The organism is Nostoc sp. DedQUE07 (assembly GCF_034530975.2).
GTDB lineage: Bacteria > Cyanobacteriota > Cyanobacteriia > Cyanobacteriales > Nostocaceae > Nostoc.
In genome coordinates this window covers 57,672-115,342 of record NZ_JAVRCC020000012.1, presented here as the reverse complement: position 1 = coordinate 115,342, position 57,671 = coordinate 57,672, and the positions used below count along the sequence as shown (strand labels likewise).

Here is a 57,671-nt window from a genome sequence, read left to right as displayed (position 1 = left end):
CCCAGTATTGTACAGTCAGCAGCGAAGTGGGTTATACGGTAAACCATTTAGAGTTTATAAATTTCGCTCCATGTATCAGGATGCAGAAAAGTTGGGGGCGCAGTGGGCTAGTCAACGCGATCCACGAATCACCAGAGTCGGATACTGGCTACGTTTGTTGCGTATTGATGAATTACCTCAAATATGGAACGTCTTACGGGGTGAAATGAGTCTGATTGGGCCTCGTCCAGAACGACCAGAATTTGATGTCAAACTCAAAGAAGCGATTCCCTACTATGAAGTTCGCCATTTGGTCAAACCTGGAATTACAGGCTGGGCACAGGTTATGTATCCCTATGGAGCATCTATAGAAGATGCTTATGAAAAGCTGTCATACGATCTGTACTACATCAAAAATTATTCCATTTGGTTGGATTTAGCGATCGCCTTCAAAACGATTCGAGTTGTTTTGTTAGGTAAAGGTAGATAAGGAAAAAGAAATGAAAAATAAAATATTGGTAACTGGCGGTGCTGGTTACATTGGCTCCCATGTAGTTCGTCAACTAGGAGAAGCTGGTTATGATGTCGTAGTCTACGACAACTGCTCTACAAGTTCACCAGCATCGGTACTACACGGGAAACTAATTATTGGCGATTTAGTAGACAGTGGGCATCTTTATCAAGTTTTTGCCCAGCATAAATTCAGCGCAGTCTTACACTTTGCCGCTAGTCTGATTGTTCCAGAATCAGTAGCTCATCCCCTCGACTACTACGCCAACAACACCCGCAACACCTTAAATTTGCTGCGCTGCTGTAGCGTTATGGGTGTTAACAAGTTCATTTTTTCCAGCACAGCCGCAGTCTATGGAGAAGTAAAAGACAATCCTGTTACTGAGTCGAATCCTACACAGCCCATCAATCCTTACGGACGTTCAAAGTTGATGAGTGAGTGGCTGATCCAGGACTATGCAGCAGTATCTTCACTAAACTACGTAATTTTACGTTACTTTAATGTAGCAGGTTCTGAACCCAGTGGACTATTGGGGCAAATGTCACCGAATGCCACACACTTGATTCGAGCTGCTTGTGATGCAGCACTCAAGCGCAAGCCAGAAGTCCGAATTTTTGGTACTGATTTTCCTACGCCCGACGGAACCGCAATTCGAGACTATATCCATGTTGAAGATTTGGCGACTGCTCACTTAGATGCTTTAGATTACTTAGAAAAAGGAGGGGAAAGCCAAATTTTCAACTGCGGTTATGGGCAAGGATACAGCGTGCGACAAGTTATTGAAAGAGTCAAGGCTATTTCTGGTGTAGATTTTCCCGTTATTGCTGCACCACGTCGTCCAGGCGATCCTGCCTGTGTTGCAGCTTGTGCTGATAAAATCCATAGGGTTCTGGGTTGGCAACCAAAACACAATGATTTAGACGAGATTATCAACACAACCATTGCTTGGGAAAAACACAAGAGTAACTTGGCAAGTCAAAGGCATATCAATATGGCATATGCATAATTAGAACTTGGCACCTAATTAACCTTGTTTTTGCAATTTAGATAACGTGAATTCGACGGCTCATATAGTGTCCCTATAATTGACTCAATCAAAAAATTTCTTAGAGGTTTTACTACACAAAACCGTCCCTATTGAAATTGAAGAAGCACAGACTTGAAGTTTAATTCAAGGTAAAGAGAGGTTCGTCGAACTTACGTTGACATAGGCATTATCTTTAAATAAAGGCACGCAATTACTGATGTTAAAGGCGGCGGATAGTTCAACATCTGACTCAAAACCTCTTTCAATCAATTCTTTACCAGAACTGCATTTTTTCAAGTACCCTAGTAAATCCTGCTGGAAAGCCTGAAATGTTGTCACAGCGACTTCGGCTTCTGGTGATAGACTGCCATTTAAATAACTAAGAATTGCCCCAGCACCAATTAAATCTTCAAATGCAGGGCGGAGGCTACCATCTTCTTTCCACCTCTCACCAGCAGGAATCACAGCAATTTGATCGCCATACTTTTGAGCAAACTGCGCCACAGCTTGGCAATTTCGCAAGCAGCCAGCCAAAGTTGGTGTATTTCCTGTATGTAAAGTCAGGAAAGAACCGTTAGGTGATGGTAAAACTAGTCTGGTTCCAGCAGGAATCTGAGCCACCGATTTTGGCGAGAGAGAATATCCAGTTGTAGTCCAACGTTGTCTATGACTTGCCAACTCTGCTTGCACTGATTTGGCATAATCTATGGCTGACTCATCTTTATATGCGTAGGGAAAAATTATTGCACCGTTGTTAGTGGCAATTTCTACGCAAGTAGAAAAAGAGAGAACATCAACTATCACAATTACATCACTGATAGGAACGAGTTCAGCAACTCCTTGTGCGCCCCATTCACAGCGTAAATTAAACTCTGATTGGTTGTAAATCATTGGTGCGATCGCAAAAGACAATATGATAAAAATTAAACCATAGATAAGTAAGGCAGTGTAAATAATTAAAGGTTTATAGTCAGCACAAAACGTGCTTATCTTAGTATAAGATATCTATACAATTTTAATATGTTAAACTCACATTAAGACAACGATTGTAGATTATTTATTATCCATGTCTCTAATTGTTGCCAAGGTATTATTACAAGGTTGTTTTCATTAATTTTATCTACATTAATATCATGCCAATATGACTTTATTGCTCTTTTTGCCATTACTATTTCAATGCCATCTCTATTGCTAACTTCAAATTTTTTGCTTGAAGACCATATAATTGCAGTCTTAGTTGATACTTTTTCTAGTAAAATTAATGCTTTCTCTCCTTTTTGAAAACATGCATATGACCAAGCTGTATACACATTAAACTTGATATTTCCAAAGCAATCTGATTCAAATTCATCCTTTTGTCCTTTCAAGATGGCTAGGGGTTTTGCAGTGACCTTCGCACCTCTATTTTTCACAGATATGACTTGTACAAAAGCGATCAATTTTGCAGATCGGCAATCATTCAAAAAAGTGTATGGCCCTGAACGTTGATATTCTTCTTTGAAGTCAAGGTAGTATTTAGGTAATAGCGATTCTTCCAACTCACAATCTGGAGGAAGTGGGTCAGTTATCAATTGGAACATCTCACTTAATTCGTCATAATATTCATTCAGACTATGACAATATTCAGATGTATTTTTAGAACTGGATTCGATAGAATGTTTTAGTTGTCTTAAAATATTTAAATCATCTTCTGGGAGTTCTGAATAATATTGAAACATTAGCGCTATCACTCAAAAATAATTACAAATGTTCAAAAACCAATTAGATTTAGAATGTTTGTACAATTTTAACAACTTTCTAAAACGTCTCCTCATCTTAGTGCAACACATACTTGCTGTTATTTAGATAAGCGCGTATCTCATTTATTTTAGCTTGCTTATTACTTTCAGAGTTAAAAGACTTACTATCAAATCTAATCTATAAACAACTTAAACATAAAGCTCTAATCTAAGGCTAAGAATTTTAAATTAGATAAAAGTTTAAGAAAGAAAATCATAAATCTAGTTGTAAAAATTTCCGATGTGTCAGTTAAACTTGCGCAAATATATTACTTTGTTGATTGGGAACATACAGACTATTAGCAGCACAAAAACAAATTTTACGCTCCTTATAAACGCGAATTTACTGACTTTGCTGTTGGATAAGTAGTTGAAAATAAGCAATAGTAATCTTTGCTCTAACCAGCCACTATCCGCTAAACTCAGAAATGCTGCGTTATTCCTCATCATGTCCGATTCCCAAACTGTTAGTGCTGCTGTTGCCAAACTCTACAATACCTACCCCTTTCCGCCGGAAGCTTTGTTGGATGAACCACCTCCAGGCTACAACTGGCGCTGGAATTGGCTAGCCGCTCATAACTTCTGCACAGGGCAAAAACCCCAAAGGCAAGATATTCGGATTTTAGATGCAGGTTGCGGTACTGGTGTAGGTACAGAGTACCTAGTTCATCTCAATCCCCAAGCTTCTGTTGTGGGAATTGACCTCAGTACTGGTGCTTTAGCTGTAGCAAAAGAACGTTGTCAGCGTTCAGGCGCTAACCGAGTTGAATTTCATCACCTCAGTTTGTTTGATGTAGAACAGTTAACAGGTGAATTTGATTTAATTAACTGTGTTGGCGTTTTGCATCATACCCCCGATCCCATTCGCGGGATTCAAGCTTTGGCGAAGAAGTTAGCCCCAGGCGGCTTAATGCACATTTTTGTGTACGGGGAATTGGGGCGCTGGGAAATTCAACTGATGCAAAAAGCGATCGCACTTATTCAAGGTGACAAAAAAGGCGACTACCGCGATGGTGTTCAAGTTGGGCGACAAATATTTGCTTCCCTACCAGAAAATAACCGAATTGTCAAATACGATAAACAACGTTGGTCGCTAGAAAACAACAAGGATGAATACTTTGCTGATATGTACGTTCATCCTCAAGAAATTGACTACAACATTGAGACGCTGTTTGAATTAATTGATGCTTCGGGATTGGAATTTATTGGTTTCTCGAATCCGAGCTTTTGGGATTTAGAGAGACTTTTAGGCAAAGCACCAGAGTTAGTGGAACGGGCAAAAGAATTGAGCGATCGCCAGCTTTATCGCCTGATAGAATTATTAGACCCAGAAGTAACTCATTACGAATTTTTCCTCGGTCGTCCTCCTTTAATTAAAGCGGACTGGTCGGAAGATAACGCTCTACTAGCAGCGATTCCCGAACTGAATCCTTGTCTTGAGGGATTTCCCAGTCAATGTTTCTTTAATTACGATTACCAGATAGTTAATTTATCTTTAGCAGAGTTTGAGTTTATGCAAAGATGTGATGCTAATGCCACAGTTGCAGAGATATTGACAAATGTAGAACTGGGATTGGATGGGGTAAGAAGCCTTTTGCAACAGCAGTTGATTTTATTGACACCTGCTTAGGGAATTCAAGTAAAGAATATCTAATTATTTATTGTGGGATGGGCCTTTCGGTTATCCCACAATTAGATATTTACCCTACAAGAGCCGAACTTGCTACTTTCTCCTGTCTTTGGGAAGGCGGACGCATTCCCAAACCAAGTAAATTCAGCATTTCTCGGTCAGTATCGTAATCTGGACAGGGAGTTGTCACCGTCAACATCTTGTTATCGTCGCTGGAAAAGATAGAATTGGCTCCTGCCATAAAGCAGAAAGCTTGCTCAACTTGAGAAAGTCTCGCCCTTCCAGCGCTAAGACGCACATCGGAAGCTGGCATTAAAATTCTGGCTGTGGCAATCATCCGCACAATATCCCAAATGGGGACATCAGGCTGATTTTCTAAGGGTGTGCCTGGTACTTGGGAAAGAATGTTAATTGGCACGGACTCTGGATGAGGATGTAAGTTTGCCAAAGTTTGTAACATCCCAACCCGGTCATCGACAGTTTCGCCTAAACCCAGGATACCGCCGGAACAGACAGTGACATTTGTCTGGCGGACATTCTCAATTGTGTTCAAGCGATCGCTATATGTTCTCGTGGTAATAATTGTGCTGTAATATTCCTGCGAGGTATCTAAGTTATGGTTGTAGGCATAAAGTCCTGCTTCTTCTAATTTCCTGGCTTGATTTGCCGTCAACATACCCAGAGTGCAGCACACTTCTAAACCCATTGCCGTCACATCCTTGACCATTTCCAGGACTTCCTCAAATTGTGAGTTATCCCGGACTTCGCGCCAAGCAGCACCCATGCAGATGCGACTAACACCAGTTTCTTTAGCTTTTTGGGCGATGTTAACTACCGTTTCCTTTTCTAGGAGTGCTTGCGCTTTTACCTCTGTTTTATAGCGAGAAGATTGGGCGCAGTAGCTACAATCTTCTGGACAACCTCCCGTTTTGATAGATATAAGCTTGCAAACTTGTATTTTTGTTGGGTCATGATATTGGCGATGCACGCTAGCAGCTTGATAAATAAGCTCTAGCAATGGCGTATTGTAAATCGCCCGAATCTCTAATTCCTGCCAATCGTAGCGTATTCCCACCACATCACTATCCTTCTTGTAGACTGGGTTAAATCTTGAGCTGTCTTTTGCTTAAATCTGCTGCGGTACAGCCTTTGGGCAAAGCTATTTTATCGAAGTTGTACCCTGGAATGTGCTTTATCACCCATTGGCTCTCAATCCTTCCGCTCTAGATATTAGACATCAGCTTATCAAGATTTTGGTTGAATGGCAGATTAAGAGCAAAAATACTCACCCCATCTTTTGTAAAGGGAATTGGGAATTGGGCATTGAGCATTGGGCATTGGGAATTGGGTATAGATATATCTTTTGTCATGCTGGTCAAGAGTTCAAAGTCTATATAAAATCAGTTAATTGACCCCTGACTATTAACAACCTTTATGAAAAAACTATGACACTTGCGTAAGCCCTGATAATCAGACAGCTAATCTAGCTGCTGCTAAACCGCAGATTATGAGAGAATTTACAAAATTTAGAGATTGTTCTGGGAAGAGATCCCGCCAATTAAGTAATTTATGATATCAGAACTGCCAATAATTGCAAGCGATCGCCTATTATTGCGAGCAGCGATCCATGAAGATATACCCCAAATTCTCAAGTACTTTATTGATAACAAAATTTATCTCACTCCATTTTACCCTCTTTGGGCTGATGGCTTTTTCACTGAAGAATATTGGCAATATCAGATAGAGAATAGTTTTCTGGAATTTATCAATGGTCAATCGTTAAAACTATTTGTTTTTACCAAAAAAAATCCTACCGTAGTTATTGGAACGGTCAACTTTAGTAATTTTGTCCGAGGAGCCGCTCATTTTTGCTATGTGGGATATAGCCTTGCTGAAAATAAACAAGGTAAAGGATATATGACAGAGGGTTTAAAATCTGCAACTCAATATCTATTTGAAGAGTTAAATTTTCACCGAGTTATGGCTAACTATATGCCTCACAATCGGCGCAGTGGTAATGTACTCAAAAGGCTCGGTTTTGTCGTTGAAGGATACGCTAGAGACTATTTGTTAATTAATGGGCAATGGGAAGATCATATTTTGACAAGTCTTACAAATCCTTATTGGAAAGAACCTAAAATTTAAATAAGCTGAGGGCTATTGTCAATATTATTTAATTTCTCTAGCAAAACTGCTTTTAAAGCAATTTGTTTATAATTCATAATTATCAATTTTGTTTAGTCATTTTATAAAAGTAAGTAATTCTTAAATTGCACTCAATTACTCATTTGTAATTTTTGAGTAATACCCATCCTACAGCTATTCGCAATACTCTCATATTTATATGAGAAGGAATTTAATATATCAGTTGTGAATCTCTACAAATTCATAGTAAATTCATCATAAATACACAACAACTCCACAGGCAAATGCAATAGTAATATTTGTTCGCTAACAAACTTAGTTACTAAGGTTAGCTTTAGCCGATGTGTCCAATTTTCTTAAACAGTTGAGGAGTTTTTAAAATGCTCATTAATTCTATAAAACGCTTATCTGTCTTTTCTACTATCTTCGCTTTTGCTACCGTCTTAAACGGAGTTGTCTTAGCAGCACCAGGCCCAAATCCCAGCACTACACCAGCCTTAAAAACTCAAACTAGTGCTGTACCACACCAACCAATCAAACTCACAAATCAACAGCGCCAACAAATCCAAGTGGCTCGCCAGCAAAGAGACAAGAATATTGAGGCTCTATTAAACCCGTCCCAAGATACTAAATTTAAGGCAGCACTGCAATCCCGTCAGAGAATCAGAATAGTTTTAAAATCTTTGGATTTGAATCAAGATCAACAGAAACAAGTTCAATCAATTTTGCAAACTTATAACCTGCAATTGAAAAAAATTCTATCTTCACAGGCATCACAACCAACATCAAAACCAGGAGAAATTGCTTCACCAACATCACAACCAATTAAAAAATAAAAAATCAGTTTTATTTCATTAAGTTTAAATTTTGCAAGACTGGCGGATTTTATCCAAACTTCGGTTAAGCCAGTCTTATTTTTTTTGAATATCCAAAACTTTATTTATTTTAGAGGATGTTTGAAAAGTCGTAAAGTATACTATAAATCTCACTTCCATTTTTCTCCCCGTTGGCGTCAACCTGCCGTTAGGCAAGCAAAGAGAGGCTTTGAAACCCCCATTTTCTCGTGAGTGTTGGGGGCTAGGGGGGTTAGGTTTCTGAAGCTTTGATGTGATGAAAAATACTTTTAAAACATCCTCTTAAAAGAGGGTACGAGGTATGCAGTTACACTTAGGGACTACTTGTGTAATAGGCGATTGAAAGCGGTTTTACAAGAGCCGATACCTCATGGCAGAGGTAGAAATTTACTCGTGAGCGATTGACACGCGTCTACGAACTTACGCCAGCTAGCTTCAGTGTTCTAATTATTCTGAGTTGCCTAACCCAAAACGGGTGTATAAACTTCAACATTTATAGGGCTTATTCTGTACAAACCACTTTTCACAGGCATCTTTGACAACTTTTCTGTCTTCAGATGACAAAAGCTCATCTGGCTGACCAGAAGCTAAAATTTTAGCGGCAGTAACCGCTTTTTCATATAACACACCGCACTGAACCAGTTCTGTACAAAAGATTTTTTCTCTTTCTTCTACAGGCGTAAAAAAATTACTTGGCATTTAGAAAAAAATTGTTTAGTTTTGTTTTTAAGAGAATACTTTTTATTACTAAACTTCTTCTTCTATCTAGTGAATAATTTCAGGTAGATAAAGCATGGTTTAATGTAAAGTTTGCTAGTAATAAAAAATACAAAACTGAAATTTCTCACTGATGATTTTATCAGGCAGTTTGATACAACTACAAATTAGTCAGCGTTCTTGCTTCAATTCCACGTTTTTCAAGGTGGCTTACTTCTGCCTCCTGAAGCGCTCCCGATTTTGATATGGATCGCTTTTTGCGTCTATGCTGATGATGCTGAAGCCAGAGGTAGTATTAAAGGAAGAATGAATTAGCTTTGCTCGTAATGACTCTGGCTGAAACTCCAAACGACAAGAATTCTAGCAATCCTTTTCTCTCCCTCAACTACGAAACCGCCTTAGAATCTCTAGGAGGCGACTACTACGATGAGGTTGCAGCAGCTGAATTTCCCCAACACCTCCTGCGTTGGCGTAACGATCAACTATTACCCCGTTTTGGTCTAGACCCCCAAGTAGTCAAAGACGAAGATTTCATCGCAGCCTTTGGCCAATTTCAAGGGCGCAAACCGTTGTTAGCACTGCGTTACCACGGCTACCAATTTGGTGAATATAACGGGCAGTTGGGTGATGGTAGAGGCTTTCTCTACGGACAAGTACGCGCCAATGATGGCGAATTATACGATTTTGGCACTAAAGGTTCTGGAAGAACGCCCTACTCCCGTGGTGGCGATGGTATGCTCACGCTCAAAGGTGGGGTGCGGGAAGTTCTGGCTGCGGAAGCACTGCACTACTTGGGTGTACGTACTTCGCGCTGTCTGAGCATGATTGAAACAGGTTTACCACTCTGGCGGGGCGATGAACCTTCGCCTACCCGTTCATCTGTGATGATTAGGATGAGCAGTTCTCATATTCGGTTTGGCACTTTTGAGCGACTGCACTATTTCCAGCGTCCAGATTTAACTCAGAAGTTATTAGACCACGTAATTGAGCAGTATTATCGACACTTAAATGCTGAAGAAGATAAATATGGCTTGTTTTACGCCGAATTAGTTAAACGGGTTGCAGAACTAGTAGCGCAGTGGATGGCGGCTGGCTTTTGTCATGCAGTCCTGAATACTGACAATATGTCGATTACGGGAGAAAGCTTTGATTATGGGCCTTATGCATTTATCCCTACTTATGACCCATACTTTATCGCTGCATATTTTGACTATTCTGGACGCTACTGTTACAGTAATCAACCAATTATTTGCAAGCTAAATTTAGAAATGCTCCAGGAACCTTTAAAGGCGATTATTGATAAAGGCGATATGGAGACTAGTTTAGCTAGGTTTGATGAATATTATCAAGCTGAATACAGTTCTTTGATGTTGAAAAAGTTGGGTTTTGTGGAGTTGCAACATCCACAAGCTGAAGAACTCTTAAATCTCACGATTGAATTCTTGAAAGCCAGCCAAGTTGGTTATCACCAATTCTTTTATGAGATGGCTCGCACTTTTTCATCTAAATGGCGAGATGAACCAGGTTTTGTAATGAATAGTTCAGATATTGTACCAGTACCGGGCGCATCAGCAATTTTTGATGATTGGTGCATAGCATATCACAAAATCTTGAATGATTTTGATAGCGATCGCATTAATGTAATTGCCCAAACTCTAGCTGTTAATAATCCCAAAACGGCATTATTAAGACCTGTGATTGAATCTGTTTGGGAAGCAATTGCCCAAGAAGATAATTGGCAGCCTTTTTATGAGTTAATCAAGGCAATTCAGTCTAGGAAGTAGTCAATTTACAGCTACTTTCTTTTTAATATAGTACTTCTCGTTTGTATGCAATACACTCTGACCTCTCTCCTAAAAGGAGAGAGGCTTTGAAACTTACTCCCCAACGCTAGTAGGGAAGGGGCTGGGGGTTAGGTCTGTATTCCATGCAATTGAGAAGCGCTATATTATGAATTTTTGTGCTTGGTCAGTAGTAAGCTGTTCCACCTTTAATTTGCATAATTAGGGCGGGCAAGATGCCCACTCCACAAGATGGATAATTTATTTCTTAGAAGTCCCTTATGGATATTCAATAAATGTTGGATAGGTCTGAAGCGGGAGACTAATTCAGTTGTCTTAAAACCTCGAACTTCCCCTGCCTTTAACTAAACTGTTGAGCATAAAACCGCGCATAGCGACGCTCTAGGGCTAATAATTCTTCATGGGTTCCCGATTCGACAATTTGTCCCTGTTCGAGAACTAAAATACGATCGCACCGCCTAACTGTCGATAAACGGTGAGCAATAATAAACACTGTCCGTTTTTCCATCAATCTTTCCAGCGCTTCCTGTACCAACGCTTCAGACTCAGAATCTAATGCTGATGTCGCTTCATCGAGAATCAAGATTTGGGGATTGAGCAGAACAGCACGAGCGATCGCAATTCTTTGTCTTTGTCCACCTGATAAGTTTACCCCACGTTCGCCTACCCAAGTCTTATAACCTTCTGGTAGTTGGCTAATAAATTGATGGGCATTAGCAATTTTCGCTGCCTCCTTAACTGCTTTTATGTCAAAAATATATTGTCCAAAGGCGATATTTTGAGCAATCGTCCCCGAAAAGATGATGGTTTCTTGAGGAACAATCCCAATTTGTCGCCGCAGACTATGCAACTTCACATCTCGAATATCAACCCCGTCAATTAATATTTCACCAACTTCGGGGTCGTAAAAACGGGGTAAAAGATTCACAAATGTAGTTTTACCAGCACCAGAAGCACCCACAAGAGCGATCGCTTCACCTGGCGATACCAATAAACTAATATCTTTTAATACGGGTTCACCTGGTTTATAAGCAAAGGAAATATGACGATATTCTACTTTGCCTTTGACTGGAGGGAGAGCGATCGCATTTATCTTTTCGATTACCGTCGGCTGAATTGCCATCAATTCAAAAACGCGGTCAACTGATGCCTCACCCTGCTTAAATTCGTTGTAGTTGTTAGTAGTATGACCAATGGGATCGATTAACAGCGCCGCCGCCGCCAGATAACTGAAAAAATTCGCCACAGTCAAGTTACCTTGGGAAATTTGCCAAGCTCCCACAATCAGTAACGATAACCCACTTAAGGCTTCCAAAAATCCGATGATGGGAATCTGAATCGCTTTCAGGCGTTCGGCTGAGTATTTTGCTTTGAGGCTGCGTTCTGCTTCATGGCCAAAGCGGGCAATTTCGTAATTTTCGGCAGCAAAAGCCTGTACCAAACGAATACCGTTGAAAACTTCCGCAAGGATGGCTGATAAACCCGACACGCGATTTTGACTTTTTAAGGAATATTTGCGTAAACGTTCGCCAAACCAGCCAACTAAAATACCCATGAGTGGCGCAACTATCACTGTTGCTAATGTTAGTTGCCAATTCAGATAAATCATGTAAATCGGAATTGCTAGCAGCTGCAAAATACAGGGGATAAAGTCGTGAAATACTTTATTTACCACTTCGCCAACGCGGTCAACATCTTCCGTGAGGCGGTAAGATAAATCACCAGCTTTTGCTGTTTCAAAATAGCTGAGATTTAGCTTTTGAAGATGCGCGTAGACTTGCTGGCGGAGATGAAAAGCAACTCGCAAAGCAGCTTTTGCCATGTACATATCTTGTATAGACTGAAACAAGCCTCGAACAAGAAATACTAAAGCACAGCTGCCAGTTATTTGAGCGATCGCGACTACATTACCTTGAGCAAAGGGAATTGCCAATTTACCAGCGAGATTAATTAATACTAAAGTCGCCAGCACGTATCCCAAGATACCAATAATTCCCTTGGTAATGGTTTGCCACTGGAGTCGGATATAAGGCAGCAATTGCCAGTAATTAGAACGGGTTTTCAAGCTTGAAGATCCACAACGCTATTTTACTTTGTTTGACGCTAGCAGTTTTTAGGGAGTTTCTGAATAGTTTACTAATTAGTTACAAACTGTTTTAGCGTTCAGGTCAAAATAATCTACATACATAGAATTGGTATAAATATTAAAAGTATACCCTGCTATAGATGACAGCTTTTTAGTATTAATAAATACTTATATTTAGATTTGACCATTACTTCCACTTACGCTTCATAGTTTTGCAGCTCGAGCAATATGGATGTAGATAACTTTGGCCAAGAGATAGAAGAATTGCGATCGCGGGTACGGAAAATATGGCAGCGTACAGCAACTCAACCGAACTCACAACAAGAGCTAATAATAGAGGCTTTCGATGAACTCCAAATGTCAGTGGAAGAACTATTGGCTGCCTCCGAGGAGTTAGAGCTAACAAGAGCCGGAGCTGAGAGAGAACGCCAGCGTTACCAAGAATTATTCGATTTTGCGCCGGATGGCTACTTAGTAACTGATACCGTCGGGAAGATCCTAGAGGCTAACTATGCAGCAGCAACTATGCTCTCCATACGCCAAAAATATCTGGTAGGTAAACCATTAATTGTGTTTATTGCTCAACAAGACCGTCAGATATTTCGCTCCCTGATCAATAATTCACAGCAGATACAGGACTACATAATGGATATAAAGCCACGCTTGGGTAAATCCTTTCCTGCTAGTATCAGCGTATCTCCAGTGTATGACTTACAAGAAAAGTTGGTAGGCTGGCGTTTGTTGCTGCGTAATCTCAGCGAAGCTAAACAAGCACAAGAACAAGTGGCAAAACGCACAGAGGAACTGGCAAAAGCAAATCAGCAATTGCTGAGTGAAATTACAGAGCATAAACGAGCCAAGTCACAACTGGTGCATCTTGCGTTTCACGATGTACTGACGGGACTCCCAAACCGCGCTTTATTTATGAACCGCTTAGAAGATGCGGTCAATTATTCCCAACGGCATTCAGATTATCTATTTGCTGTCTTGTTTCTAGACCTAGATCGCTTTAAGGTGATCAATGACAGCCTGGGGCACACATTTGGAGATCAATTACTGCTTACCGTTGCTCAAAGGCTTCAAGAATGCTTGCGCTCTACAGATATGGCTGCACGGCTGGGAGGAGACGAGTTTATCATTTTGCTAGTGGGAATTAGAGATGTATTAGAAGTGGTAGGGGTTGTTGAGCGAGTACAAAAGAATCTGTCACTTCCTCTGGTTCTGGACGGGCACGAAGTCTCTACTACAGCGAGTATTGGCATTGCTTTAAGCATAACAGATTATAAACAACCAGAAGATTACTTGCGTGACGCTGATATTGCGATGTACCGAGCTAAAGCACAAGGCAGGGCCTGCTATGAGATTTTTAACCCTGATATGCATATTCAAGCAATGGCACACTTGGAGTTGGTTAACGAGCTACGCCGAGCCATTGAACTTCAAGAGTTTCGGATTTATTATCAACCGATAGTGTCACTCAGTCATGGCAAGATAACTGGTTTTGAAGCGCTTATACGTTGGTTACATCCAAAACACGGCATTGTTTTGCCAGAGTATTTCATGTCAGCTGCTCAAGAAACCGGGCTAATTATCCTTATTGAGCAGTGGGTCTTGTATGAGGCTTGTCATCAGATACATCAATGGCAAGAGCAATTCTCCTCTAGCTGTGGTGAACTGGCTGAATATCCCTTGACCATTAGTGTCAATCTTTGTACTACTAGGTTCAGTGAAGAAAACTTGCTGCCGCACATCAATAAAGTTCTCCAAGACACTGGACTCCCCGCACCGAATTTGACGCTGGAGATTACAGAAGGCGTAATTATGGAAAATCACGATCAAGCCATTATCAGGGTAAAGCAACTGAAAAATTTAGGAATTAAGTTGGCAATTGACGACTTCGGTACGGGCTATTCCTCATTAGGTCGTCTCCACCACTTTCCAATTAATCAGTTGAAGATAGACCGCTCTTTTGTTAGCGGAAGCATTTTTGATGATGGAAATTTAGATATTGTTCAGACAATTATTACATTGGCACACAAATTAGGTGTGGATGTAACCGCCGAAGGGGTAGAGACAGAAGAGCAACTAGCAATGTTGAGAAAGTTGAACTGTGAATATGGGCAGGGATATTTTTTCTCCCATCCGTTAGATAGCTCTCAGGCGACGGCATTAATTATGGCAAATCCTCAGTGGTGATGGATCTTGTGCAAAGGGAATTGCCAATTTACTGCCAAGATCGATCGATAGACCTCTTGCATAAGTGGAATAGACCCCCCTTAATCCCCCCCTTATAAAGGGGGGAAACTTGAAATCTTGCTCCCTCCCCTTCACAAGGGGAGGGTTGGGGAGGGGTAATTCAAGGATTTTTGCAAGAAGTCTAATACAAATAAACAGTGCCTTATGCTGTCGCTAACACACTCTCACTACGTTCTAAAAAATTAGCCCTCTCCTTGTAACTAAGGAAAGGGCTGAATTAATCTTAAAATACTTCGTAATTTTCCGGTTAAATTACGAATTACGAATTACGAATTACGAATTACTTAATATCCGCCTTCTTCTTCGTATTCTGGCTGTCTTTCCTTGACTTTCTTAGGAATATTCACAGGCTTTGGCGCATCTTCCCAAGCATCGCCGTCTACGTCGTCATAATCATCGTATTCGTCAACATAAGGCTTGTTATAGGGCTGGGCTTCATATTTTAGCGGCTGCGGTTGTTGATACCTGTCGTTGCCTGTTGCCTCGCTCCAGTTATCTTCTTCCTCATCTTCTTCGTATTGAATAGATTCATACTGCCGCGCCTTCATTACCTGACGCTGTGGCCTTTCCTCTTCCACATAGTCTTCATTCCATTCTTCTTCCCGCGCTATGGGTTCGGGGGCGCGAACTTTTTGCCTGGGTGGCTGCAATGGTACTCCACTAGGCAGTTGTTTATCTGGTGTAACTTGGCGCGGTGGAGTATAGCCGCCATAGTCTTCTTCTATATCTCGCTCCCAAGGTGCTTTGCCGATACCCAGACGTTCTAGTAAACCAACTGTCAACTGGTTTACTCGTTCTTCGGCTCCCTCGAATACAATCAATCGATTGGGGCCTGTGCTGACAATTTCATCGACTGAGAACTCGTAAGTACTCACAAATTGATCGGGAATTTGGGGCAATCCTAAAGAAGCAATGACTATAGATTCAAGCTTCCCGCTTTCGCCGTTGAACTTGAAGCCCCGAACTTTGCCTAAGACTTCACCTGTTTCTGTAATTACTTCCCAGTTAATCAAATTACTGAGAGATTCAACTTCGATATCTTCAATGACATCTTCGTTATCAACCAGGATAACATCACCAATCTGGCTGATGTTGTTGAGGTACATATAGCGCGGTATGCCCGAAATGGAGATCAGGCTGTCTCGCAAACCAAGAGCCACAACCTCTCGTTGATCGATATCAACCCAGACTTGACTAATGATGCCTAGCCGCTTGCCGTTGTCGCGGGTAATCACCTGGGTATTTAATATGTCGGAACGCCTAATTATCTGTTCGGAGGTCATTCTATACCGAGTCCTGATCTCGAATCCGGTTTGTATCTATACACTATTATTAACAAAAACTCAAGCAGATGTATTGGATGATTGTAACTTAATCCCCAAAACTTGAGTGTAAGCTCCTCGTGCTTGAGTAACGCCAATTGTGCGTTCGGCTGATTCTATCATCGGACGACGCAAACTCACAACTATAAATTGCGCTTGTTGTGACTGTTGTTTAATCATTCTAGCTAATCGCTCTACGTTTGCTCCATCTAGGAACATATCTACTTCGTCAAAGGCGTAAAATGGCGATGGGCGGTAGCGTTGCAGGGCAAAGATAAAGCTCAAGGCTGTGAGTGATTTTTCTCCCCCAGACATGGAAGCTAGGCGCTGTACGGGTTTACCTTTTGGATGTGCGACTAAATTTAGCCCACTACTAAAGGGATCTTCAGGATTTTCAAGTTGTAAGAAGCCGTCGCCGTCGGAAAGAATGGCAAAAATTGATTGAAAGTTTTCGTTGACAGCATCGAAAGCTTCTTTAAAGGCAAGTTGCCGCAATGTGGTAAAGTTTTCAATTCGTAAAAGTAGTTCGGTGCGTTCTCCTTCTAGTGTCTCTAATTTTTGCGTGAGTTCCTGGAGGCGGTTTTGCGTGCGTTCGTATTCTTCCAACGCCAGCATATTCACAGGTTCCATTGCCTGTAAGCGTTTGGTAAGCGATCGCAATTCTTTCTGCAATTCTTCCAAATCTACCTTATCTGGAACTTCCGGCAAGGGATTTGGTAATTCTGCTCCCACATCCCGCAACTGCGTTTGTAATGCAATTAGTTCTTCGCGGCGCTTCTCTTGGGTTTCTTGGAGTTTTTCGATTTCCCATTCCAATTGTTGTTGGCGCAAAAGATGCGATCGCACTTCTTGTTCTGTAGCGTCGCGTTTTTGTTTTTCTTCTCCTAAATTTTGTTCCATTTGATTTAACGATAAACGGGTTTGGGTGATTTGATCGTTTATCGTTGTGGTTTGTGTAAAGACGCGATGAATCGCGTCTCTACAAGAGGTTTGTTGGGTTTGGTATTCGGTGATGCGTGTCTCTGCTTCTTGGATTTTTTCTTGCGATCGTTGTTGCTGATTTTCTAAATTTTTTAATCTTTGTTCGGCTTCGCGTAACGCTGTCTCCCGTTGTTGCAATTGTTGCTCTTGAATTTTAATGGTTGCCTGGATTTGTTGCCATTCACTGGGGGTTTGGGATGCTTCTAACTCTGCTAAAGCGTGTCGCAATTGTTGCAACTGAGTTTCTTGTCCCGGTAATTCCCGCTCTAAGATTTCTAATCGGGATTGAGCAGTGGCTAATTTTTCGCTGTTTTGGGCGAGTTGCGATCGCGTCCCCTCTAATTGCCCTGTTAAACTCTTAATGTCTTTCTGCAACTGCTCCAATTGCAACTGCTGTTCTCGCCGTGCTTGACGCGATTCTGTGAGTTCTTGGCTGAGTTTTTTGGTTCTGGCTGACAAAGTAGCGATCGCTTCTGTACAACGCTCTAAAATTCGCTCAATATCCACCAAGCGACTTTTTAAAGCGATCGCTTCATCAGATTCCGCCGCTTCACCCGTACCAAATCGTAACGCTGAACGCTGAGTGTTACTACCACCAGTCATTGCACCACTGGTTTCTAAGAGTTCCCCGTCTAAGGTGACGATGCGATAAAGTCCTAAATTTTTCCGCGCCGCTTCAAGGTTGGCAAAAACTACGGTGTTACCGAAAACATAGCTGAATACATCTTTGTAACGGCGATCGCAATCGACTAAGTTAACAGCATAGTTAACGAAACCGCTAGCGAAACGCAGCGTTGCATCTTGGGTAAATTTGGGAGCGTGAATTTTATTCAGTGGTAAAAAAGTTGCCCTGCCTGCACGTTTTTGTTTGAGCAATTCAATACCTGCTGCGGCGATGCTATCATCTTCCACCACAATATGTCCCAAGCGTCCCCCAGCAGCCATTTCCAAGGCTAGCTGATGGCGGGGTTCCACTAGTCCCAACTGCACCACTAAACCGCAAACACCAGGCATTCCTGATTGTAAAATGACTTTACTAGCTTGGGTTCCTTGGACTTCTTGCTGTGCTTGCGCTTGTGCCTCGATTTTATCCAACTGGCGTTGTTTTTCTCGTTGTTCGGAAAGTAACCGTTTTTGGGTTTCCTGTTGGATTTGCAGTTCTTGTTCTGTGGCTGAGAGATTTTGGGCTAAGTTTTGGATGGGTTCGCTAGAGGTGTTAAATTCTGTTTCAATTTGACTACATTCAGTTTGTTTTTGGGCTAGTAGCGGTTCGTCGCGTTCAATTAACTGGGTTTGCTCTTGGATTAACTGCTGTAACTGATTATTGCGTTCTCTGAGTTGTGCTTGTTCGGTGCGTTGCGGTTCTAGAGTGTGCAGCAAAGCTTCTATTTGACGGTTGAATGCTGTTTGTTGCTGCACCCAGGCTTCCGAAGCCGAGGCGATTTCTGCGGCGGCTTCGCGGGAGGTTTCTAGAGATTGTTGTGCTTCATTTCTTTGTTGCTGGGAAGACGCGATGAATCGCGTCTCTACAAGTTGGGTTTCGGAAATTTCTTGTAGGGAATGGCGGTGTTTTTCAATCTCTTGCTGAGTTTGAGCTAAACGTTTGGCGGTTTCTTGGGAAGTTGTTTGTAATTCCGTTAGCTGGCGCTGGAGTTGTTTACGTTCTGCTTCTTGGGTGGCGAGGGTAGATTGTACCGCCAAAAGTTCCTCTTCTCCCAATGCTTTGACGTGGGCATTGAGTTGTTCGAGTTCAGCAGTTTTTTGGACGATTTCGGAATTTAGGTTGGTGAGTTGGGTAGTGAGTTCAGTAGAATTGCGATCGCCTGTTTGAATTTCGTGAACTAATTTTTCTTGTTGTGCTTGTAGCGATCGCCATGATAATACAGCTTCCCAGGATTGTTTTGCTAGAAATTCTGTGCGGAGTTTTTGATATTTCTCAGCTTTCGCCCGATCTTGGGAAAGGCGATCGCGTTGTGCAGTTAATTCCGTTTCAATAATCCGACAGCTATCTTCCTTTTCCTTCACCTCATCTAAAGTTGATTTGGCTTGGACAATTTTGCGATCAAACGCTGCCACCCCAGCTAATTCATCAATAATTTCCCGTCGTTCCCGCCCATTCATCGAGATAATGCTGGTGACATCCCCTTGCAGTACTACATTGTAGCCTTCAGGATAAACCCGTAGATTACTTAGTTCCCCATGCAACTCTGTTAACGTGCAAGGTACACCATTGATATAGTAATTCGATGTGTAAGTCCCTTGGTGAGTGACTCGTAGCCTTCTAGTAACACTCCACTCGTCCAATTTTGGATTTTGGACTTCGGCTTCGCTCAGTCGAGCGATTTTGGATTTTAGATTTTCTTCCCCTGCTTCCTCTACTTCCCCTACTTCCTCTACTTCCTCCCTTTGTGCCTTTGTGTCTTTGTGTGATATCTCATCTGACAAATCAAACGTTACCGTGACGCTAGCCTCAATCGAAGCACGTCCTTTAGCCGTTTGAGTGTTATTTACCAAATCCGGTAAGCGTTCGGCTCGCATTCCCTTAGAACTGGAGAGTCCCAGGCAAAAGAGCAATGCATCTAAGATATTAGACTTACCCGAACCATTTGGCCCAGATATGACAGTACACCCCGGTAGCAAAGGGACAGAAGTAGTGCCACCGAAGGATTTGAAGTTCGTAAGTTCCACGCGCTTGATGTGCACCATAGGCGCTGGTTCCCTGGGCTAATGAAGAACAAGTGTATCAACTAATTAAGAATTCGCAAGAGGGTAGGAGGGAGGATTGGGGATTATTGTAGACGCGTTGCGATGAGCCTGCAAGCTTCACCCAAAAGGCTTACCACAGGCGATCGCTCAGTGTACGGCAAAAATTTTGATGTCGCAAACTGACCATCAAAATTTTCCCAGAGCAGATAATATCATGTCTGACTAATTACTTGTAATTCAAAAATCTCTGCGTTTGCGTGTGTTTGCGTCAGTCCTAAATTACAACTATTCAACCAGAACGAACTCAGGAAAAGTTTAAGTAATAAGAATAATTAGTTGGTATAGTTTAAATCATTTATTCTGTCTCTGTCGTCTTCGCTCGATCGTGACAACAAAGCGATCGCATTTTTATCTCAGGATATAACTAGTTTGAAATACGCTCAAGGCATTCTCACACAGTAATGTTACCTGCTAAGGAACTGAGGGGAACAAGAGAAAAAAGTAATTCAACCAAATGGTAGAGGATATTAAAAGCACCAAATGAATTTATAATAAAGTAATCTTTACAATTGAAAAAACGTAGAAAGAAAGTCATCTTTACTACCCTAATCCGTTGTCTGTGATATGGTTCTTAACCCCAAATATTTGTAGAAATTAGTAATGAAGAAATTAATTAAAGGTCTGCGCGAATTTAAATCTAGCTATTTTTCGACACATCAAAAATTATTTGAGCAACTTTCACACGGTCAAAAACCCAGAGTATTATTTATTACCTGTTCTGATTCGCGTCTCGATCCAAATCTAATTACACAAGCCCAAGTTGGTGAATTATTTGTCATTCGCAATGCAGGTAACATCATTCCACCCTATGGGGCAAGTAATGGCGGTGAAGGTGCGACAATTGAATATGCTGTTCAAGCTTTAGATGTTCGCCAAATTATTATTTGTGGTCATTCTCATTGCGGTGCAATGAAAGGATTAATGAAGTTACACAATCTCAGCGATGAAATGCCGCTTGTACATGATTGGCTTAAATATGCAGAAGCAACTCGAAGGCTAGTTATAGACCACTATAGCCACTATGACGAAGAAGAACTACTAGAGATTATGATAGCCGAAAATGTTCTGACTCAAATTGAGAATTTGCGGACATATCCAGTGATTCACTCTAAGCTTTATCAGGGGGAACTCAGCATTTATGCTTGGATTTATCACATTGAAACAGGAGAAGTTTTCGCATACGATCCCCAGAAGCACGCTTATGTTTTGCCTCAAACTCTGTTTGCAGAATCAGAAATAGATGAGTCATTCAGAGGTGAGGTTACAAATACCAATTTAGCTGTGCGTTCCCCCCAAAACCAGCAGGATGATGTTCAACCTTATGAGAAACAGTCTGTTTCTCCATTTGAGTGGTTTCCAATGAGACGACTTTCTCCAGAGCAGATGGAGCGAATTTATCGAGGTTCAAATAATGGAAGTTGAAAGATAAAAATATAGAATTTCAAACATTCTATTAGAGGGTTGAGGGTGAGGTTTTTCCACCCTGCCCTCCCCGAAACGGAAAGGGAGGAGCAATGAAAAATTCAGCTTTTGCTCCCCTCTCCGTGTCGGCTACAGTGTACAGTGATCTATCCCGCCTCGGAATAAATTCCGAGTCTCATAAGCAAAGTCCTCTAAAAGAGGACTAAACTAAATTTCTTGTTTAGTCCTCTTTTAGAGGACTCTAGCTATCAGCCCGGAACTTTAGTTCTGGGCGGGATATTTGCTCAGTGTAAGACTTTCACTTGAATAGAAATATTGGGTGGGTGGGTAGGATTTTTAGAGATGTGTGTACACCGTAGCTCCGTGTCGGAGAGGGGTTGGGGGAGAGGTCAAATAATACTTGTCGAACTTACGTTTATTTAAGCAAGTCAAAATAGAGACTTATACAGATATAAGTCTCTATTTGGCTTCCATGTTGATGCTAACTGAAAGCTTCAGTTATTCTTTTATGGCTTTTTTACAGCATCAATTTTTGCTTCTACCTTCACCGTCTTCACACCTTGGACTTCTTTAGCCAAGGTTTCAGCTTTCTTGAGTTCTTCAACAGAAGCAGCTGTACCTTTGAGGATAATTTCACTCTGTTTGTTTTCAACTTGTAACTTGTTGCCTGGTAAGCCTTTATTTAACTTAGCGCTAACTTCAGTTTTTAAGTCGCTCTTAGCTTTTGTTGCTGCCATTTTTTCAGCATCGGTTTTAACTTTAGTACCTGTACTAGCTGCTAAAGGAGTAGTTTGTGTTTCTGGCACTTTGGCAGTTTGATTTGTGTTTGAAGCTGGTTTTGCTGGTGCTTGAGCGGCTTCATTAGTTGTGCTAGGAGTTTCGGAACCAGTTTTAGGAGCCTCTTGGCAGCCAAAAGTACCAACTACCAAAATGCTACTAACTACTAATAGAATTAGTTTTTTCATTATTTATCTCCGAATTGAATACTTGAAGCGGTTAATTGAGGTGTGTGTGATGGTGAGGAGCAAATTTAAAAAAACAATTAAAAGTGAAGTAGCAAAAGTGCTTCAGCAATAGCTCAGGTTACTGAAAATTGAAATTTGGACGATTTCTTGAAGCTAAGATTTTGCACCCGGTTTTGAGAAATGTCAATTCAATTTTTCTGACGGCTGCTAACCAGGATGGCTTTACACCCAGTCTGTGGCTTTCGATGAATTTAATGTAGATGCACAGTAGCTCTTTTGATGGTAGACTATGCCACTCCACAGTAGTGACTCGATGTTATCAGATTTGAGTCAATTTGGCGATGTCTATGACGAACTTCAAACTTCAGCTTTTTTGCAATTCTGTATAAGCATTCTTGCCAGCAAAATGTTACTTTATAAAACTATGGCTTACTTACAATGCCTTAAATATCAGGAAATATTAGTCAATGCCCTACCTTACTTCGGCTAGCGAAATTCGTGCCATTGTTGCTGAATATACAAACGCTAAAACATTGTGGATAGATACAGAAGTCGCTGACTACAAAAGTCGTAATCCCCGATTATCGCTGATTCAGGTATTAGATGATCCTCAAGATATGAGTGGCGATCGCGTCTATCTTTTAGATGTATTAGACCAACCTAATATTATAGCTGAATTTATTGATAAAATTATGATAAATTCTGCCATTGAAAAAGTTTTTCACAACACGAGTTACGATCTAAAATTTCTCGGTAGCAAGAAAGCCAAAAATATTACTTGCACTTTGGATATGGCCAAAAAAATTCCCTACTATCTTTTGCCATTACCCAACTACCAACTCCAGACCATAGCTACAGCACTTTGTAGCTTTAATAATATCGATAAACAAGAACAAAAAAGCGATTGGGCAAAACGCCCTCTGACTGAAGAACAGATAGAGTATGCTTACCTAGACTGCATTTATCTTGCTCAAATTCACCTAAACTTGTTAGGCTTACAAGCCCAAGCCAGCCCCGAACCTGCAACAGAAGACTTAAGTTCGCTAAGTGCTAGATACTCGCAAGTTGAGCAGCAGTGGAAGTTGTTGAATTCAGAATTTGAGCATTTGCAAGAACGTATAAAAAAAGCCATGCAGACTCAGAATATATCAGAAACTTATGATTATAAGCTGACTAGTTATGAACGAACTACAATCAAAGCTGCATTTACAGAATTGGCAAAGCTAGCACAAACTCAAGGTATTAATTTAGATTTTCCGATTACGCTAACTCAGAAACTCCAAAAAGATTTAGGGCAAAATCTAGAACAACTATCTGTAGATATTGATAAAAATACCTCTTGGCGGCTAACTTCTAAAACTCCAGAGAGTGAAGCTGAGGATGAGTAAATTGTTCATCAGGCTACAAATGTCTGATTTTATAGAGTGATTGTGAAGAATAAATATTGAAATTTAATAATTCTTTCCTCCTCCCTTATCTGAGAAATCTATAAAATATTAGGGAAATTTGTCAATTAACTTGAAAGGACGATCAAAAGTTAGAATAGTTATTGAGTTAAAGAATTAAAATCTAGATTTTGGTATTAATTCCATTCAGGTATTATGGCAGTTTATATTAACTTATGAGACGGCGTTTATTTGGGCAAAAGCGAACAAGGGTAAATACTTTATTTACCATAGCTATTTTTACGACATTGACAGCAACTAGCACTATTTCTTGTAGTAAGAATGACAATGTATTAGTAACAGAAATAGGAGTTAGTCAACCTAGCCGTGGTTCAGCTACAACTTCCATTGGTGGGGAATTTTATCTTCAGGGAAAGAATCAGCATTTAAACGGCGACTTGCAAGCCGCGATCGCTTCTTATAGTAAGGCAATTAGTCAAAATTCTCAGTATGGCGCTGCCTACAACGCGCGGGGATTAGCCTACTTTGATTTGGGAGACAAGGAAAAAGCGATCGCAGATTACAATCAAGCCCTCCGCATCAATCCTAACGACGCCGAAGCCTACAATAACTTGGGGAATGCCCGCGCGTCACTGGGAAATAACAGAGAAGCAGTTAAAGATTACAGTGAAGCAATTCGCCTGAATCCCAACTATGCCGAAGCCTACAATAACCGAGGAAATGCCCACGCCACCAATGGAGATAAAAAAGGGGCACTAGATGATTTTGACCAAGCAATTCTGCTCAACCCAAAATATGCGATCGCCTATAATAACCGAGGAAATGCTCGTGCTACCAATGGAGAACTAGAAGGGGCGATCGCAGATTACAATCAAGCCATTCGCCTCAATCGTAACTTTGCCCCTGCCTACAATAACCGAGGAAATGTCCGCGCCAGCAATGGAGACAAAGAGGGGGCGCTCAAGGACTTACAACAAGCAGCAAGTATTTTTCAAAGTCAAGGTAACAACGACTTATACCAACAAGTGATGAATAATATCAAAGAACTTGGACAGTAGCAGAGGGGCAGGGGAGCAGGGGACAAGGGGACAAGGGGACAAGGGGACAAGGGGGACAAGGGGGAATTATAGAACAAGTCTCTCCCAAGTCTCCCCCCTCTTCTCGATCTACCTTGTCTCTTCTCCATGCCCAATGCCCAATGCCCAATGCCCAATGCCCAATGCCCAATGCTTAATGACAAATGACAAATGCCCAATGCTTAATGACAAATGACAAATGACAAATGACAAATGACAAATGACAAAATCACATCCCAGAACCAATGTGAATGCGATCTTCAACTTCCGCAAATTTTTCCTGTGCCTGTTGTTCAGTACTCAATAGTGAAACGACGATCGCTACAATAAACGCCAGTGGGATACTGATTAATCCAGGATTTTTCAGGGGAAAGGGTGCAGAAGCGTGCTTGAGAATTGTAACTTGAATAGTAGGTGATAAATAAATCAGCACCAAAGAGGAGACAGTTCCTACTAACATACTTGCAACTGCACCATTGGTTGTGAAGCGTCGCCAAAGCATGGATAAGAGCAATGCTGGGAAGTTTGCACTCGCAGCGATCGCAAATGCTAAACCTACCATATAAGCCACGTTTTGCCCTTTAAACAAGATGCCCAGGAATATTGCCACTAATCCCAAAAGCATTGTCGCACCGCGAGCCACCTTCAGTTGTTCTGACTCATCGGCATGACCCGAACGCACTACGTTCACCCACAAATCATGAGACAGTGCAGCCGCACCTGAAAGTGTCAATCCAGCAACAACCGCCAAAATCGTCGCAAAGGAAACAGCAGCAATAAAACCTAAGAAAGCATCACCACCGAGAAATTCTGCCAACATCGGCGCAGCCATATTACCACCAGTACCAATTTGCTTGATGGCATCTTGACCTACTAACACCATTGCTCCAAAACCTAGAATAAAGGTAAGGAGATAAAAAACGCCAATAAAAGCTGTGGCATAAGTAACAGAGAGCCGCGCTGCTTTAGCGTCGGGTACTGTGTAGAAACGCATCAGGATGTGGGGTAATCCAGCAGTGCCGAACATCAACGACATCCCCAAGGAGATAGCATCAAAAGGATCGGAAACCAGTTTGCCTGGAGCTAATACACCTGTATACTTTTGAGATGCAGCAGCGAAAAGAGCAATCGGGTTAAAGTCAAATCGTGCCAGTACCAAGATAGCTAGTAAGATAGTTCCGCCAAGCAACAAAATTGCTTTGATAATTTGTACCCAGGTGGTGGCAATCATCCCGCCAAAAATCACATAAGCCATCATCACACAACCGACGATGACCACAGCTAATTCATAATCAAAGCCAAACAATAGTTTGATTAGCTCCCCAGCACCTACCATCTGGGCAATTAAGTAAAAGCTAATTACTACCAGCGTTCCAATTGCAGAGGCAATACGTACAGGTTTTTGCTGCAAGCGAAAAGCCACTACATCAGCAAAAGTGTATTTACCTAAGTTACGTAGTGGTTCGGCAATTAGGAACATGACAATCGGCCAGCCCACCAAGAAGCCGATAGAATAAATTAAGCCGTCAAAGCCGTTGAGTGCGACCAGTCCAGCGATACCTAAAAAGCTAGCTGCACTCATAAAGTCTCCTGCTAGGGCCAGCCCATTTTGGAAACCGCTAATCTTACCGCCAGCTGTATAGAACTGTGCCGTATTTTTGGTGAGCTTTGCCGCCCAATAGGTAATGCCTAAAGAACTTACAACAAACAGAAAAAAGAAAGCGATCGCCAACGGGTTAAACTTACCAAGACTGGTAATATCCGCCGCCAGTGGCAGATTGAACCACACACTATTCATGCTTTTTTTGGTTTAGTATTTTTGAATTTGGGACTAGAAATTGCTTATAGCTAATTGCCTTACTCAGCACTCAGCACTTTTTTACTTGCGTGTCAGCCTTGCAATTTGGTCGTCATAACTACTATTTGCCCAACGCACATAGATAAAAATTAATACCCATGCTGAGACAATTACCAGCGCCCCTAGTAAAATTCCCAGGCTGAGGCCAGGAACTACTAATGACCCCAGCAGGGGTTTATTGAACGCGATTAATAGGATAAAGCCAAAGTAAATAAACATCATGGCTCCAGTCAGAATCAAGGATACCCGCCAACGTTCAGCGGCGAGTGCCTGGAGAGCCTTTGTGCGATCGTTCATGTCTTCCTTTAGGTTGAGAAGATTAGGTCAGATTGTCTCATTGAAGCTGATTTCTGCGTAATTTTCTTAAAGATTATTAGTAAATATATTGCTATATCAGGTAATAAAATTAACTTTGCAAAGTGATATACCCAAATAACAAGACAATAGCGACTCTGTTTTGAGTCAAGAAATATAAAACTATAGATGCAGTTAGACACAAATAAAGCTCATCGATTTGTGATTTTGCACATTTAAGTATTTTATTATACATTAAAATTGATTTATTAGCTAACAAATTAACTTTTTAGATACTAAAAAATAAAATAAATACGTAGTTATTCCCAGGTTTTAAAATCCTTCAAGTGTTATGAACTACTTTTTTTAAGCTATAAAATCAACTGAGATTAATAAAAGTAGTAAATTTTAATTTATAAAATATACCAAAAATTACAGTAGTGACTTAAGTAAGTGATTTGATAAAATTTATACTATTATTTTGTCTTTACACAGATAGGGCATTACCAAAATTTAGTACGTATGTTTATCGAAACACTAATCACAAACCCGATTCATTTTTTCAGAATCGTTGTAATTGTTATATTCTCCATCACTTTGCATGAACTTGCTCACGGCTGGGCTGCGATGAGTCAGGGAGATAATACTCCACAACAGACTGGTCATCTGACACTGAATCCTGTAGTTCACATGGGCAAAGAATCAATCATCTTTCTCTGTCTCATGGGTATAGCTTGGGGACAAATGCCCGTCAACCCATCTAAGTTTCGCTCTGGGAAGCTAGGCAATATTTTGGTATCAGCAGCAGGCCCATTATCGAATCTAGCTTTAGGCATTCTATTTATTGTGATGCTTAAAATTCTAGCTAATTTGAGTCTTTCAGGACTATTCAGTGCTGAATTTCTTTACCTAGCAGCTCGGATAAATTTGACCTTATTTCTGTTTAATCTGCTACCAATTCCACCACTTGACGGCTTTCATGTCTTCAGTGAGATTTTTCCTCAGCTAAAGCCACTGGAATATACCCAATTTGGACTTTTTGCCATGATGGTTCTATTTATAGTTCCGGGTTTTGGGATCGGACTTGGTAGGATTGCTGATTTATTTATCCGGTCAGGATTGGGGATGTAAACAGCAAATATTTAGACAAAGGCAAAGGAAAATTTAAATGAAAATCAAGCAAAAAGTTGTGGTTGCTGCTACTAGTATTGCCTTGAGTATTGCTGCTGTGCTTCTACCATCTGGAGAATCAATGGCGAGTACATTATCTGTAGGACAATATAGTAATCAATGGCATTCTGGAAATAATCATTTAGTCAAATATCCTCACGAAATAAGTCCACAATTAATGGTTGTGCAACCAGGGATATTTAACTCCGTGTTAGGAAATTTTGTAATTGAAAAAGGTAATTTTATGACCTGTTTGGATCGGGAGCGATCGCCATTTACCTCTTCCATTGAATTATTAATGAGATTATTAATTATTGGAAGTTTTGGCTCTGTGGGAATTGCAGGTTATTCTTCCTTCGTATAGCGCTATTTTCAAATCATTAATAAAGATTTAAAAATTATTTACTACAGTATTATTTTGTTATTGTCTTTACAGATTATAGGTAGTGTTATTGTTTTGATGTCTTCACCCACAAGTTCAATTTCTTCTGTAATTAGTCCAAGCTCTACCTGTATTTTAGGGAATCCCTAATAAATGGTGCTTATATTTACAGTCTTTTAAAAGAATACTGAAAAATATTGGATAGTGATTACTTCAGTAATCCTAACATTGAAGTTAGTGGATATGCTTAGTTACCTTAAAGACACAACTTGAGTGGCAAGATTACTGTGTTTGATCTGGAAGACTTTTTTAACCTTTCATCTGACCTATTTTGTATCATCGGACAAGATGGTTTTTACCAACAAGTTAATCCAGCATGGGAACAAGTATTGGGATGGAAACCGGAAAACTTAATCGGGCATTTGTGGCTGGGATTAGTGCATCCAGATGATATCACAATCAGTCACTTGCCAACGGAACCACAGCAACAGTTGCAGTGGGACAGCCGTTATCTTCATAAAGATGGTAGTTATCGGTGGTTGTGTTGGAGTTTATCAACTTCTCAAAAGGGACTCATTTATGCAGTAGGTAAAGACATTAGCCAACAACTGCGGCGAATAGAAGCGCTGCAAACCGAACGGGAAAGCCTTTATAACCTACTCAATCAGTTACCAGCTTTTCTCTATCTGCAACCAAAGGATTACGGGGTGGGATTTTATAACCAACGCTTCCGTGAGGTATTTGGAGATCCTACAGGGAAACGTTGTTACGAAGCGATCGCCGGATTAAAACAACCTTGTCCTGAATGTCCTACCTTTCGTGTTTTTGACAGTAACACTCCGCAACTCTGGGAATGGGTAGATAGTAAAACAGATCGGGTATATCAGATTTACGATTATCCATTCAAGGATATGAATGGTCAGCCGATGGTTGTGGAAATGGGTTTAGATATTACTGCTGTCAAAAAAGCTGAGTCTGCTTTGCGACAAAGGGAGCAGGAATTAACTCAAAAAAATCAACAACTTCAAGAAACCCTTGAACAATTACAAAAAACTCAAGCACAACTAATTCAAACAGAAAAAATGTCTTCTTTGGGACAATTGGTTGCAGGTATAGCTCACGAAATTAATAATCCGATTAGCTTTATCAATGGCAACATTACTCATGCTAAAGAATACATTCAACAAGTGTTAGAAATACTGCAACTTTACCAAAAAGAATATCCTCATCCAACACCAGTGATTCAGGAAGAAATAGAAGCGATCGAGTTAGATTTTCTGATTAAAGACCTACAAAAATTAATAAATTCTATGCAAATCGGCAGCGATCGCATTCGCAACATTGTACTGTCGTTACGGAATTTCTCACGACTGGATGAAGCAGAAATGAAAGCAGTGGATGTTCATAGCGGTATTGATAGTACGCTAATGATTCTACAAAACCGCCTCAAAGGCAAGCCTGACAGTTGCGAAATCAAAATTATTAAAAAGTATAGTCAACTCCCTCTAATAGAGTGTTACGCCGGTCAACTTAACCAGGTGTTTATGAATATTATTACTAACGCGATCGATGCTTTGGAAGAGTTATATGTCAATAACCAGGAGTCAAGTTGTAATCTACAAATCACTATTCGCACTGAGTTACTCAACTCAGATTGGGTTGCTATTGAGATTGCTGACAATGGAGTAGGAATGTCGCAAGAAATTCAACAACGTCTATTCGATCCCTTCTTTACAACTAAAGTAGGTAAGGGAACTGGTTTAGGGATGTCAATTAGTTATCAAATTGTCACAGAAAAACATCAGGGTCAACTGCGATGTATTTCATCTCTAGGAGAAGGAGCAACATTTATAATTGAGATTCCTATTCGACAAAATAAATCCATACAGCCAAATTTACTGCTTGACAATAAAGAAGTGTAAAAATACTAAAAATCTTTAATATTTTGGGATTTTCTATGAAGTTTTTCCAGCAGTTATCAATTAGATTCATAATACATATTTGTAGTGACACAACTATTTGTGCCACTACTGTGTAATCAGCAAAAATTCTAATTGCTATATAATCTAATTAGCTGTACTGGCAGAAACAACTTTACTGTAATATTCTGTTTTGGTATAGATACTGATAATACTATCAGCAACTGCAAAAAAACTGCCTTCTTGCTCATTTTTAGAGAATTGCAAATTTGGATATTTCGCAGCAGCTTCATCAGCAGTTATGGCTTTGGCTTTCATTTTATCTGGCAATAGTCCAGTACAACCAATGTAAAATACTAAGGGAGATATTTTATCTTGGTAGATATTTTCTGCATATTGTTCTAACTTTTTATTTGCCACTGTTAAAGCTGCAACCATTTCTTCTTTGCCGATCTGCGTACCAGTTTGTTTATCCTCTAATAACTGCGCTAAACTATCAGCACCAACTTTCTTAAGAATACCTTCAACAATGCCATTTTGCTCAAGCCCAAGAAAATCATCAAAAATTGGTTTCATCAATTCGTCAGCTTTTGTAATCTTGGTACGTGATGATAATAAGCTGTGCCTAATAGCGAGATTTTCATTAAATACTATCTCAAAACTCGGTTTAATGATAATTTCTCCGGTTTCTTTGTCATAGAGGCGATACATTCTATTGAGAAACTTGTTAGCAGAAGGTAATTTACTCAGATTCAGAATATCTTGACTGCCGATATCGATTTTATAACTCAATTTGGAGTCGATAGTACCATTAGCTAAAGCTTCGCTGATATCAGTGTACTCATTGGTTGTAGGAAAGTTGATGTAAGTGTTCTTAGACAGATAGTGCTTTTTAAACTCATCTAACTGCGTCTCGATAAATACATCTGACTCATTTTTCAAGTGAGCGCACATAATACTATTCAGTACTTTAATTTCTGCGAGTTCATTGAATAGTCCATCAATACTGCTGTAACTACTATTAGCAGCTACAAGTGGCAAATTATCTAACTGAATCGTATATTCTGCCCGAAAGTCAAATTCTTCTGCGTCTAGTATGCCTTTTTGTTTGAGTAAATCAAAGACTTTTTTACTGCTAATTTTGACTTGTAATGACTTTACGTTTATTTTACCGTCACTTACAATCGTGTAATTATTAAAAGCGTTGAGGTCATTTACTAACAAGCCTGCTACTTCAATAGTAGGAGTTTGGTCTTCAAATTTTGCAAGTTTAACTCTACGCTTGATAAGCATATTGATAGTAGCAGCGTTGCGGCTAAACTGAAACTCGCCCATGTCAACGTACTCAGCATTATCTATATATTCTGTTGTTAACCAAGGTTGTAACAGTTCTCCATTTTCGTTTCTAATGCCTCTAATACGTTTAATACCTGTTCTTTGATAATGCTCTTGTAAATGCTTGATATTGATGATAATGTTATTGCAGTATTGTCCAAAAATTTGGATTAATTCTACTAGAGAAATTTTATTGTCGCTCATATTGTCACCTTGCGAATAAGGTCAATAATCTTTTATAACAACGGTTATTGAAGTTTATTAATATTCCAAAATAAACTGTTCTTACCGTGTGAAATTTAATGGTAAGTTTGTGGATGATTGAGGGTTTAAGTTTAAACGCAGAGGGGAGGCATCGCGTTGCGGGGGTTCCCACGGCAGTCACTCATGGGGGAAACCCCCAAGACCTCGCTGCCTCCCCGTTGTAGCGACTGCCGTCGCGCAGAGTATAGTGCAGAGGAACGCAAAGTAAGTTTTGAGTCTATTCGCTAGGAATTTAGGCAACGCGAAGAACAGCCTTGCCTTTAATTATAGTACAATTGTATCATAAAAAGGACAAGCTGTGTAGGCGTAGCCGCTGGTAGATATTGCTTTGTTTTGAGTCTAGATTTAGGCTCCGGGTTTGAAATAATCGAAGAGGCGATCGCCTGAATCTGCACGAATCAATGCTACAACTACATCTGGTAAGGCAGCTAAACTGGGGTAAACTAAGTAACGCGGTTCCCAACGGGGACGGAACTTGTCTTTGTAGGCGTGCAGTCCCTTGAAGTTGTAGAAACGATTCAAATGCTCGTAAAGATAGCGCAATACTTTCTCCAAGCGGCGCGATTCTGGGTTGTCTCCAACTCCAGCAAGTGCAGAAAGACCGAAATTAAAGCTATCGTAGCCATTCTCTTTAAAATGCTGGAGCAGGGAAATAAATAGAAAGTCCATTGTGCCATTTTCAAGAGATGAGCGATGTCGCATCATGTCAATAGTCGCTTCGTTGAGTTGGTACTCGCGGATAATGTTGGCAAAGGCGCTGATGTTACCTTCAGGATTATGCACCACAGCAATCTCGCACTCTCGCAGGTAAGCTTCGTCAAACCAACCCAAAGAAAATTGTTTTTCTGAACCTTGTACCATTTTCAACCATTCATCACTCACAGATTTGAGCCGATGCAATAAATCATTGGCGATGGGTGGTTGGTAAAAGTCGATTTGGTATCCTAGCTTAGTTAAACGACTGATTGATGGTCTAAAGTTTTTACCGGCTTTACCTTGTAAGGTAAAACTTTTTAAGTCAACGATCGCTTCTTCTCCAATCTTAAGTACTTTAAACCCTAACGATTTGTAAAGTTCAACATCATCGGGCATAGTTTGGTAAAAGCCAGGATACCAGTCATTACGCTGACAAAACTGTTGGAAAGCAATAATTGTCTCTTTGCGGTCTTCAATGGGGCCGATGGGATCTCCTAAGGCGATCGCGCCCCGTCCTTTGGGAACATAAGCAATTACACTATTACCCGAAGGACTGAAATAATAACTTTTATCATTTAAGAGTGTAAGCGCTGCTAAAGAAGAACATCCATATTGCTCGACAATTTCTTTAACTCTTCTTTGCTCATTTGTAGTTGTTAGATTGCGCAAAAACACAGGTTGCAACAGCATAACTATTGCATAAGTAATAGTACCTGCGGCAATAATATAGATAGAATTAGCAAAAAATTCTCCAAATCGACTCTTTGGTTGCAGTCCCCAATTATCCTCGGTGAAGAACATCGCCAAAGTCTGAACTATTGCTTCCCGCCAATTAAAATTCTCTGAAAATTTGCCGTCTAACAAGTAAAATCCAATAGTTCCGTATGCCAGAGTAAATAATAAAGCGCCTATCAGCACTCTGACTCCCCGTGCAATCGAAGGACGGTCTGATTGCGCCGTGAAATAATGGCGCATCAAGATTAATTGCAGCAGCAAAACTCCAGAGAGTAGGCTTTCTTCATAGTCCAGTCCTTTTAGCAAATGGCTGAAAATGGAAATTATTAATAAACCAATGGTAAGTAACCAGGCTATTCTTTTACGGCGTAATAAATTAGTAGCAAGTGTTAATAAAATAAACCCAGTCAATGCTGCAAATATATGACCGCTGGCACGAATTTCAAATGGTAAAAATTCATTTAACCAGTGAGTCCGACCATATAGGTTAGGTGTCACTGCTGATAATAAATTTACTACTCCGACTAAACCTGTTAGGAAAGCTGCACTCCAAAGTCCAATCTGAGTTTTTAAATTATTTGTCATTTGTCATTTGTCATTGGTCACTTGTACTGAGCGAAGCCGAAGTATTGGTCATTGGTCATTTGTCATTTGTCATTTGTTATGGCGTTAAAACTCTTAACTCTTAACTCCTAATTGTTTAAACTGTTCTCCGACATAGGAGAGTGAATCTTTAAGATGTTTGTGGAAGTAGTTCCAGCCTACATTAGCACCAGACAAACCATGACCGCCAGGAAATGCATAAAATACGTGAGCAATGCCTAATTTATTTAAGGTTTCGTTAAAGGCTTTGGTAGAGGCTAACAAATTAGGATCGTTCACACCCGCATCTAGGTAAACACGCAATCGCTTCCTATCTTTAACTGGTAGCTGTTGCACAATTTGTTGAGGACTATTTTGTGAACCGCTGTCATCAGTAAAGTAACCGCTATGGCTAAACAAAATCTGAAAGTTGTTGAGATAGCGTAATCCAATATTAAATGCACCCCATCCTCCAGAAGATAAACCTCCTAGTGCCCAAAATTGGGGTTCTTCCAAAGTGCGGTAGCGCGACTTGACAACTTGTACTAATTCTGAACCAATCAAAGTCCCCATTTTGCCATTCGGCCCATCAAAATAATCGGGGTCGTATAAAGGACTAGAACCGCGATTATCATTACCATCAGGTGTAATCACAATCGATGGCGGTAATTTTCCACTTTGATAAAGTTCATGCAATACATCTAAAAGTGCGTATTTATCAGCATAAGCACGAGCGTCATCATGACCACCGTGTAGTAAGAATATCACAGGGTAGCGCTTTTGGGGATTTTTGCTATAACTAGGGGGCAAAATCACGCCGTAGTTACGGACTGCACCCATCGCTTGGGAGTTGAAGGTTGCTAATTGAAACTTTAGCCCAGTATTTGCCTCTTTTTTGGGTGGGTCTAGTTGTGGCGCACCTAAGATGAATACATAATAATAACCAACGCTAGTGAGGAGTGCGATCGCTCCTACTAAGCCAATTACAAATTTAGAAATCTTCATATTTTTTATATTGTTTTAACTTAAAAAAATTACCTCCATTAGAACTTACTATAATGAATCTTTTAAAAATTGCAGTATACTTTTTTACTTTAGTTTTAAAGTATTAACTGGCTGGCAAAATAGTATTATTTCTACTAGTGGTCTGTCAAGTTTAAATTGATGGGTAAGTAAATTCGTAGTAAGGATTTTAGTCCTTAATTTTCTCAGCACTAAAGTGCTTACTACAAATTTTTCCTTACTTTAGAGACTGTACTATGGATTTTTAATTATTTTGAGCATTTTTTTATGATTAATACTTAAAGTTTTATCAGCCATATTTGCTGTTTCTGAAGCTCGAAATTGTTCGCCGACAAATGTCAATGAATCTGCTAAATGCTTCCGCCAGTATTGCCAAGTGTGACTGCCAGGAAACTCACGAAATGAATTATAAATTTTCAGTTGGTTTAGTACTTTACTAAATCGCTCGGCTTCCTTGAGTTCATCAATATCTGATGTACCCGAATCCAGGTAGATTTTTAACCTTTTTTGAGCTTGTATAGGAATGGTTTTGATATAAAATATTGGGCTATTCGCCGGGCCACTTTTATCATTAAAATAACCACTATGACTAAATAAAATCGAGAAACGATCCAGGTTGTGTAATCCGACATTTATTGCTCCCCAACCACCAGAAGATAAACCACCTATCGCCCAAAAATCTGGATTATTTATTGTCCGATAACGGCTTTGCACAACTTTTACTAACTCATCGCCCACGGCTGTAGAGACTTTACCATTAGGGCCATCGATATATTCGGGATCTCGGTATGGACTAGAGCCACGTTTGTCGTTGCCATCTGGTGTAATGATGATGCTGGGTGGCAACTTACCTGTAGTATAAAGTTGTTCTACAGTCTTGAGAGCTTGTCCCTTATTCTGAATAAACCAATCACTGGGATTACCATGTCCACCGTGGAGGAGAAAGATTACAGGATACCTTTGTTTTGGGTTTTGCTCATAGCCAGGAGGTAAAGAAACGCCATAAGTGCGACTTGCACCCATTGCTTGACTATCGTAGGTTTCAATTTTATAGGTTAGGGGAGTTTCTGAGTTGCTAGTATTGCGCTGGGTTGGAACAACGGAAGGCGTTGTTTGTAAATTCTGCTGTTGCGGTGGTTTTGCAACGACACTTTGGTAAAAATTACAGCTAACTAGAGTTAATACTGAAAATAGCAAGAGAGTTTTAGATTGTTTGTAGTTCATCTTTGAAGGGAATTGAGCATGGGGTAGTCGTTGCTTGTTTTCAAAATCTTATGCAAGTGATATGTCAACGCTGTGTCAACAGAATGGAAACTTTACGACTGGTTGTAAATTAAAAGTCAAGGTTAGGATAAGTTTCTTCACTATGCTTAAAAAGCTGCAACTCAATTTCAGTTCTTTGTTTGGCTTGTTGCTGCTGGTGCTTTCTCTGTGGGCGATCGCTAACGAATTACGTGAGTATAATTATCGTGATATCCTCAACTCTCTAGCTGCTATTCCCAAAAGTCGCGTAAGTTGGGCAATTTGGCTGACAGCTTTGGGTTATCTAGTGATGATTGGGTACGATATCTTAGGTTTTAACTACATTAATCGTTCTCTAAGTTGGAATAAGATAGCTTTTACTAACTTTATTAGCTCTGCATTTAGTAATACTATCGGTTTTGCCTTGCTAACTGGCAGTGCTATCCGTTATCGATTTTACTCAACTTGGGGAGTGCCAGCAGTAGCGATCGCTCAAGTAATTGCTTTCGCCAATTTTACTTTTTGGTTGGGAATGTTTGCCGTTGCAGGTTTATTGTTCGTCATCAACCCACTGAAGATTCCCACTCAATTACATTTACCTTTTGCTACTGTGCGTCCCATCGGCGTAATTTTTCTGCTATTAGTTGCAGTTTACTTACTAGGAAGTATTTTTATCAAACAACCATTAATAATTCGTAGACATGAATTTCGATTTCCTTCTTTGAAAATATCTCTGGCTCAAATAGCAATTTCTAGTTTTGACTGGATTCTTGCGGCAGCAGTTCTTTATGCTTTACTTCCTAGCAATATATCTTTGTCATATTTAGACTTTTTGGGAATTTATCTACTAGCGATGTTTGCAGGTGTGGTTAGTAATGTTCCCGGCGGTTTGGGAGTATTTGAAACTATAATTTTGCTGATTCTCTCTTCAAAAGTTTCGGCGGCGGCAGTTTTGGGTTCAATGTTAGCTTATCGGGGAGTCTACTATTTCTTACCTCTGCTAGTAGCAGCAGGTTTGCTCGGAATTTATGAAATTAGATTTAGAAAGGGGAATTAAAAAATAGAACTCTTGCATGAATCACAGATAAGAACCACACCCCGCCAAAGCTATGTTTTGTGTCCTCTCCCCAAAGTATTGGTGACGGTGTACACACAAGTTATCGAATCACTACCAGTTCTCGAATTACCCCACCCTAACCCTCCCCTTATAAAGGGGAGGGAACTAAATTTATTTTTTCCCCCTTTATAAGGGGGGATTAAGGGGGGTAATTCGACTTGTGCGTACACTGTAGCCGATGTTTTGGGGAGGGGATTAAGGGGTGAGGTATTAGGGAATTTTGCAAGATATCTAATGAATAACGTGTGGAGTTCAGCTTTGGTATAAGCACTACTATACATTGATGCCAAATTCGTAAAATCAGTAACTACCGTTATTTTTAAATGCGGAATCCTGCGGTGCTATCTTCACATTCGGCAGTATAAATTCATAATTTTTGCTGAGGCGATCGCTAAATAAATCCCATGAAAATAGTAACAGTTAGTTGCAAATTTTGAAGTAGATTTCCAGAAATCACCATCAAAATTTGGTTTTACTGTTTGAGGATAGAAATAATCATGAAAAATAAAGTATTGTTTGGCGCTATATTCATAGCAACTTGGGTAGGAACATTAATTCCCAGTGCTTTTGCTGCTTCACCCTGTTCTGTAGGACAAAAAGCTGAAGTTCTTTGGAAGGAAACATGGTATTCGGCAACGGTACTTCAGGTTAATGATGAGAAGTGCTATATTACCTACGATGGTTATGATAGTTCCTGGGATGAATGGGTTGGCACTGCACGCTTTCGGGCATCATTTCAAACTGGCGATGCAGTGAGAATTTTGTGGAAAGGAAAATGGTATCCAGGGCAGGTTTTAGAAGTTAGCAACGATCTTTATAAAATTACTTATGATGGCTACGATAGCTCTTGGGATGAGTGGGTTGAACCTGCAAGAGTAAGCAGATAGAGAATATTTCATTTTTATAAGTTGAGAGGGGCGATTTCACCTGTTGAAGTCGTCCCTTAAAATTTAAAAGGGTGATTATAAACCGTAGCTACTCACCCCTAAAAGATTGGTTTGGCGTTGCTTTCCCGCCCTGAAATAAATTTCGGGTTAATAGCTCAAGTCCGTTGAAACAGACTGAAATCAGAGTAATCAGAAATGATGGGTTAGACCTCCTATTAATTCGCCAACAGTCTCATTTCCTTCGCCCTAGCTCTGTTAAACTGAGAATCATAAGTGAAATCTCGTATACTTTGGCAAACTTATGGAGCCAGTATCACTGACAGCTGCTGCGATCGCAACTTTGGTAATCATCAAAGCCTTTGAAAAAACTGGGGAAATCATCGGCGAAAAGGCTTGGAACGAAGGCGAAAAGTTGTTAGTTTTGCTGAAACGCAAGGAACCTAGCACGGCGAAGGTTATCGAACAGGCTAAAACACAACCTTTAGATTACGGTCAAGCTTATCTCATTGGGCAGCAAGTAGAGGAAGCGGCGAAGAAAGATCCTGAAATTGCTCAAGCTGTGGAAGCATTGGCTAAAGAAGCTCAACCGCAATTGACTCAAACTATTGAAAACTATAAAGGGATAATCATTAAAGGCGGAACTAATACTGTTTCTGGCAATACCTTTAACTTCTGACTACAGTCGCCCGAACGGGAACGGGTAAAGTCAAATCCCTCTACTGAAATACCACAAAATTTACCCCTGAGTGGGGTGGCTGATTTTGTTGGGCGTGAAGAAGAATTGCAAAATCTCCATCAACTTTTGCAGGATAATAAACAAGTTGCGATCGCAGCTATTGCCGGCATGGGTGGAGTTGGTAAAACAGAACTCGCCCTACAATATGCCATCCAGCAACGCGAAACATATAACGGTGGGCTTTGCTGGTTGCTACCAAAAACTGGGGATGTAGGCATTCAAGTTGTGCAGTTTGCTAGAACGCAGCTCGATTTAAAGCCGCCAGAAGATTTTGATATACTCGCCCAAGTGCAATATTGTTGGCGGCGTTGGTGTGAAGGTGATGTGCTGCTAATGCTGGATGATGTCAGCGACTACGAGCAAGTTAAGCCTTACTTACAGTCGCTACCTTCTCAGTTTAAAGTGCTGATGACTACGCGCCAGAAGTTGGGACGCATCGCACAGTTATCTTTGGATGTGCTGCAACCAGAGGCGGCGCTGGAGCTATTAAAGTCAATTATTGGCGTAGAACGAATTGAAAAAGAGAATGACCTAACCCCCCAGCCCCCTTCCCTTGCAGGGAAGGGGGAGTTTGATTCCCCTCCCCTGGTAGAGGAGTTAGGGGAGAGGTCACGCGGGGAACTGGTAGCATTGCATCTGTGTGAGTGGCTGGGATATTTACCTTTAGGTGTGGAATTAGTGGGGCGCTATCTGGCGCGGAAACAGGATTTATCTTTAGCAGAAATGTTGTGGCGGTTGGAGAACAAGCGATTAGATGAGCGTTCTCTGTCTAAATCTAAGTCGGAAGCTGACATGACAGCACAACGAGGTGTGTTAGCAGCCTTTGAGTTGAGTTGGCAAGAATTAGAGGATGACGATAAACAATTGGGTTGTTTGTTAAGTTTATTTGCCGCCGCACCCATACCTTGGAAGTTGGTGGAACAGTGTTTACCAGAGGAAGATGCCGAAGATTTAGAAGAAATTAGAGATGAGAGCTTGCTGAATCTGCATTTACTCCAGCGCAAAGGTGAGGGAATCTATCAACTGCATCCACTGTTGCGGCAGTTTTTCCAATACAAGTGTACAGGTTTAGAACAGGCGGAGGAATTAAAGCGATCGCTTTGTCGAGTAATGGTAGCAGTTGCCGAGGAAATTCCTCAAACTCCCACCCTTAAGCAAATCACCATTGTCTCTCCTGCCATACCTCACATAGCAGAAGTAGCAAATAATCTTATTCAATACCTCAACGATAATAATTTAACTGGAGCATTTATCGGTAACGCTCGATTTTACGATGGTCAAGGGTTGTATGACCAAGCTTTACCTTGGTATAAGCAATGTCTAGAAGTTGCCAAAAAACGCCTAGGAGATGAACACCCATTTGTTGCAGAAAGCCTCAACAACATAGCAGGACTCTACTGTGACCAAGGCAGATACAGCGAAGCAGAACCCCTTTTAATTCAAGCTTTGGCACTCCGGCGCAAGTTGCTGGGAGAAGAACATCCAGATGTCGCACAAAGCCTTAACAACCTAGCGGGACTGTACAGATATCAAGGCAGATACAGCGAAGCCAAACCCCTTTATATCCAAGCTTTAGCACTCTGGCGCAAGCTGCTGGGAGAAGAACATCCAGATGTCGCACGTAGCCTCAACAACCTAGCGGCATTTTACGTATCTCAAGGCAGATACAACGAAGCCAAACCCCTTTACATCCAAGCTTTAGCACTCCGGCGCAAGTTGCTGGGAGAAGAACATCCATCTGTCGCACTTAACCTCAACAACCTAGCAAGACTCTACGACTGCCAAGGCAGATACAGCGAAGCCGAACCCCTCTACATCCAAGCTTTAGCACTTTACCGCAAGCTGCTGGGAGAAGAACATCCATCTGTCGCACTTAGCCTCAACAACCTAGCAAGACTCTACGACTGCCAAGGCAGATACAGCGAAGCCGAACCCCTTTTAATCCAAGCTTTGGAACTCAGACGCAAATTGCTGGGAGAAGAACATCCAGATGTCGCTACTAGCCTCAACAACTTAGCATTACTCTACTACTCCCAAGGCAGATATAGTGAAGCCGAACCCCTTTTAATCCAAGCTTTGGCACTCTGGCGTCAACTGCTGGGAGAAGAACATCCAGATGTCGCCACTAGCCTCAACAACCTAGCATTATTCTACGACTCCCAAGGCAGATACAGCGAAGCCGAACCCCTTTACATCCAAGCTTTGACACTGAGCCGTCAACTACTGGGAGCAGAACATCCAGATGTCGCCTCTAGCCTCAACAACTTAGGGGCATTTTATGACTCCCAAGGCAGATACAGCGAAGCCGAACCTCTTTACATCCAAGCTTTGGCACTCAGGCGCCAACTCTTGGGAGAAGAACATCGAGATGTCGCACAAAGCCTCAACAATCTAGCAGTACTCTACTTTTCTCAAGGCAGATATAGTGAAGCCGAACCCCTTTTAATCCAAGCTTTGGCACTCTGGCGCAAGTTGCTGGGAGAAGAACATCCAGATGTCGCCTGTGGCCTCAGCAATATGGCAAAGCTCTACTATTTACAAGGACGTTACACCGAAGCTGAAGCGTTATATTTGAAAGCTTTGGAGATTTTTGAGCAACAATTAGGGGTAAATCATTCCAGCACTATGAAGTGTTGTGAAAATTTGGCAAGTCTTCGCGATCGCCTCCCCCCAAATCCAGAATAAGCTAGTTTTGTGCAAAGCGTACCGTGATAAAACTGAAAAGTGCGATCGCTTTAACTCGGACTTTCCTGTTCTGAACTCTGAGATAGAATGAGGCTCTCCAATCTACGCCAGTTTTAGTTTTTAGCCTTAACCCAAGCGTATTGTTATATAGGCAATCGCCTCACTCGGAAAGTTTCATTACTTACAGAAATAATTGCCCCTAACTCTAAATCTTCCTGACATTCACTTAAAACTTGCGTCAACCGTTCATTAATTGCATCATAATTTTCGTTCCCCAACCTAAACAAAATCACACTGGGTAAACTATCCCCACTCACGGCTAAAAGTTGGGCAAAATCTAAATCTATAGTTAATAAAATTCTTCCTTCTGCACGGGCTTTAATTAAAATCTCATCATCTGGTAGTCTTTGCAAACCTTCATCGCGCAAATGCACTACATCATAACCAGCACCACGCAACCAAGTTACAGTGCGTAGTGAAATTCCTATATCTGCCAAAAACTTCATTATTACTTTTTAAGCACTTTTGAAGGTATAAACTCGTTCTTGAGTCAACCATGCTGCATAAAGAAGAGATTGACGAATATCTTCTGCTTCTAAATCAGGATATTCTTCTAAAATTTCTTCTGTAGACTTTCCATAAGCTACCAAATTTACCACTAAAGAAACTGGAATTCGCATCCCGCGAATGCAAGCTTGTCCAGCCATAATGCTAGGGTCAAATGTAATTCTCTCCAGACCTAACATAAACGATCGCTCCAAAATCTTTTTTATCGCTCTGAGGTGCAATGATGATATTGTAAAACCTAGCGCTCTATTTTGATTGTCAACCCATAAGCGATCGCCTCCCCCCAAATCCAGAATAAGCTAGTTTTGTACAAAGCGTACCGTAATAAAACTGAAAAGAGCGTTAGCGTTCGCGTAGCGTCTCGTAGAGAAGCTCACCGTTGACGTAGCCTTTCGTAGAGAAGGTATCGCCTAGACTAAAATTCATATTGAAATAAGTAAAAATGCGATTCGACTTATTCAAAATAAGCTTTTACTTTCTCAAAAGCAGCTTTTACTTTCTCAAAAGGAACTTTTACTTTCTCATTTTGGTGTTTTCCGCAAGCAAAATAAGCTTTTACTTTCTCAAAAGCAGCTTTTGCTTTCTCATTTTGGTATTTTCCGCAAGCAAAAGAAGCTTTTACTTACTCAAAAGGAGTTTTTACTTTCTCATTTTGGTGTTTTCCGCAAGCAAAAGCAGCTTTGACTTACTCAAACCCCAGTTTGCTTTCTCATTTGAGTAATTCACGCATTCATTTTGGTATATCATTGAGCCGAAAGCTGGCGTAGGCGTAGCCCGTCGGAGACATCGCTTCTTGGAAATCTTAAAGACTATTCCATTCTTATAACGTGATTTCCCGCTCTAGAATAACCTCAACTTCTCGAATCATCATCCTCAATTGCGGTACAGAATACTCATCATTAGAGGGAATAGTTAGGCGATATTCTCCGTAAACCATAAACTGATGTCTTGTTCCAGAAAAAGGGCCATCAAAGCCAAGCGGTCATAATTTTTTTACAAAATCACGACGCTTACAGGGTATCCATCGGCTCAAGAGTCGGCTCCTTGTTGAGGTCAATATTATCAATTACTGGTAAAGAATGTCCCAGCTTTAACCCAAGCAAAATCCAGTCTTCTAGCGTTGAGCGTAATTCATCCTCACACTCGCGCAAAGTTGATGCAAAAGCTATTACTCCTTTGCAAACAGGAATCCTACCTGCAAATGTACCATCTTCGAGCTTGTCATAAATTGCCTGGGCGATCGCTCGGTCAACATAATCGCTCAGAATAAACCTTATCGCCATGAAATCTCGCGTTGTGCTACCAGTTTAATCTTACGTTGAATGATGGTGTTTCGCCGATGAAGCGTCTACGCTCTAGAAAAGAAGTGGAAATGTAGAAGCGATGTCTACAACGGGCGGTTCCTGAGCGCAGCCGTACCACTTCGTGGAAGCAAGCTACGCGCAGCGTCTCCGACAGGAGAAGGGCTACGCCTACGCACTGATGTGGTTGTAAATTGTCTCTAACACGCTACACTTACACCTTCACAACAAAAAATCAGCTACGATCGATCATATAATTATCTTCACAAACATAACAATGTTAATTACATACACTGCAAAATATACAAAAACTAATAGCGGATATATGGGACAACTCATTGAATGGCAAGAAGTCATCACAGAGGCAGAAACTATAGAAGAATGCAGGGCTATGTTGCAAGATGCAACAAAAGAAATGATTCTTGCCTATCGTCAACAAAATAAGGAAATTCCTACAGGTAATTCTTTGCTCGAACAAATTCCTATAGAGGTTTGAGTGTGTCAGTCAAACGAAAAGAGCTAATTAAATACTTAGAAGAGAATGGCTTTTATTTATTAAGAGAAGGAGGAAATCATTCTATTTATACTAATGATATAAAAACTCTTCCTGTAAAACGGCATCGCACTATTGATCGGATTACTGCTAATGAGATTTGCAAGCAAGCAGGTTTATTACCTAATTTTTAATTGCTCTGTTAGTTCGTAGTGAAGCACTAACAGCAAACGCTACCCTAGAAATCAGCATCACTCAAACCTTGAAGTTTCAAATATGATAGCTTCACCTCACCAAAACTACTTCACCGCCCAAGAATACCTCCAAATGGAGGAACAGAGCGATATCAAGCATGAATATATAGACGGCTACATCTATGCAAAGCCTGAAGTACTCGATCCACATGTTACTGTTGCTGGAAACCTTGCCGTTCTCCTCCGTAATTATGTGCGCGGCTCTGGTTGTCGTGTTTACATGGCTGACATGAAAGCCAGAATCGAATCTCTGAATCGCTTTTATTATCCTGATGTGATGGTTACTTGCGATCGACGAGATCGAGAAACGCCAGGTTATAAAAGATTTCCCTGTTTAATTGTCGAAGTTTTATCTAATTATACCGAAGCCTTTGACCGAGGCGATAAATTCGCCGATTATCAAACCCTTGAAAGTCTGCAAGAGTATGTTTTGATTAATACAAAACGTCAAAGAGTTGAGTGTTTTCGACGTAATGAACAAGGGTTATGGGTTTTACAATCTTACACATCAGAGCATCAATCATTTCGACTCAATAGCGTGGATTTTGAGGAAACAATGGCCACACTCTATGAAGATGTAGTTTTTGAATAATCAATTATTATAAAGTATTCGACGCAATATTTAGTAAAATATATAACTGATAAGCCTTGAAAGCTTCCTTACTAGGCGGAAGCATTGATGAAAGCAGGCACAATTGATTAAAAAAAGTTATGGCGCTCATAGTTCAGAAATACGGTGGTACATCTGTCGGTTCAGTGGAACGTATTCAAGCTGTTGCACAGCGTGTTTATAAAACTGTTCAAGCTGGAAACTCTATTGTCGTAGTGGTTTCGGCAATGGGCAAAACCACCGATGGACTCGTCAAACTAGCTACTGAAATTTCTCCAAATCCTAATCGCCGGGAAATGGATATGCTGCTTTCCACTGGCGAACAAGTAACTATTGCCTTACTCAGTATGGCTTTGCAGGAACTCGGACAACCAGCAATTTCGATGACTGGCGCTCAGGTAGGAATTGTTACCGAAGCCGAACACAGCCGCGCTCGGATTTTGCATATTGAAACTACTCGCCTAACTCGCCACATAAATGCAGGTAAAGTAGTTGTAGTAGCTGGCTTCCAAGGTATCTCTAGCGTTGGAGAGATGGAAATTACCACTTTGGGGCGTGGTGGTTCTGACACTTCAGCAGTGGCGATCGCAGCCGCATTAAAAGCAAATTTTTGCGAAATTTATACAGACGTTCCAGGTATTCTCACTACAGATCCCCGGTTGGTTGCCGAAGCTCAGTTGATGGATGCCATCAGCTGCGATGAAATGTTGGAATTAGCTAGCTTGGGCGCAAAAGTGCTGCATCCCCGTGCTGTGGAAATTGCCCGTAACTATGGGGTTCCCCTGGTAGTTAGGTCTAGTTGGACGGATCAACCAGGTACTTGGGTGACATCAGCCAAACCCCAAGGGCGATCGCTAATCAATCTGGAAATTGCCCGTCCTGTCGATCATGTAGAATTTGACACTAACCAAGCAAAAGTCGCTTTGTTGCGCGTACCTGATAAACCAGGTGTGGCAGCCAGGTTATTTGGCGAAATTTCTCGGCAAAAAGTAGATGTAGATTTGATTATTCAGTCAGTTCATGAAGGTAACAGTAATGACATTGCCTTTACTGTCACTACACCAATATTAAAACGGGCAGAAGCAGTAGCAACAGCGATCGCCCCAGCACTGAGGAGTCAATCTAACCCCAAATCTGACGAAGCCGAAGTAATGGTAGAACATAATATTGCCAAAGTCAGCATCGCAGGTGCGGGAATGATTGGCCGTCCTGGTGTTGCTGCAAAGATGTTCGCCACCTTAGCCGAAGCTGGCGTGAATATACAAATGATTTCCACCAGCGAAGTCAAAGTAAGTTGCGTAGTCGATGCCAACCAATGCGATCGCGCCGTCAACGCACTCCGCACCGCCTTTGAAATCGAAGCAGGGGAGCAGGAAGCAGGGAGCAAGAGAGAATTCCTCACTCCTAACTCCTCACCCTTAACTCCTCACTCCTCGCCCATTCCCCCCGTTCGCGGTGTTGCGCTCGATTTGAATCAAGCGCGTCTTGCGATTCGCCAATTGCCAGATCGTCCGGGAATGGCGGCGAAGTTGTTTGGATTATTAGCGCAACATAATATTAGTGTTGATATGATTATCCAATCTCAGCGTTGCCGGGTGATTGATGGTGTTCCCAGAAGAGATATTGCTTTTACAGTCTCGCGGATAGACGGGGAAAATGCCAAAAAAATGCTGACTCAAGTAGCGGCAGAGTTAGGATGGGGGGAAGTTGTTTTAGATAGTGCGATCGCTAAAGTAAGTATTGTCGGTGCAGGGATGGTAGGACAACCAGGCGTTGCCGCTAAAATGTTTGAAGCTTTAGCTCAACAACAAATCAATATTCAAATGATTGCCACCTCAGAAATCAAAATTAGTTGTGTTGTGGCACAAGAGCAAGGTGTTAAAGCTTTGCAAGCTATTCATGCAGCCTTTGAACTGGCTGGTAGCGAGAAATTTGTCGTGCCAGCGTAAAATCTGAATCAATGAGCTTTCACCCTAAATCCCTCTCCCAAGCTTAGGCTACCGTGTTTACACAAGTCAAATTACCCCCCTTAATCCCCCCTTGTAAAGGGGGGAAACAAGAGAATCTTATTCCCTCCCCTTTATAAGGGGAGGGTTAGGGTGGGGTAAAACCTTGGGTTTTTCAGCTATTTCAGACTTGTGTATACACCGTAGCTCCCAAGCTTGGGAGAGGGACGTTTGATATATACACGCGGTAGCAGCCCACGCATCGATCTCATTTGAAGTTACTTAATAAATAAATATTTATATTTTAAAATCAGTAGTAATAACACTTAAGCTATAATCGAACAATTTATCAGACTATAATTTTATATTGATGAATAGTCATTTACTAGATGGACATTATCAAATACTAAAAGTTCTCAATGATGGGGAAAAAGAGAAAACCTATCTAGTTGAAGATGTTAATCTTAATGGTCAAGAATTTATCGTAAAGCAGTTATCTCTTCCTAATAGCAATCCTCAAGCTTTAACAATCCTACGCCGCTTGTTTGCCAGCAAGGCAGAAACTTTAGAAAAACTCGGACAAGAACACGATAAAATTCAAAAGCTCATTGCTTCTTTTGAAGAAAATGAAGAATTTTATCTAGTCCAAGAATTCATACCTGGTAATCCTTTAACTGACGAAATTATCCAGGGACAACTTATAAAGGAAGACCAAGTAATTAGTCTTTTGTCAGAGATATTAGAAACTTTGGTAGTTATACATAGCTATGGCATAATTCATCGGAATATTACACCAGCAAATATTATTCGCCGGGAATCAGATAAAAAATTAGTTTTGATTAATTTGGGTACTTTTAATGAAGCGCTCGATAATACTGTTGAAAATTCCGAGTATATGCCTATAGAACAAATTAACGGCAACCTCAAATACAACAGTGATATATATGCTTTGGGTATCGTTGCGATCGCAGCACTGAAAGGTTTACCTACAAAGGAAATATCTAATTTGCGAAGTCACAAAAATAAGCTGACAGGTGAAATACTTTGGCGCGATAAAAATCTAAAAGTTAACAGAAAATTAGCAAAAATTATTAATAAAATGGTGCGTTTTGACTATCGTAAACGCTACCAGTATGCAACCGAAGTTTTAGACGACCTGAAAAAGTTAATAAATGTTGATGACAATCGACAAAAACAGCATCAGAAAAAATTATTACTAGTTCTAGCAGGGATAGCTGGCTGTATTACCCTTAGTGTTGTAGCTTGGCAATTGAGATCGCCAAAACTTGTGAGTGATGCTCAAAAGACATTATACCAAAAGGGGGTCAATAAATATGAGTCAGGAAACTATGAAGGAGCAGTTGAAGATTTCAATCAGGTTATTGAATTAGATCCGCAAAACGCTTTAGCTTATAATAGGCGGGGTGATGCTTATTATCGATTAGGAGACTACGAGCAAGCACAAGCAGATTCTAGCCAAGCCATTTTACTTAATCCTCAAGATGCTAATGCCTATTTTGACCGAGGATTTGCTTTTTCGGCATTAGGCAAATACAAAGAAGCGATCGCAGATTATACTCAAGCAATTAAGTTAAATTCTAAAGACGCTTATGCTTACTATGGACGAGGATTAGCTCGTGCTCAATCGAAGGATAATAAAGGCGCAATTGAAGATTTTAGCAAAGCGATCGCCCTTAAACCCCAGTATACCGAAGCCTACTTGCAACGAGGTATTCTCCACCGCCGCCTTAAACAAAGACTTGAAGCAATCCAAGATTTTGATAAAGTAATTAAGATTAATCCTAGTGATGCTAAAGCTTATTATCAAAGGGGTTTAACTCAATCTATTAATCAACAAAAAGATGAAGCAATTAAAGATTACACAGATGCAATCAACATCAATCCCAAATACATAGAAGCTTATCTGAATCGTGGTGATATTTACAGCGATCTGGGAAATCAAGTAGAAGCTACTGAAGATTACAACACTATTTTACAGATAGATCCTAAATTTATTGCAGCTTATATTCACAGAGGTATTCACCGCTTTTCTTTTGGAGATTATAAAGGCGCTATTCAAGATTATACTGAAGCATTAAAACTAGATACTAATAATATAGCAGCTTACAACAACCGTGGTAACGCTTATCTGGAACTGGGAAATAAAAAAGCTGCAAATCAAGATTATTCACGAGCGATCGCAATTAATCCTAACAACGCCTTAGCTTACTATAATCGGGGCGTGATTCGCACCAAGCAGAAAAATAAAACGGGTGCGATCGCAGATTTCAAAAAAGCTGCAAAACTATTCCGACAGCAAGGGGAACAAGATAGTTATCAAGATGCACGGCGGGAAATTGCAATTCTGCAAAATAATTCAGCACCAGCGCCAACTAGTCGCCCAAAATCTGGGAAAATAGAAAAAAATTGAGCTACCACTCAATATAGTGTTGACTATCAACCGTCAAAACTCTTAGAGAGTGATTGTGCTATTTAAATGTGTTTTACTTTACAAATTTACGACTAGTACTTTCTCAAACTAGTTTTAATGGTTTGTAGTAAGCACTTTAGTGATTATAAAACAAGGACTAAAGTCCTGATTAATTACTATGAGTCACAGTATTTTATTACGACTCAATTAGGATTGCTATATGCTAATTCTCCTGACTTTTCGTCCAGATAATCTGGAAATATTCAGCCATAGAGATGTCGATACGGTACTGAAAAGAATTGATGGTTCTCACAATATTTGGTTACGTTGCATTCACTTCCGCGATCGCACTGGAACAGCCAGAATTATCAAGCACTTTGGACTAAATCCATCTCGTGTTAACATGATTTTCAACCATTCCCCTGTAGGAATTGATGAAGACGTAGAAGATTGTTTATTTGACAGTTATGAAATCCTAAGTTCTCAAATAAAAAATAATGAGTTTGAGGTGGTGCGTGGCAACATTGTAGTTGGAAATAATTTTATCATAACTTTTGAAATCACTGAATTAAAAATTTTAAGTATTTTAACTAATAATCTCCAAAAGCGAACTATAGATATTCAAAAATTGGGAATTGACTATCTTTTTTATCTCATATTTAAAGATATTTTAAATAACTACGAAACTGTGTTTACCTATATTTCGAGAAAACTTGATGATTTAGAAGATGAAGTTTTAGACAATTCTGGTGATGAATCAACTTACCAAAAAATTGCCACAATGAGGCAATCTACTCGTTCTGGACGTCGTAATTTTCAAAGTATCAAGTTACTTATGGCTATTATGGATAATGAAGATTTCCAATGGATCGGCCAGCCAGTGAAGGAACTATTCAATCAAGAATTGGTTCATCACGTTGATAAACTCTGGCAAGAATATCAAGCTATAAGAGCCTGGATGTCAGAACTAATGGAAATTCAACGCGATAATATTGCTAGTAAAACGGGCGAACGAATTAATCGCTTGACTATCTTATCGACCATCTTTTTGCCAATAACTTTTATATCTGGTTTCTATGGTATGAACTTCAAAAATATGCCGGAATTAGAACAGCCTTTGGCTTACCCTATGGTGATCTGTATGATGGCATTAATTGTGATTGGCAGTATTGCCTATGCTAAAAAACAACGTTGGTTGTAGGATTTATAAAGTTACTAATAAAAAAATTATAGATTTATTAAAAAAATCCTTTATCTGAGCCTGTAGGTGCAGAGAAAACTTTCATTAAGTAGACTGAATCAACCTTAAATCGGTAAACAAACGTGAACCTACCATTGATTATTCGTGCTAAAGAACATAACGAAAAAACAGCAATTGTGACAACGGACGGAGCATTTACCTATCGGGATTTGCTATACACTTCCAGTCAAATAGCAACAAATCTTCTTCAAAATATAGGAGATTTACAAGAGCAGCGAGTTGCCTTTCTCATTCCGCCTGGGTTTGAATATGTAGCCACTCAATGGGGAATTTGGCGGGCTGGTGGTATAGCTGTACCTCTGTGTATTTCCCATCCACGCCCAGAATTGGAGTATGTAATTACTAATTCTGGAGCATCGATTATTATTGCTCATCCTAATTTTGAAGATATACTGCGTAGTTTACCGCCGCAGCCATCGCTTGCCCAAGAACACAATTTGCGATTTATTCTCACCTCAGAAACGCTCCCACATAATATTAGTCGCCTCCCAGAAGTAGATATCACTAGACGCGCTTTAATTCTCTACACCAGTGGTACAACAGGTAAACCCAAGGGTGTAGTTACAACTCACCAAAATATTCAAGCGCAAGTGACTAGCTTAACTACCGCTTGGGAATGGACATCTAGCGATCGCATTTTGCATATCCTGCCACTGCATCATATTCATGGGATTATTAACGTACTCACTTGTGCATTATGGGCTGGCGCGGAGTGCCATATATTAAGCAAATTTGATGCCGAAACCGTTTGGAGGCGAATTTGTGACGGTGACTTAACCTTATTTATGGCAGTACCAACCATTTATGTAAAGCTAATTGCGGCTTGGGAAACTGCCTCTAAAGAACGCCAAAAAATTATGTCAGTAGGCTGTGCGAAAATGCGCCTGATGGTTTCTGGCTCGGCAGCGTTACCAGTTCAAGTTTTAGAAAAGTGGCAGACCATCAGCGGCCATTTTCTGCTGGAACGCTATGGTATGACTGAAATTGGCATGGCGCTATCGAACCCTTTACACGGTGAACGATTATCTGGATATGTGGGGAAGCCTTTACCTCAAGTTGAAGTGAGATTAGTAGATGAGAACGGGGAGTTAGTTCCAGCCGGAACACCAGGAGAAATCCAAGTTAAAGGCCTTGGAGTGTTTATAGAATATTGGCAAAATCCCCAAGCAACCGCCAAAGCTTTCCAAGATGGCTGGTTCCGTACTGGAGACACCGCCGTAGTTGAGAATGGCAACTATCGCATTCTGGGACGGATGAGTGTGGATATCATCAAAACCGGAGGGTATAAAGTTTCCGCTTTAGAAATTGAAGAAGTACTGCGATCGCATCCAGATATTCAGGAATGTGCAGTGGTTGGGGTTGCCGATTTAGAGTGGGGTGAACGGGTGTGCGCCGCGTTAGTATTGCAAGGGTCACAATCTTTAACATTAGAAGCTTTTAGGAGTTGGGCAAAAGAGCGATTGGCGGTTTATAAAGTGCCAACCCAAATTTTGACAGTTGAAGAATTACCGCGCAACGCTATGGGGAAAGTTACTAAGCCGACGGTGGTTGAGCTATTTTGCTGATAGCGATCGTAAACGCCAAATTAGACCTTGAGTTTCAAACCTTGTAAGTTCTTAAAATTAAGTTAACCCTCAGTTATTGAGCTTGTTTCAGAATGTAATAACCTCTGACTAAATAGTTTTAATCAGTGATTTATCTATGGAAGATTCTTGGTGAGTATTTAGTATCCAGGTCATCAATTAGAGACAAAGTAGTGCTTTAAGGTTGATATAGCAATCCTAAATCATTCGTGAGAGATAAAATCGCTGAAAGGCTTTAAAATACGTATTTTTAACCTCAGTATTTTCTCACGTTTCAATTTGGATTGCTATAGTAGTGTCAGGAATTCGTTCAATAAGGTTTGTAGTTAGATAAAATTTATAACTAATGCTATGTTTCATTTATCTCTACCAAATATCGTTTTGCCAAAGATAGAAGCCAGAGACCTTATAGCGAGTACCTCCCTTTTAATTTCACTTTTTACTGCTTATTGGAATATTTTGCGTGGTGCAAAATTCGTTAGTCCTCCATTAAGATGGATAACTTTTGGGCGTTTACCAAATCACACCTTACTGATAAATTTCCCAATTTCTATTACAAATATTGGTAGTATAACCGGAGTTATTGATGCTTTTTATATTGAATTTACAAATCTTTCCAATCATAAATATGAAAGGTTTTATGCTTGGAAAGAAAGCATCCTTATTGGGCAAGAGTTCAATTATTCTCAGCCAGAAATACCTACACCTATAGCTCTTAGGTCTGGTGAAAGTGTTGTTAAATACTACGTTTTTCATCCTGATTCTTTAGATTTTATGTATGAATGTGGACTCCATAAAATTTCTTTATATGCTTGTATAAATCCTTCTCAGAAATCTGTAAAACTATACGAACAAAACCTAAACATTGATAGTGTTCTAAACCCAAGCACGTTGCCGAATGAAATATCTCTGTTGTTTAGTTATAATCTTATCCCTACCAAAATCCTGAGAGTATCGAATTACGGAGTTGAGGCATCAGTAAGGTCTATAATACACATAGCGAAGGGCTAGTTATACGTGGTCAAACTACTGTGTTGAGCGTTTGTTTTGTTGAAATTTTAGTTTACATTGGCAACGATATAGGCGCAAGGAGGGTTTTCATTTTGTAAGGTTTAGAATATTAAGCGATCGCACCTAATTAATTTCTCACCCCTTCGGTATTTTCGGCGGACACCAAAAGAGATTTTTACTAGACACACCAAGGGATTCTAGAATTCCTCGCATCACCTCTGTGCAGTACATCCAGTGTCCCAAATCGTCATACATGCGATCGGGATTAAACTCGACATTGTAATGCAGCACATTGGGAAGGTCTAAAAACTCATCATCGCTTTGGGGAGAAAGAAGCAAGAGATGAAATGGCTTCCCCTGACATTGTTTTTCCAGCTTGTTGACTAAATCTAACACACCACCGCGATCGCTAATTCCTGTGCGAACAAAAAGCACTTTGTCGCAGTGCCGCAGTGTATACCAAAACCTTTCAGCGCGTGCCGTGTAACGAACCCGCATCCGTTCATAGACGGGAGACATATCTTGAACAGCGTTGTCTGTCTCCTCAACTTCATGGGCAAAGGATAAACCCGACCATTTACCGTGGTAAATCCTGCCTGCATCAGGGCTGTAGTGCAGAAAAGCAGGGTTCCACATATCATCAAAACCGGTTTTGATCGCATCCGCAACATCTGCAATATTAGTAGTGCGCGTTAAATCGAAGGGAAAGGCGGGGCCATCGTACTCCATTTTATACAACATCATACGGACGGCACAGCGATCGCCAAGGGGAAGAATTGCCACACGGCTGATATCTGATAACTCACATTTGTATTGGAAAAATACCGCAGACTTAGGTGGTGCTTTTACCCGGCTTTCTAGCCCATCTTTACCAATCATCATTGTGCGAAAAGGGACATCAGGATAAAGCGGATCTTCATAAACACCCGATGGCATGGCTTTAAGGGCATTGCAAACTTCCGTCCACATCGGCTGAATGTTGTACTCGTTATCTGATTCGTTGATTATCCAGAGGTGGCGTTCATCCGTTTGCAAAATCTCCAGATGTCCGTCATAGAATAAAACGTTGTTCGGCGAAAAAAGATTGAAGGCGGGACTATATTCTAAATCGGTATTTGGGGGGATGTTTATTGTAGTTGCGATCGCACCATCCTCTACAACGAAGAAGGGGAGCGTTCCTGGTTGGGTATCCTTGGCAATGTAAATACCTGATATCAATCCAGCCTTACTTTGCAGTGCAGTTTGTAGTTCTTGCCAATAGGGAGCGATCGTGTAGCTGTATTGCGATGTATTAATAATCCGTAAACGCTTCTCTTCCATACAGACAGAGACATTAAAACCCGCATTGTCAAAGTAGATGGGAAATTCATTCGGCTTGCGGAAGCGTTGTTTTTCTTTTGCCAATTCGTCTTTGTCGATATCAAATAGTTGCTGGTCGATCTGCTGATACATGAGGCTATGACCGACTGTGTTCGGGTGAGCCGGATCGAAGGATATCCCCGCTTTCCATCTTCCTTGTCCATCATCTACAGCAGCCAACCAATCCAGTACAGGTACGCCCCAATTTAGCATCCGGTTGTGTGTGTCTCGGATCAGCCAGTAATGTTCCTGGGAATAATCGCCATTGGGATAGACACCGCCCAGAATTGGAATTGCCCCGATGTCTCGCGTCATTTTCACAAGTTGCTGCAAACCACTTTCAAACCGTCGCTGTACTGCTCGTCGTTCGTGAGGGGGACAGTAAGCTAACCCTTCGTTACCCAGAGACAAGGCAATGATGACGATATCCGGGTGTTCTGGGGTGACAAACCAAGGGAATCGAGCGATCGTTCTGCTGACATTCGCTCCCACCTCTGACACATTCACGAGTTTATGCCCATATTTTTGCTGTAAAGCTTGTGCCAACTGCCAAACCCAACCTTTCAAAAACCAGGCTTTATGACCTAATGCAACGGAACTACCAATGACTACGATTTTTAAACCTTCAGGCTCTCGATTTAGGGGGATTTTAACAGCAGGCTTCTCAATATATCCAAACGGATAAGGTTGTAAATAACCGAATGCGCCATCATCCACAATTATTGTGCTGGCACGATTTTTAGAATCGATTGGAATCCAGCGGTTTGTATCTAGTAAACTCTCCCATTGGGCGTTGCCGTTGACATCGAGTAGCACATACTTGTATTCAACTTTCTGTTGACCGCCTGACTCTTGAATGTCAATTTCATCTGTCCACCATAAAGGATAGCGATCGCCACTTGTACGCAGATGAACACATTTACTAATATCCCACAATCCCAACTCTGGAGTAGAACCGACGAGGCCAATGGATTCGCCCGTTTGAGTGTATGCACTGATCTGGAATCGATACATAGAGTTTATCCTGATTTAGTGAGGACAATACCAAACGGCCAGATGAATCCTGAAATCTGTTTAGAGAATATCACATAGAACTCTTAATAATCCGGTATTAATCTTTTTAAGTATACTGAAGCTCTGATTTACATCACCCGAAGCTACCACAGGCAAGCTTTTCAAAACTAAAATCGGATTTTGATAGAAGAATCTTATACTGATTAAATATAATTTATTGTATTAAAAGTCATAACACAATTAAGAACAAATCAAAAAAAGGATAAGATTAAGTTAAATTGGTTCTATCACTCTCTTTTATATAGTTAGAGCCAGAAAAGCATTTTTACGTAAGTGTTACAAATAGTTTCAAATTAAATTAATACTTGCCGAATAATTTTTAGCAATAATAAGTTAAGCGAGTTGAGATTTAGCTAAGTATGGATAACTTACCTCAAAACGATTCTAGCTCCCCTGCTGGGGGTGGTTTACCTGTAATTCAGTATTGGATAGAAAAAACTCTCTCATCAAAAGGATTAAAATTATGGCAAACTCTCAATCATAAAAGTGCATGTTTATCCTGCGCTTGGGGCACGGGTGGACAAAAAGGAGGGTTTGTTAATGAAGCGGGAGAATATTTACAACGCTGTGCTAAAAGTGTAGAGGCGATCGCTGCGGAATTGCAACCAGGAATTAAGCGAGATTTTTTCCGAGAAAAAAGCATTAGTGAATTACAAAAACTGACTTCTCAAGAATGCGATTCCTTGGGTAGATTAAGTTATCCTCTGATTCTCAGATCGGGTTCATCCCATTATCAACGTATAAGCTGGGAAGAAGTTTACCAGATCGCTACACAAGCCTTTAATTTCCCACCAGCCCGAATTGCTAGTTATAGTTCTGGACGCTCATCTAATGAAGCTGCCTATTTACTACAATTATTAATGCGATCGCTAGGTAGTAATAATCTAGCAGACTGTTCAGATTTGTGTCATGCACCCTCAACAGTAGGGTTAAAAAAAGTTTTCGGCTCAGGTACATCGATGGTGAGTTTAGAAAACATAAAACATAGTGATTGTATAGTTTTAATTGGTTCTAACGCCCCTGCAAATCATCCACGATTGATGAACGAATTGATCGAATTACGGGAAAGAGGCGGGAAAGTAATTATTATTAATCCCCAAATTGAAATTGGTTTAGTTAAATTTGCGTCTCCTGCATTTCCGATCAAATCTTTACTCACGGGAGGTTCTGATATATCTTCTTTATATTTGCAACCAATTCCTGGTAGTGATGCTGCATTATTTGTCGGTTTACAAAAATCTCTGATTGAACAGAATTTAATTAAAATAGAATATCTGAAAGCTTATACACAAAATTGGCAAGAAGTTGTAGATTACGCTAATAATATCTCGTGGGATAACATCACTAGCACCTGTGGGTTATCCCAAGAAGAAATCACAGCAACAGCTTATATAATTGGTAAATCAACGCGTGTAGTTTTTGCCTGGGCAATGGGTATAACTCAACACTCTAACGGTGTGGATAATATTTTTAGTATTGCTAATACAGCCTTAATTACAGGTAACGCTGGTAAAATTGGTGCTGGGACAATGCCCATTCGAGGACATTCCAATGTGCAAGGCTTTGGTTCAATGGGTGTTACTGTAAACTTGCGAGAAGAAATCAAACAAGCACTATCTCAATTATTAGGAAAAACTCTAAGTGAAACTCCTGGCTATCATACCCGTGACTTGATCGCAGCAGCAGAATTAGGAAAGATAGATACACTGTTTTGTTTAGGGGGTAATTTGTATGCAGCTAACCCAGACTTACAGCAAGTAAAACAGGCGTTATCGCAAATAGAAACCATATTTTATGTAGCTACAAAACCCAACTTAGGACATTTCCACGGATTAGCAAAACAGCAAACTTTAATATTACCTGTATTCAATCGGTTTGAAAATCCTCATAAAACAACAACTGAATCGGGTAATAATTTTGTGCGGTTAAATGATGAAGGTAAAAGTCATTTAAAAGCGCCTAATGCCGATCTAATTTCGGAAATAGAATTAATCACAGAAATTGCTCATCGTTTACATAGTGAAACACCGATAAATTGGCGTAAGCTGCAAGATACAGCTTATGTGAGAGAATTAATTGCTAAAACTATTCCTGGCTATAAGAAGATTGGCACAATTGACCAAACTAAGCAGG

The 57,671-nt window shown here is 40.5% G+C and carries 44 protein-coding genes (2 of these 44 cut by a window edge); 26 read left to right on the top strand and 18 right to left on the bottom strand.

All coding sequences use genetic code 11. From position 1 onward, the window contains the following. Together RMZ95_RS12545 and galE are read left to right on the top strand one after the other, a co-directional pair. On the top strand, window positions 1–469 hold the end of the coding sequence (locus tag RMZ95_RS12545; protein WP_322683834.1) for a sugar transferase. It extends 944 nt beyond the left edge of the window; the window shows 469 of its 1,413 coding nt (coding positions 945–1,413); its start codon lies off the left edge, out of view; its stop codon occupies window positions 467–469. 10 nt (window positions 470–479) lie between these two features. After that, the gene (galE, locus tag RMZ95_RS12540) at window positions 480–1,496 is read left to right on the top strand and encodes a UDP-glucose 4-epimerase GalE (RefSeq protein ID WP_289794838.1); all 1,017 of its coding nucleotides are present in this window, start codon (window positions 480–482) and stop codon (window positions 1,494–1,496) included. A gap of 165 nt (window positions 1,497–1,661) precedes the next feature. On the opposite strand, the gene RMZ95_RS12535 is transcribed toward galE, so the two are convergent. Beyond that, window positions 1,662–2,408, bottom strand: a complete 747-nt coding sequence (locus tag RMZ95_RS12535; RefSeq protein ID WP_322683833.1) for a 2-phosphosulfolactate phosphatase — start codon at window positions 2,406–2,408, stop codon at window positions 1,662–1,664. A gap of 143 nt (window positions 2,409–2,551) precedes the next feature. Continuing rightward, entirely contained in the window at window positions 2,552–3,235 is a 684-nt protein-coding gene (locus tag RMZ95_RS12530; protein ID WP_322683832.1) for a hypothetical protein, read from the bottom strand. Window positions 3,236–3,743: 508 nt separating this feature from the next. Here RMZ95_RS12530 and RMZ95_RS12525 point away from each other — a divergent pair. Next, a complete protein-coding gene (locus tag RMZ95_RS12525; RefSeq protein ID WP_322683831.1) occupies window positions 3,744–4,925 on the top strand; it encodes a class I SAM-dependent methyltransferase in 1,182 nt (393 codons plus the stop codon). Window positions 4,926–4,995: 70 nt separating this feature from the next. On the opposite strand, the gene bioB is transcribed toward RMZ95_RS12525, so the two are convergent. After that, window positions 4,996–6,003, bottom strand: coding sequence for a biotin synthase BioB (gene bioB, locus RMZ95_RS12520; protein WP_322683830.1), 1,008 nt, complete (start codon window positions 6,001–6,003; stop codon window positions 4,996–4,998). A 491-nt stretch (window positions 6,004–6,494) separates the two neighbouring features. On the opposite strand from bioB, the gene RMZ95_RS12515 reads away from it, so the two are divergent. Both RMZ95_RS12515 and RMZ95_RS12510 read left to right on the top strand, forming a co-directional pair. Beyond that, window positions 6,495–7,070: a GNAT family N-acetyltransferase gene (locus RMZ95_RS12515; protein ID WP_322683829.1), complete on the top strand. Its 576-nt coding sequence runs from the start codon at window positions 6,495–6,497 to the stop codon at window positions 7,068–7,070. Between the two features lie 380 nt (window positions 7,071–7,450). Continuing rightward, window positions 7,451–7,906, top strand: coding sequence for a hypothetical protein (locus tag RMZ95_RS12510; RefSeq protein WP_322683828.1), 456 nt, complete (start codon window positions 7,451–7,453; stop codon window positions 7,904–7,906). A gap of 504 nt (window positions 7,907–8,410) precedes the next feature. On the opposite strand, the gene RMZ95_RS12505 is transcribed toward RMZ95_RS12510, so the two are convergent. Then, window positions 8,411–8,623, bottom strand: a complete 213-nt coding sequence (locus tag RMZ95_RS12505; protein WP_322672072.1) for a hypothetical protein — start codon at window positions 8,621–8,623, stop codon at window positions 8,411–8,413. Between the two features lie 344 nt (window positions 8,624–8,967). On the opposite strand from RMZ95_RS12505, the gene RMZ95_RS12500 reads away from it, so the two are divergent. Continuing rightward, window positions 8,968–10,425 carry a protein adenylyltransferase SelO gene (locus RMZ95_RS12500; protein WP_322683827.1) on the top strand — a complete coding sequence of 486 codons (1,458 nt, stop codon included), beginning with the start codon at window positions 8,968–8,970 and terminating at the stop codon, window positions 10,423–10,425. Window positions 10,426–10,783: 358 nt separating this feature from the next. Here the strand turns inward: RMZ95_RS12500 and RMZ95_RS12495 are convergent, their stop codons facing one another. After that, complete coding sequence (locus RMZ95_RS12495; RefSeq protein ID WP_322683826.1) at window positions 10,784–12,508, bottom strand: ABC transporter ATP-binding protein; 1,725 nt, start codon at window positions 12,506–12,508, stop codon at window positions 10,784–10,786. Between the two features lie 249 nt (window positions 12,509–12,757). On the opposite strand from RMZ95_RS12495, the gene RMZ95_RS12490 reads away from it, so the two are divergent. Continuing rightward, a complete protein-coding gene (locus RMZ95_RS12490) occupies window positions 12,758–14,725 on the top strand; it encodes a putative bifunctional diguanylate cyclase/phosphodiesterase (RefSeq protein WP_322683825.1) in 1,968 nt (655 codons plus the stop codon). 344 nt (window positions 14,726–15,069) lie between these two features. On the opposite strand, the gene RMZ95_RS12485 is transcribed toward RMZ95_RS12490, so the two are convergent. Beyond that, a complete protein-coding gene (locus RMZ95_RS12485; RefSeq protein WP_322683824.1) occupies window positions 15,070–16,068 on the bottom strand; it encodes a PRC-barrel domain-containing protein in 999 nt (332 codons plus the stop codon). Between the two features lie 60 nt (window positions 16,069–16,128). Beyond that, entirely contained in the window at window positions 16,129–19,794 is a 3,666-nt protein-coding gene (smc, locus tag RMZ95_RS12480; protein ID WP_322683823.1) for a chromosome segregation protein SMC, read from the bottom strand. Window positions 19,795–20,454: 660 nt separating this feature from the next. Here smc and RMZ95_RS12475 point away from each other — a divergent pair. Continuing rightward, window positions 20,455–21,276: a carbonic anhydrase gene (locus RMZ95_RS12475; RefSeq protein WP_322673483.1), complete on the top strand. Its 822-nt coding sequence runs from the start codon at window positions 20,455–20,457 to the stop codon at window positions 21,274–21,276. A gap of 506 nt (window positions 21,277–21,782) precedes the next feature. On the opposite strand, the gene RMZ95_RS12470 is transcribed toward RMZ95_RS12475, so the two are convergent. Next, window positions 21,783–22,241 (bottom strand): BON domain-containing protein, encoded by a 459-nt coding sequence (locus RMZ95_RS12470; RefSeq protein WP_322683822.1) that lies wholly within the window; start codon window positions 22,239–22,241, stop codon window positions 21,783–21,785. 467 nt (window positions 22,242–22,708) lie between these two features. Between RMZ95_RS12470 and RMZ95_RS12465 the strand changes: the two genes are divergently transcribed. Next, window positions 22,709–23,629 (top strand): ribonuclease D, encoded by a 921-nt coding sequence (locus RMZ95_RS12465; RefSeq protein ID WP_322683821.1) that lies wholly within the window; start codon window positions 22,709–22,711, stop codon window positions 23,627–23,629. A 233-nt stretch (window positions 23,630–23,862) separates the two neighbouring features. After that, window positions 23,863–24,705, top strand: coding sequence for a tetratricopeptide repeat protein (locus RMZ95_RS12460; RefSeq protein WP_322683820.1), 843 nt, complete (start codon window positions 23,863–23,865; stop codon window positions 24,703–24,705). Between the two features lie 247 nt (window positions 24,706–24,952). Here RMZ95_RS12460 and RMZ95_RS12455 read toward each other — a convergent pair whose 3' ends face one another. Together RMZ95_RS12455 and RMZ95_RS12450 are read right to left on the bottom strand one after the other, a co-directional pair. Continuing rightward, the gene (locus RMZ95_RS12455) at window positions 24,953–26,521 is read right to left on the bottom strand and encodes a sodium:solute symporter family transporter (RefSeq protein WP_322683819.1); all 1,569 of its coding nucleotides are present in this window, start codon (window positions 26,519–26,521) and stop codon (window positions 24,953–24,955) included. A gap of 81 nt (window positions 26,522–26,602) precedes the next feature. Further along, a complete protein-coding gene (locus tag RMZ95_RS12450; protein ID WP_094349845.1) occupies window positions 26,603–26,878 on the bottom strand; it encodes a DUF485 domain-containing protein in 276 nt (91 codons plus the stop codon). 519 nt (window positions 26,879–27,397) lie between these two features. Here RMZ95_RS12450 and RMZ95_RS12445 point away from each other — a divergent pair. The 3 genes from RMZ95_RS12445 to RMZ95_RS12435 all read left to right on the top strand — a co-directional run bounded on the left by RMZ95_RS12445 (window position 27,398) and on the right by RMZ95_RS12435 (window position 30,349). Next, window positions 27,398–28,006 (top strand): site-2 protease family protein, encoded by a 609-nt coding sequence (locus tag RMZ95_RS12445; protein WP_322673477.1) that lies wholly within the window; start codon window positions 27,398–27,400, stop codon window positions 28,004–28,006. A gap of 37 nt (window positions 28,007–28,043) precedes the next feature. Next, window positions 28,044–28,409: a hypothetical protein gene (locus RMZ95_RS12440; protein ID WP_322683818.1), complete on the top strand. Its 366-nt coding sequence runs from the start codon at window positions 28,044–28,046 to the stop codon at window positions 28,407–28,409. A gap of 305 nt (window positions 28,410–28,714) precedes the next feature. Continuing rightward, entirely contained in the window at window positions 28,715–30,349 is a 1,635-nt protein-coding gene (locus RMZ95_RS12435) for an ATP-binding protein (RefSeq protein WP_322683817.1), read from the top strand. Window positions 30,350–30,493: 144 nt separating this feature from the next. Here RMZ95_RS12435 and RMZ95_RS12430 read toward each other — a convergent pair whose 3' ends face one another. The 4 genes from RMZ95_RS12430 to RMZ95_RS12415 all read right to left on the bottom strand — a co-directional run bounded on the left by RMZ95_RS12430 (window position 30,494) and on the right by RMZ95_RS12415 (window position 36,205). After that, window positions 30,494–31,885, bottom strand: coding sequence for a hypothetical protein (locus RMZ95_RS12430; protein ID WP_322683816.1), 1,392 nt, complete (start codon window positions 31,883–31,885; stop codon window positions 30,494–30,496). Between the two features lie 405 nt (window positions 31,886–32,290). Further along, a complete protein-coding gene (locus RMZ95_RS12425) occupies window positions 32,291–33,961 on the bottom strand; it encodes a phosphatidylglycerol lysyltransferase domain-containing protein (RefSeq protein ID WP_322683815.1) in 1,671 nt (556 codons plus the stop codon). A 93-nt stretch (window positions 33,962–34,054) separates the two neighbouring features. Beyond that, on the bottom strand, window positions 34,055–34,963 hold the full coding sequence (locus RMZ95_RS12420; protein WP_322683814.1) for an alpha/beta hydrolase: 909 nt from the start codon (window positions 34,961–34,963) through the stop codon (window positions 34,055–34,057). Between the two features lie 252 nt (window positions 34,964–35,215). Then, on the bottom strand, window positions 35,216–36,205 hold the full coding sequence (locus tag RMZ95_RS12415; protein ID WP_322683813.1) for an alpha/beta hydrolase: 990 nt from the start codon (window positions 36,203–36,205) through the stop codon (window positions 35,216–35,218). 142 nt (window positions 36,206–36,347) lie between these two features. On the opposite strand from RMZ95_RS12415, the gene RMZ95_RS12410 reads away from it, so the two are divergent. The 4 genes from RMZ95_RS12410 to RMZ95_RS12395 all read left to right on the top strand — a co-directional run bounded on the left by RMZ95_RS12410 (window position 36,348) and on the right by RMZ95_RS12395 (window position 41,648). Beyond that, window positions 36,348–37,280, top strand: a complete 933-nt coding sequence (locus RMZ95_RS12410) for a lysylphosphatidylglycerol synthase domain-containing protein (RefSeq protein WP_322683812.1) — start codon at window positions 36,348–36,350, stop codon at window positions 37,278–37,280. 557 nt (window positions 37,281–37,837) lie between these two features. Further along, window positions 37,838–38,227, top strand: a complete 390-nt coding sequence (locus RMZ95_RS12405; protein ID WP_322673469.1) for a Tudor-knot domain-containing protein — start codon at window positions 37,838–37,840, stop codon at window positions 38,225–38,227. A 301-nt stretch (window positions 38,228–38,528) separates the two neighbouring features. Continuing rightward, entirely contained in the window at window positions 38,529–38,903 is a 375-nt protein-coding gene (locus RMZ95_RS12400; RefSeq protein WP_322683811.1) for a hypothetical protein, read from the top strand. Window positions 38,904–38,978: 75 nt separating this feature from the next. After that, window positions 38,979–41,648 carry a tetratricopeptide repeat protein gene (locus RMZ95_RS12395; protein ID WP_409882521.1) on the top strand — a complete coding sequence of 890 codons (2,670 nt, stop codon included), beginning with the start codon at window positions 38,979–38,981 and terminating at the stop codon, window positions 41,646–41,648. A gap of 143 nt (window positions 41,649–41,791) precedes the next feature. Here the strand turns inward: RMZ95_RS12395 and RMZ95_RS12390 are convergent, their stop codons facing one another. The 3 genes from RMZ95_RS12390 to RMZ95_RS12380 form a co-directional block, all read right to left on the bottom strand. Further along, window positions 41,792–42,154, bottom strand: coding sequence for a DUF5615 family PIN-like protein (locus RMZ95_RS12390; RefSeq protein ID WP_322683809.1), 363 nt, complete (start codon window positions 42,152–42,154; stop codon window positions 41,792–41,794). Between the two features lie 9 nt (window positions 42,155–42,163). Then, complete coding sequence (locus RMZ95_RS12385; RefSeq protein WP_322683808.1) at window positions 42,164–42,394, bottom strand: DUF433 domain-containing protein; 231 nt, start codon at window positions 42,392–42,394, stop codon at window positions 42,164–42,166. Between the two features lie 831 nt (window positions 42,395–43,225). After that, the gene (locus tag RMZ95_RS12380; RefSeq protein ID WP_229497769.1) at window positions 43,226–43,498 is read right to left on the bottom strand and encodes a type II toxin-antitoxin system HicB family antitoxin; all 273 of its coding nucleotides are present in this window, start codon (window positions 43,496–43,498) and stop codon (window positions 43,226–43,228) included. Between the two features lie 343 nt (window positions 43,499–43,841). Between RMZ95_RS12380 and RMZ95_RS12375 the strand changes: the two genes are divergently transcribed. The 8 genes from RMZ95_RS12375 (at window position 43,842) to RMZ95_RS12340 (ending at window position 53,105) form a co-directional block, all read left to right on the top strand. Beyond that, window positions 43,842–44,012: a type II toxin-antitoxin system HicB family antitoxin gene (locus RMZ95_RS12375; RefSeq protein ID WP_322673463.1), complete on the top strand. Its 171-nt coding sequence runs from the start codon at window positions 43,842–43,844 to the stop codon at window positions 44,010–44,012. A 2-nt stretch (window positions 44,013–44,014) separates the two neighbouring features. Beyond that, on the top strand, window positions 44,015–44,203 hold the full coding sequence (locus RMZ95_RS12370) for a type II toxin-antitoxin system HicA family toxin (RefSeq protein WP_322673462.1): 189 nt from the start codon (window positions 44,015–44,017) through the stop codon (window positions 44,201–44,203). Window positions 44,204–44,285: 82 nt separating this feature from the next. Next, window positions 44,286–44,855 (top strand): Uma2 family endonuclease, encoded by a 570-nt coding sequence (locus RMZ95_RS12365; protein ID WP_322683807.1) that lies wholly within the window; start codon window positions 44,286–44,288, stop codon window positions 44,853–44,855. A 119-nt stretch (window positions 44,856–44,974) separates the two neighbouring features. Beyond that, window positions 44,975–46,822 (top strand): aspartate kinase, encoded by a 1,848-nt coding sequence (locus tag RMZ95_RS12360; RefSeq protein WP_322683806.1) that lies wholly within the window; start codon window positions 44,975–44,977, stop codon window positions 46,820–46,822. Window positions 46,823–47,189: 367 nt separating this feature from the next. Continuing rightward, a complete protein-coding gene (locus tag RMZ95_RS12355) occupies window positions 47,190–49,250 on the top strand; it encodes a tetratricopeptide repeat protein (protein WP_322683805.1) in 2,061 nt (686 codons plus the stop codon). Window positions 49,251–49,470: 220 nt separating this feature from the next. Beyond that, window positions 49,471–50,451, top strand: coding sequence for a magnesium transporter CorA family protein (locus RMZ95_RS12350; RefSeq protein ID WP_322683804.1), 981 nt, complete (start codon window positions 49,471–49,473; stop codon window positions 50,449–50,451). 122 nt (window positions 50,452–50,573) lie between these two features. Beyond that, window positions 50,574–52,076 (top strand): acyl-CoA synthetase, encoded by a 1,503-nt coding sequence (locus RMZ95_RS12345; RefSeq protein ID WP_322683803.1) that lies wholly within the window; start codon window positions 50,574–50,576, stop codon window positions 52,074–52,076. Between the two features lie 369 nt (window positions 52,077–52,445). Continuing rightward, on the top strand, window positions 52,446–53,105 hold the full coding sequence (locus RMZ95_RS12340) for a hypothetical protein (protein ID WP_322683802.1): 660 nt from the start codon (window positions 52,446–52,448) through the stop codon (window positions 53,103–53,105). A gap of 135 nt (window positions 53,106–53,240) precedes the next feature. Here RMZ95_RS12340 and RMZ95_RS12335 read toward each other — a convergent pair whose 3' ends face one another. Next, on the bottom strand, window positions 53,241–55,478 hold the full coding sequence (locus tag RMZ95_RS12335; RefSeq protein ID WP_322683801.1) for a DUF1796 family putative cysteine peptidase: 2,238 nt from the start codon (window positions 55,476–55,478) through the stop codon (window positions 53,241–53,243). A 419-nt stretch (window positions 55,479–55,897) separates the two neighbouring features. On the opposite strand from RMZ95_RS12335, the gene RMZ95_RS12330 reads away from it, so the two are divergent. Further along, window positions 55,898–57,671 carry the 5' portion of an FdhF/YdeP family oxidoreductase gene (locus RMZ95_RS12330; RefSeq protein ID WP_322683800.1) on the top strand. The gene runs 482 nt beyond the window's last position, so only the first 1,774 of its 2,256 coding nucleotides appear in the window; the start codon lies at window positions 55,898–55,900; the stop codon falls past the right edge of the window.

Bases quoted from the DNA above. Each gene is read 5' to 3' on its own strand.
- RMZ95_RS12425 (WP_322683815.1), bottom strand. From the start codon at position 33,961: ATGACAAATAATTTAAAAACTCAGATTGGACTTTGGAGTGCAGCTTTC.
- RMZ95_RS12375 (WP_322673463.1), top strand. From the start codon at position 43,842: ATGGGACAACTCATTGAATGGCAAGAAGTCATCACAGAGGCAGAAACT.
- RMZ95_RS12405 (WP_322673469.1), top strand. From the start codon at position 37,838: ATGAAAAATAAAGTATTGTTTGGCGCTATATTCATAGCAACTTGGGTA.
- RMZ95_RS12500 (WP_322683827.1), top strand. From the start codon at position 8,968: ATGACTCTGGCTGAAACTCCAAACGACAAGAATTCTAGCAATCCTTTT.
- RMZ95_RS12350 (WP_322683804.1), top strand. From the start codon at position 49,471: ATGCTAATTCTCCTGACTTTTCGTCCAGATAATCTGGAAATATTCAGC.
- RMZ95_RS12485 (WP_322683824.1), bottom strand. From the start codon at position 16,068: ATGACCTCCGAACAGATAATTAGGCGTTCCGACATATTAAATACCCAG.
- RMZ95_RS12390 (WP_322683809.1), bottom strand. From the start codon at position 42,154: ATGAAGTTTTTGGCAGATATAGGAATTTCACTACGCACTGTAACTTGG.
- RMZ95_RS12360 (WP_322683806.1), top strand. From the start codon at position 44,975: ATGGCGCTCATAGTTCAGAAATACGGTGGTACATCTGTCGGTTCAGTG.
- RMZ95_RS12490 (WP_322683825.1), top strand. From the start codon at position 12,758: ATGGATGTAGATAACTTTGGCCAAGAGATAGAAGAATTGCGATCGCGG.
- RMZ95_RS12510 (WP_322683828.1), top strand. From the start codon at position 7,451: ATGCTCATTAATTCTATAAAACGCTTATCTGTCTTTTCTACTATCTTC.
- RMZ95_RS12410 (WP_322683812.1), top strand. From the start codon at position 36,348: ATGCTTAAAAAGCTGCAACTCAATTTCAGTTCTTTGTTTGGCTTGTTG.
- RMZ95_RS12535 (WP_322683833.1), bottom strand. From the start codon at position 2,408: ATGATTTACAACCAATCAGAGTTTAATTTACGCTGTGAATGGGGCGCA.
- RMZ95_RS12380 (WP_229497769.1), bottom strand. From the start codon at position 43,498: ATGGCGATAAGGTTTATTCTGAGCGATTATGTTGACCGAGCGATCGCC.
- RMZ95_RS12420 (WP_322683814.1), bottom strand. From the start codon at position 34,963: ATGAAGATTTCTAAATTTGTAATTGGCTTAGTAGGAGCGATCGCACTC.
- RMZ95_RS12430 (WP_322683816.1), bottom strand. From the start codon at position 31,885: ATGAGCGACAATAAAATTTCTCTAGTAGAATTAATCCAAATTTTTGGA.
- RMZ95_RS12505 (WP_322672072.1), bottom strand. From the start codon at position 8,623: ATGCCAAGTAATTTTTTTACGCCTGTAGAAGAAAGAGAAAAAATCTTT.
- RMZ95_RS12365 (WP_322683807.1), top strand. From the start codon at position 44,286: ATGATAGCTTCACCTCACCAAAACTACTTCACCGCCCAAGAATACCTC.
- RMZ95_RS12400 (WP_322683811.1), top strand. From the start codon at position 38,529: ATGGAGCCAGTATCACTGACAGCTGCTGCGATCGCAACTTTGGTAATC.
- RMZ95_RS12515 (WP_322683829.1), top strand. From the start codon at position 6,495: ATGATATCAGAACTGCCAATAATTGCAAGCGATCGCCTATTATTGCGA.
- RMZ95_RS12530 (WP_322683832.1), bottom strand. From the start codon at position 3,235: ATGTTTCAATATTATTCAGAACTCCCAGAAGATGATTTAAATATTTTA.
- RMZ95_RS12460 (WP_322683820.1), top strand. From the start codon at position 23,863: ATGAGACGGCGTTTATTTGGGCAAAAGCGAACAAGGGTAAATACTTTA.
- RMZ95_RS12445 (WP_322673477.1), top strand. From the start codon at position 27,398: ATGTTTATCGAAACACTAATCACAAACCCGATTCATTTTTTCAGAATC.
- RMZ95_RS12440 (WP_322683818.1), top strand. From the start codon at position 28,044: ATGAAAATCAAGCAAAAAGTTGTGGTTGCTGCTACTAGTATTGCCTTG.
- RMZ95_RS12355 (WP_322683805.1), top strand. From the start codon at position 47,190: ATGAATAGTCATTTACTAGATGGACATTATCAAATACTAAAAGTTCTC.
- RMZ95_RS12465 (WP_322683821.1), top strand. From the start codon at position 22,709: ATGCCCTACCTTACTTCGGCTAGCGAAATTCGTGCCATTGTTGCTGAA.
- RMZ95_RS12385 (WP_322683808.1), bottom strand. From the start codon at position 42,394: ATGTTAGGTCTGGAGAGAATTACATTTGACCCTAGCATTATGGCTGGA.
- RMZ95_RS12455 (WP_322683819.1), bottom strand. From the start codon at position 26,521: ATGAATAGTGTGTGGTTCAATCTGCCACTGGCGGCGGATATTACCAGT.
- RMZ95_RS12475 (WP_322673483.1), top strand. From the start codon at position 20,455: ATGAAGAAATTAATTAAAGGTCTGCGCGAATTTAAATCTAGCTATTTT.
- RMZ95_RS12470 (WP_322683822.1), bottom strand. From the start codon at position 22,241: ATGAAAAAACTAATTCTATTAGTAGTTAGTAGCATTTTGGTAGTTGGT.
- RMZ95_RS12525 (WP_322683831.1), top strand. From the start codon at position 3,744: ATGTCCGATTCCCAAACTGTTAGTGCTGCTGTTGCCAAACTCTACAAT.
- galE (WP_289794838.1), top strand. From the start codon at position 480: ATGAAAAATAAAATATTGGTAACTGGCGGTGCTGGTTACATTGGCTCC.
- RMZ95_RS12335 (WP_322683801.1), bottom strand. From the start codon at position 55,478: ATGTATCGATTCCAGATCAGTGCATACACTCAAACGGGCGAATCCATT.
- RMZ95_RS12340 (WP_322683802.1), top strand. From the start codon at position 52,446: ATGTTTCATTTATCTCTACCAAATATCGTTTTGCCAAAGATAGAAGCC.
- RMZ95_RS12450 (WP_094349845.1), bottom strand. From the start codon at position 26,878: ATGAACGATCGCACAAAGGCTCTCCAGGCACTCGCCGCTGAACGTTGG.
- smc (WP_322683823.1), bottom strand. From the start codon at position 19,794: ATGGTGCACATCAAGCGCGTGGAACTTACGAACTTCAAATCCTTCGGT.
- RMZ95_RS12415 (WP_322683813.1), bottom strand. From the start codon at position 36,205: ATGAACTACAAACAATCTAAAACTCTCTTGCTATTTTCAGTATTAACT.